The sequence below is a fragment of the Rhodococcus sp. NPDC077669 genome (genome assembly GCF_040686915.1).
Taxonomy (GTDB): Bacteria; Actinomycetota; Actinomycetes; order Mycobacteriales; family Mycobacteriaceae; genus Rhodococcoides; species Rhodococcoides fascians.
The window spans coordinates 54,756-103,827 of the sequence record NZ_JBFBMD010000016.1 but is presented as its reverse complement, the minus strand read 5'-3'; the positions used below and the strand labels follow the sequence as shown (position 1 = coordinate 103,827).

At 64.8% G+C, this 49,072-nt stretch carries 50 protein-coding genes (1 of these 50 running past the window's edge); 28 read left to right on the top strand and 22 right to left on the bottom strand.

Annotated features, from left to right (window positions below; translation table 11 throughout):
• Positions 1-119: 119 nt before the first annotated feature.
• Positions 120-290 carry a YbdD/YjiX family protein gene (locus AB0P23_RS18125; RefSeq protein WP_072692145.1) on the bottom strand — a complete coding sequence of 57 codons (171 nt, stop codon included), beginning with the start codon at positions 288-290 and terminating at the stop codon, positions 120-122.
• A complete protein-coding gene (locus AB0P23_RS18120) occupies positions 291-2,564 on the bottom strand; it encodes a carbon starvation CstA family protein (RefSeq protein ID WP_206497998.1) in 2,274 nt (757 codons plus the stop codon).
• Positions 2,565-2,758: 194 nt separating this feature from the next.
• On the opposite strand from AB0P23_RS18120, the gene AB0P23_RS18115 reads away from it, so the two are divergent.
• Positions 2,759-3,061, top strand: a complete 303-nt coding sequence (locus AB0P23_RS18115) for a CD225/dispanin family protein (RefSeq protein WP_052057009.1) — start codon at positions 2,759-2,761, stop codon at positions 3,059-3,061.
• 22 nt (positions 3,062-3,083) lie between these two features.
• Here the strand turns inward: AB0P23_RS18115 and AB0P23_RS18110 are convergent, their stop codons facing one another.
• Positions 3,084-3,854 carry an SDR family oxidoreductase gene (locus AB0P23_RS18110; RefSeq protein ID WP_032400246.1) on the bottom strand — a complete coding sequence of 257 codons (771 nt, stop codon included), beginning with the start codon at positions 3,852-3,854 and terminating at the stop codon, positions 3,084-3,086.
• A 102-nt stretch (positions 3,855-3,956) separates the two neighbouring features.
• Here AB0P23_RS18110 and AB0P23_RS18105 point away from each other — a divergent pair, with 102 nt between their 5' ends.
• Positions 3,957-4,793 (top strand): helix-turn-helix transcriptional regulator, encoded by an 837-nt coding sequence (locus AB0P23_RS18105; RefSeq protein ID WP_032400270.1) that lies wholly within the window; start codon positions 3,957-3,959, stop codon positions 4,791-4,793.
• Between the two features lie 85 nt (positions 4,794-4,878).
• On the top strand, positions 4,879-5,958 hold the full coding sequence (gene ychF, locus AB0P23_RS18100) for a redox-regulated ATPase YchF (RefSeq protein ID WP_027498119.1): 1,080 nt from the start codon (positions 4,879-4,881) through the stop codon (positions 5,956-5,958).
• Between the two features lie 22 nt (positions 5,959-5,980).
• Here ychF and AB0P23_RS18095 read toward each other — a convergent pair whose 3' ends face one another.
• Entirely contained in the window at positions 5,981-6,232 is a 252-nt protein-coding gene (locus tag AB0P23_RS18095; RefSeq protein WP_032400247.1) for a hypothetical protein, read from the bottom strand.
• A 354-nt stretch (positions 6,233-6,586) separates the two neighbouring features.
• On the opposite strand from AB0P23_RS18095, the gene AB0P23_RS18090 reads away from it, so the two are divergent.
• Positions 6,587-7,204, top strand: coding sequence for a class I SAM-dependent methyltransferase (locus AB0P23_RS18090; protein ID WP_363798644.1), 618 nt, complete (start codon positions 6,587-6,589; stop codon positions 7,202-7,204).
• Positions 7,205-7,229: 25 nt separating this feature from the next.
• Here AB0P23_RS18090 and AB0P23_RS18085 read toward each other — a convergent pair whose 3' ends face one another.
• The 5 genes from AB0P23_RS18085 to AB0P23_RS18065 all read right to left on the bottom strand — a co-directional run bounded on the left by AB0P23_RS18085 (position 7,230) and on the right by AB0P23_RS18065 (position 11,220).
• Complete coding sequence (locus tag AB0P23_RS18085) at positions 7,230-7,811, bottom strand: polysaccharide pyruvyl transferase family protein (RefSeq protein ID WP_268987765.1); 582 nt, start codon at positions 7,809-7,811, stop codon at positions 7,230-7,232.
• Entirely contained in the window at positions 7,801-8,178 is a 378-nt protein-coding gene (locus AB0P23_RS18080; RefSeq protein WP_257885974.1) for a polysaccharide pyruvyl transferase family protein, read from the bottom strand. Before AB0P23_RS18080 ends, AB0P23_RS18085 begins: the two co-directional genes overlap by 11 nt.
• Positions 8,179-8,232: 54 nt before the next feature.
• Complete coding sequence (locus AB0P23_RS18075) at positions 8,233-9,135, bottom strand: glycosyltransferase (RefSeq protein ID WP_045840718.1); 903 nt, start codon at positions 9,133-9,135, stop codon at positions 8,233-8,235.
• 137 nt (positions 9,136-9,272) lie between these two features.
• Entirely contained in the window at positions 9,273-10,442 is a 1,170-nt protein-coding gene (locus tag AB0P23_RS18070; protein WP_032369670.1) for a winged helix DNA-binding domain-containing protein, read from the bottom strand.
• Between the two features lie 4 nt (positions 10,443-10,446).
• Positions 10,447-11,220, bottom strand: a complete 774-nt coding sequence (locus AB0P23_RS18065) for a metallophosphoesterase family protein (RefSeq protein WP_308102591.1) — start codon at positions 11,218-11,220, stop codon at positions 10,447-10,449.
• Between the two features lie 164 nt (positions 11,221-11,384).
• Here AB0P23_RS18065 and AB0P23_RS18060 point away from each other — a divergent pair, with 164 nt between their 5' ends.
• Positions 11,385-12,731 carry an MFS transporter gene (locus AB0P23_RS18060; protein WP_206497997.1) on the top strand — a complete coding sequence of 449 codons (1,347 nt, stop codon included), beginning with the start codon at positions 11,385-11,387 and terminating at the stop codon, positions 12,729-12,731.
• A 50-nt stretch (positions 12,732-12,781) separates the two neighbouring features.
• Here the strand turns inward: AB0P23_RS18060 and AB0P23_RS18055 are convergent, their stop codons facing one another.
• Positions 12,782-13,342, bottom strand: coding sequence for a DUF2716 domain-containing protein (locus tag AB0P23_RS18055; protein WP_206497996.1), 561 nt, complete (start codon positions 13,340-13,342; stop codon positions 12,782-12,784).
• Positions 13,343-13,377: 35 nt separating this feature from the next.
• The gene (locus AB0P23_RS18050) at positions 13,378-14,751 is read right to left on the bottom strand and encodes an FAD-linked oxidase C-terminal domain-containing protein (protein WP_363798639.1); all 1,374 of its coding nucleotides are present in this window, start codon (positions 14,749-14,751) and stop codon (positions 13,378-13,380) included.
• A 71-nt stretch (positions 14,752-14,822) separates the two neighbouring features.
• Between AB0P23_RS18050 and AB0P23_RS18045 the strand changes: the two genes are divergently transcribed.
• Positions 14,823-16,562 carry a GAF domain-containing protein gene (locus AB0P23_RS18045; protein WP_032400271.1) on the top strand — a complete coding sequence of 580 codons (1,740 nt, stop codon included), beginning with the start codon at positions 14,823-14,825 and terminating at the stop codon, positions 16,560-16,562.
• A 37-nt stretch (positions 16,563-16,599) separates the two neighbouring features.
• The gene (locus AB0P23_RS18040; protein WP_094715018.1) at positions 16,600-17,139 is read left to right on the top strand and encodes a hypothetical protein; all 540 of its coding nucleotides are present in this window, start codon (positions 16,600-16,602) and stop codon (positions 17,137-17,139) included.
• A 6-nt stretch (positions 17,140-17,145) separates the two neighbouring features.
• Here the strand turns inward: AB0P23_RS18040 and AB0P23_RS18035 are convergent, their stop codons facing one another.
• Positions 17,146-18,105 carry an SDR family NAD(P)-dependent oxidoreductase gene (locus tag AB0P23_RS18035; RefSeq protein ID WP_206497993.1) on the bottom strand — a complete coding sequence of 320 codons (960 nt, stop codon included), beginning with the start codon at positions 18,103-18,105 and terminating at the stop codon, positions 17,146-17,148.
• Between the two features lie 71 nt (positions 18,106-18,176).
• Here AB0P23_RS18035 and AB0P23_RS18030 point away from each other — a divergent pair, with 71 nt between their 5' ends.
• The 3 genes from AB0P23_RS18030 (at position 18,177) to AB0P23_RS18020 (ending at position 21,533) form a co-directional block, all read left to right on the top strand.
• Positions 18,177-20,090 carry an alpha-amylase family protein gene (locus AB0P23_RS18030; RefSeq protein ID WP_032400255.1) on the top strand — a complete coding sequence of 638 codons (1,914 nt, stop codon included), beginning with the start codon at positions 18,177-18,179 and terminating at the stop codon, positions 20,088-20,090.
• 75 nt (positions 20,091-20,165) lie between these two features.
• Positions 20,166-21,119, top strand: coding sequence for an alpha/beta hydrolase family protein (locus AB0P23_RS18025; RefSeq protein WP_032400256.1), 954 nt, complete (start codon positions 20,166-20,168; stop codon positions 21,117-21,119).
• 54 nt (positions 21,120-21,173) lie between these two features.
• Positions 21,174-21,533: a VOC family protein gene (locus AB0P23_RS18020; protein ID WP_027498102.1), complete on the top strand. Its 360-nt coding sequence runs from the start codon at positions 21,174-21,176 to the stop codon at positions 21,531-21,533.
• A gap of 6 nt (positions 21,534-21,539) precedes the next feature.
• Here the strand turns inward: AB0P23_RS18020 and AB0P23_RS18015 are convergent, their stop codons facing one another.
• The gene (locus AB0P23_RS18015) at positions 21,540-22,412 is read right to left on the bottom strand and encodes a PE-PPE domain-containing protein (RefSeq protein WP_032400257.1); all 873 of its coding nucleotides are present in this window, start codon (positions 22,410-22,412) and stop codon (positions 21,540-21,542) included.
• 73 nt (positions 22,413-22,485) lie between these two features.
• On the bottom strand, positions 22,486-23,790 hold the full coding sequence (locus AB0P23_RS18010; protein ID WP_052061472.1) for a WS/DGAT domain-containing protein: 1,305 nt from the start codon (positions 23,788-23,790) through the stop codon (positions 22,486-22,488).
• Between the two features lie 268 nt (positions 23,791-24,058).
• On the opposite strand from AB0P23_RS18010, the gene AB0P23_RS18005 reads away from it, so the two are divergent.
• The gene (locus tag AB0P23_RS18005) at positions 24,059-25,432 is read left to right on the top strand and encodes a sialidase family protein (RefSeq protein ID WP_363798635.1); all 1,374 of its coding nucleotides are present in this window, start codon (positions 24,059-24,061) and stop codon (positions 25,430-25,432) included.
• A gap of 62 nt (positions 25,433-25,494) precedes the next feature.
• Here AB0P23_RS18005 and AB0P23_RS18000 read toward each other — a convergent pair whose 3' ends face one another.
• Positions 25,495-26,316, bottom strand: a complete 822-nt coding sequence (locus AB0P23_RS18000) for a hypothetical protein (protein ID WP_032390527.1) — start codon at positions 26,314-26,316, stop codon at positions 25,495-25,497.
• A gap of 123 nt (positions 26,317-26,439) precedes the next feature.
• Positions 26,440-27,018, bottom strand: coding sequence for a TerD family protein (locus AB0P23_RS17995; protein WP_032365486.1), 579 nt, complete (start codon positions 27,016-27,018; stop codon positions 26,440-26,442).
• 226 nt (positions 27,019-27,244) lie between these two features.
• On the opposite strand from AB0P23_RS17995, the gene AB0P23_RS17990 reads away from it, so the two are divergent.
• A complete protein-coding gene (locus AB0P23_RS17990) occupies positions 27,245-27,994 on the top strand; it encodes a DUF1906 domain-containing protein (protein ID WP_032375447.1) in 750 nt (249 codons plus the stop codon).
• Positions 27,995-28,099: 105 nt separating this feature from the next.
• Here the strand turns inward: AB0P23_RS17990 and AB0P23_RS17985 are convergent, their stop codons facing one another.
• Positions 28,100-28,960 carry a hypothetical protein gene (locus AB0P23_RS17985; RefSeq protein WP_052061474.1) on the bottom strand — a complete coding sequence of 287 codons (861 nt, stop codon included), beginning with the start codon at positions 28,958-28,960 and terminating at the stop codon, positions 28,100-28,102.
• A gap of 301 nt (positions 28,961-29,261) precedes the next feature.
• Between AB0P23_RS17985 and AB0P23_RS17980 the strand changes: the two genes are divergently transcribed.
• Positions 29,262-30,482, top strand: coding sequence for a mannosyltransferase (locus AB0P23_RS17980; protein WP_032369658.1), 1,221 nt, complete (start codon positions 29,262-29,264; stop codon positions 30,480-30,482).
• Here the strand turns inward: AB0P23_RS17980 and AB0P23_RS17975 are convergent.
• Positions 30,424-30,708 carry a 4a-hydroxytetrahydrobiopterin dehydratase gene (locus tag AB0P23_RS17975; RefSeq protein ID WP_032400260.1) on the bottom strand — a complete coding sequence of 95 codons (285 nt, stop codon included), beginning with the start codon at positions 30,706-30,708 and terminating at the stop codon, positions 30,424-30,426. The two genes, AB0P23_RS17980 and AB0P23_RS17975, sit on opposite strands and share 59 nt — an antisense overlap.
• A 14-nt stretch (positions 30,709-30,722) precedes the next feature.
• Here AB0P23_RS17975 and AB0P23_RS17970 point away from each other — a divergent pair, with 14 nt between their 5' ends.
• From AB0P23_RS17970 to AB0P23_RS17940, 7 genes are all read left to right on the top strand, one after another.
• A complete protein-coding gene (locus AB0P23_RS17970; RefSeq protein ID WP_032381364.1) occupies positions 30,723-31,148 on the top strand; it encodes a (deoxy)nucleoside triphosphate pyrophosphohydrolase in 426 nt (141 codons plus the stop codon).
• 317 nt (positions 31,149-31,465) lie between these two features.
• Positions 31,466-33,403 (top strand): translational GTPase TypA, encoded by a 1,938-nt coding sequence (typA, locus tag AB0P23_RS17965; RefSeq protein ID WP_032365354.1) that lies wholly within the window; start codon positions 31,466-31,468, stop codon positions 33,401-33,403.
• 103 nt (positions 33,404-33,506) lie between these two features.
• The gene (locus tag AB0P23_RS17960) at positions 33,507-35,288 is read left to right on the top strand and encodes an ABC transporter family substrate-binding protein (RefSeq protein WP_032375451.1); all 1,782 of its coding nucleotides are present in this window, start codon (positions 33,507-33,509) and stop codon (positions 35,286-35,288) included.
• A complete protein-coding gene (locus AB0P23_RS17955) occupies positions 35,285-35,968 on the top strand; it encodes a haloacid dehalogenase type II (RefSeq protein ID WP_032375536.1) in 684 nt (227 codons plus the stop codon). The genes AB0P23_RS17960 and AB0P23_RS17955 overlap by 4 nt, the downstream gene beginning before the upstream one ends.
• A gap of 106 nt (positions 35,969-36,074) precedes the next feature.
• Positions 36,075-36,968, top strand: a complete 894-nt coding sequence (gene mshB, locus AB0P23_RS17950; RefSeq protein WP_032375537.1) for an N-acetyl-1-D-myo-inositol-2-amino-2-deoxy-alpha-D-glucopyranoside deacetylase — start codon at positions 36,075-36,077, stop codon at positions 36,966-36,968.
• Between the two features lie 27 nt (positions 36,969-36,995).
• The gene (locus tag AB0P23_RS17945) at positions 36,996-37,154 is read left to right on the top strand and encodes a hypothetical protein (RefSeq protein WP_008714214.1); all 159 of its coding nucleotides are present in this window, start codon (positions 36,996-36,998) and stop codon (positions 37,152-37,154) included.
• Positions 37,155-37,240: 86 nt separating this feature from the next.
• On the top strand, positions 37,241-37,693 hold the full coding sequence (locus AB0P23_RS17940) for a hypothetical protein (protein ID WP_027498086.1): 453 nt from the start codon (positions 37,241-37,243) through the stop codon (positions 37,691-37,693).
• On the opposite strand, the gene AB0P23_RS17935 is transcribed toward AB0P23_RS17940, so the two are convergent.
• Genes AB0P23_RS17935 through AB0P23_RS17925 form a run of 3 tightly spaced genes read right to left on the bottom strand, consistent with a single transcriptional unit; the run spans position 37,620 to position 40,371 of the window.
• Positions 37,620-38,321 carry a uracil-DNA glycosylase gene (locus AB0P23_RS17935; RefSeq protein WP_032365356.1) on the bottom strand — a complete coding sequence of 234 codons (702 nt, stop codon included), beginning with the start codon at positions 38,319-38,321 and terminating at the stop codon, positions 37,620-37,622. The genes AB0P23_RS17940 and AB0P23_RS17935 overlap by 74 nt on opposite strands.
• A 56-nt stretch (positions 38,322-38,377) precedes the next feature.
• Positions 38,378-39,895, bottom strand: a complete 1,518-nt coding sequence (locus tag AB0P23_RS17930) for a PH domain-containing protein (protein ID WP_032375452.1) — start codon at positions 39,893-39,895, stop codon at positions 38,378-38,380.
• Positions 39,892-40,371: a PH domain-containing protein gene (locus AB0P23_RS17925; protein ID WP_032400263.1), complete on the bottom strand. Its 480-nt coding sequence runs from the start codon at positions 40,369-40,371 to the stop codon at positions 39,892-39,894. Before AB0P23_RS17925 ends, AB0P23_RS17930 begins: the two co-directional genes overlap by 4 nt.
• Positions 40,372-40,505: 134 nt before the next feature.
• On the opposite strand from AB0P23_RS17925, the gene AB0P23_RS17920 reads away from it, so the two are divergent.
• The 5 genes from AB0P23_RS17920 (at position 40,506) to AB0P23_RS17900 (ending at position 46,263) form a co-directional block, all read left to right on the top strand.
• Positions 40,506-43,046 (top strand): bifunctional FO biosynthesis protein CofGH, encoded by a 2,541-nt coding sequence (locus tag AB0P23_RS17920; RefSeq protein WP_268987766.1) that lies wholly within the window; start codon positions 40,506-40,508, stop codon positions 43,044-43,046.
• 36 nt (positions 43,047-43,082) lie between these two features.
• The gene (locus tag AB0P23_RS17915; RefSeq protein ID WP_032390335.1) at positions 43,083-43,838 is read left to right on the top strand and encodes a hypothetical protein; all 756 of its coding nucleotides are present in this window, start codon (positions 43,083-43,085) and stop codon (positions 43,836-43,838) included.
• Between the two features lie 114 nt (positions 43,839-43,952).
• On the top strand, positions 43,953-44,276 hold the full coding sequence (gene fdxA, locus AB0P23_RS17910; RefSeq protein WP_027498080.1) for a ferredoxin: 324 nt from the start codon (positions 43,953-43,955) through the stop codon (positions 44,274-44,276).
• Positions 44,277-44,280: 4 nt separating this feature from the next.
• On the top strand, positions 44,281-45,384 hold the full coding sequence (gene dapC, locus AB0P23_RS17905; protein ID WP_363798627.1) for a succinyldiaminopimelate transaminase: 1,104 nt from the start codon (positions 44,281-44,283) through the stop codon (positions 45,382-45,384).
• A 261-nt stretch (positions 45,385-45,645) separates the two neighbouring features.
• Positions 45,646-46,263 (top strand): LysE family translocator, encoded by a 618-nt coding sequence (locus tag AB0P23_RS17900; protein ID WP_283541924.1) that lies wholly within the window; start codon positions 45,646-45,648, stop codon positions 46,261-46,263.
• Between the two features lie 13 nt (positions 46,264-46,276).
• Here AB0P23_RS17900 and AB0P23_RS17895 read toward each other — a convergent pair whose 3' ends face one another.
• The gene (locus tag AB0P23_RS17895; RefSeq protein ID WP_032400873.1) at positions 46,277-46,699 is read right to left on the bottom strand and encodes a hypothetical protein; all 423 of its coding nucleotides are present in this window, start codon (positions 46,697-46,699) and stop codon (positions 46,277-46,279) included.
• Between the two features lie 17 nt (positions 46,700-46,716).
• On the opposite strand from AB0P23_RS17895, the gene AB0P23_RS17890 reads away from it, so the two are divergent.
• The 3 genes from AB0P23_RS17890 to AB0P23_RS17880 all read left to right on the top strand — a co-directional run.
• Entirely contained in the window at positions 46,717-48,117 is a 1,401-nt protein-coding gene (locus tag AB0P23_RS17890) for an acyl-CoA synthetase (protein WP_196251036.1), read from the top strand.
• Positions 48,118-48,164: 47 nt separating this feature from the next.
• Positions 48,165-48,824, top strand: coding sequence for an SDR family oxidoreductase (locus tag AB0P23_RS17885; protein WP_032400871.1), 660 nt, complete (start codon positions 48,165-48,167; stop codon positions 48,822-48,824).
• Positions 48,825-49,014: 190 nt separating this feature from the next.
• Positions 49,015-49,072: the start of an OsmC family protein gene (locus AB0P23_RS17880; RefSeq protein ID WP_027498074.1), read on the top strand. It continues 455 nt past the right edge of the window; only the first 58 of its 513 coding nucleotides appear in the window; it begins with the start codon at positions 49,015-49,017; its stop codon lies off the right edge, out of view.

Genomic DNA, 49,072 nt, shown 5'->3' with positions numbered 1-49,072 from the left:
GTTTTTTTGGTGTTTTCCGGGGGGCTCCTTCCCCCTGGGCGTGGTTCCGGGGGGGGGGGGGGGGGGGGGGCGGTTTGGGCGCGCGGGGCCCCCCCAACCCCCCCCACGACGGCGAAGCCCTAACAGCAGCGAGCTCCCGGATTTCGGTCCGCCTCCGCGTGCCGGTCTTTCCAGTACTGCCGCACGGTCGGTGGCTCCTGGCCCGGGTGGTGCCGGGCCAGATGCGCGACGTAGCGGTCGTAATCGTGATCACCCATCACCGAGGTGATCCACCACCACAGCCCGCGCATCTAGTGCGCCGACCCGGGGCGTCGAACGGTGCCCGCATCGATCAGTTCGTCCCACTCGGCCTGAATCTGCTTCTCGGCGGGGGTGAGGACGAATCCGGCGGGACCGAAGATCTTCGACGGCACCTCCGGCTCCTCGTTGTCCGGCAGATCAGCACCGCGAACGGCTCTGACGCACACGATGACTCCGGCGATGACGACGACCAGGACGAGTACCGCGAAGATGATCGACAGCGTGCCCTGGATGAACGTATTGCGAATGACCGCGTCGATGGCCTCGGGGGTCTTCGCGCTGCCGAAGCTGCTCAGGCCCTGCTCCTTCGCGTCACGGAACTGAGAATGCTGCGTCCAGTAACCGATGGCCGGGGTGGAGGAGAAGATCTTCTGGTACGAGGCCGTCATCGTGACGATGAGGTCCCAGGCAAGTGGAATGCCAGGGATCCACGCCCATTTGTACAGACCTCGTTTGACGACGATCACCATGACCACCGTCAGGGCGATGGCGGCGAGCAACTGATTGGCGATACCGAACAGCGGGAACAGGGTGTTGATGCCGCCGAGCGGGTCGGTGACTCCCATGAGAAGGATTGCGCCCCAGGCTGCGACGACGATCAGCGAGCAGATCCATGCTCCGGGACGCCACGACGGGTCCTTGAACTTCTTGGCCGAGGCTCCGGGCAGGTTGCCGATGCTGTCGGAGAGCATGAAGCGTGCGACGCGGGTGCCGGCATCGACCGTGGTGAGGATGAACAGTGCCTCGAACATGATCGCGAAGTGGTACCAGAACGACTTGAGCGATTCGCCGCCGAACACCTGATGCAGAACCTCGGACATACCGAACGCCAGCGTCGGAGCGCCGCCGGTACGGGAGATGATCGACTCCTCGCCCACATCGGCTGCGGCCTGGCTCAATTCGCCGGCCGAGATGTCTCCGCCGCTCAATCCCAAACCGTTGACGTACTCCGCCGCGGTCTCGGGAGTACCGCCGGTCAGCGTCGCCGGTGCGTTCAGCGCGAAGTAGATGTGCTGATCGAGAACGCAGGCGGTGATGAGCGCCATGATGGCGACGAACGACTCGGTGAGCATGCCGCCGTAGCCGATCATGCGCATCTGCTTCTCCTTCTCGAGCAACTTCGGCGTGGTGCCGGAGGAGATCAGAGCGTGGAAACCCGAAAGCGCGCCGCAGGCGATGGTGATGAACAAGAACGGGAACAGCGATCCTGCGAATGCCGGTCCGTTGCCCTCGGTGGCGAAGGTGGTCATCGCGGGCATCTGAATCTCGGGGCGCGCGATGAGAATGCCGACGGCCAGCAGCGCGATGGTGCCGACCTTCATGAACGTCGAAAGATAGTCGCGCGGGGCGAGCAGCAGCCACACCGGCAGGATGCAGGCCAGCAGACCGTAGCCGATGAGCAGCCAGGCGACCGTCACTTTGGAGAGCGTGAACCAGTCTGTGCCCCATTCAGTTTCGGCGACCCAGCCGCCGGCCACGATAGCGAGCAGCAGCAGCACGACGCCGATGAGCGAGACCTCGGTGACGTTGCCCGGCCGCAGGTAGCGCAGATACACACCCATGAACAGGGCGATGGGGATTGTCAGCGCGATGGAGAACACGCCCCACGGACTTTCGGCGAGCGCGTTGACGACGACGAGAGCAAGAACCGCGATCAGGATGATCATGATGACGAACACCGCGATCAGCGCGGCGGTTCCGCCGATTACTCCGAGTTCGTCACGGGCCATCTGGCCGAGGCTGCGGCCGTTGCGGCGCGTCGAGATCCACAGCACCAGGAAATCCTGGACGGCCCCGGCGAACACGACGCCGATGATGATCCACATGGTGCCGGGCAGGTAGCCCATCTGGGCAGCCAGAACCGGTCCGACGAGGGGGCCCGCTCCCGCGATTGCGGCGAAGTGATGGCCGAACAGCACCCGACGGTCCGTCGGCATGTAGTCCTTGCCGTTCTCCAAGATCTCGGCGGGCGTGGCTCGGTCGTCGCGAGGAAAGACGATCTTGCGTTCGATCAGCCTGGCGTAGAAGCGAAACGCGAAGATGTAGGTACATACCGCGGCGATGACGAACCAGACTGCGTTGGGATTCTCGCCGCGGACGATGGCGATGATCGTCCAGGCGACGCCGCCGAGCATGCCGATCACGACGAGCATCAGACGCTTGATCGGCGTCATGGGATGGGAATCGACGACTCCGACAGGTGGTAGGTCGGGGTCTGTCTTCAGCAATTCGACGTGTGGATCGTCGGCCGCTTTCAGTGACATGTGTGGGGTCTCCATGGTCGCAGGTGTGACTGCGATCACCCTATGCGTGACGCACTTGCACGTCCTCGAATCGACACTTCGCGGTGCGCCCGGCGGTCACTCGTGTGCGCCGAGTGGCGGCAGCCTGGAACCGGATGGTCCTGGGCTGCGTCGTACCGGGTGTCATTACTTCATTCATTCGGGGGGAACACCACATGTCGGGACCGTACGAGCAAACTCATCAGCAGACCTTTCCCGCGGCGCAGCCCTTCGCGCCCGTGCTGCCCGCGTCGAACGCAGGGTGGGCAGTGGTGGCAGTCATCTTCTTCTGGCCACTGGCCATCCCCGCGTTCAATCACGCGTTGAAAGTCCATCCTCTGTGGTCGATGGGCGATGTCCAGGGCGCGCAGTACTCGTCGCAGCGCGCGGCGTTCTTCGGCAAGCTGTCCCTCATCATCTTCGGCGTCTTCATCGTTCTCTACCTGGCGTTCATCGGCTTGGTCGTCTCGAACATGTGACGGGTCGACGGCGGTGTGCTGATCACCCGCGGGTGACCGAAATACCGCCGTCGACGTAGAGCGTGGTTCCGTGGACCATTGCGGCATCGTCCGAGACCAGGAACAGCACACCGTCGGCAATGTTCTGCGGTGACAGCACCGTGCCTGCCGGGGTTCCGGCCGTCATGGCGTCGAGGACCTGGCGTGCATCCTCGTTGCCCGGAGTCAGAGTGGCTCCGGGCGCGAGGGCGTTCACTCGCACACCGCGTGGGCCGAACTCGGCGGCCCAACTGCGAGTGAGCTGCTCGTCGGCGGCTTTGGTGGCGGAGTACATCGCAGCGAACGGACTGCCCATCGTGGCCATCCACGACCCGATGTTCACGATGACTCCCCTGCCGCGCTCGGCCATGGCCGGTGCGAGCTCACCGACGAGCACGTGCGGTGCTCGGACGTTGACGGCGAGCATGGCGTCGAGCTGGTCGTCGGGAAGATCGGCTGTCGCGGTGGCCGGATAGATACCGGCGTTGTTGACGAGAATGTCGACGCGGCCGCCGAGGGCGTCGGTAGTGCGGGCGGCGAACTCACGAAGTTCGTCGTAGCTGCCCGAGAGATCGACGTCGACGAATGCCGCTGTGCCGCCGGCTTCCGAGATGCGGGCCGCCAGGGCTTTGCCGCGCTCGGCGTCGCGGCCGCTGACGACCACCGATGCCCCCTGGGCGGCGAGGGTGAGCGCGATGGCCGCACCGATTCCACTGGTCGATCCGGTGACGACGGCGGTGCGTCCATGGAGTTGTGTGGAACTGGAAGATGTCATGACGCCATGTCTACGGTCGCGGAATCGGGCGGACCAGGCGTCGTTCGACCTAGGTCTGTCATGACCAGGTTGGCGATCGCTCGCGTGGCTACTGTGGATTTCGTGAACAACGACAGGTCGGCGCTGAGCGCGTTTCTGCGTGATCGACGCGACCGCATCACTCCAGCCGAGGCGGGAGTACCGACCTATCCCGGTGCGCGACGGGTCCCGGGCCTGCGGCGAGAAGAGCTCGCAGCGCTGGCCGGAGTGAGTCCGGATTACTACAGCAAGCTCGAACAGGGTCGCCAGGCCAACGTCTCACCCGAGGTGCTGCGGGCAATTGCTCGGGCGTTGAAACTCGACCGGGTGGAGTCCGCGCATCTGCTCGATCTCGCATCTCCGGCTGTGCCGGTCGGCAGCGCCCCGGAGCGACCGGATCCGGGATTACTCCAGGTGATGCGGGCGCTCGATCACGTGCCGGTGTTACTGCTCGGGCGCTCGGGAACCATCCTGGCCAGCAATGCGCTGGTTCGTGCGGTGTTGAGTCTGCAGTCGTCCGCAGAGGATTCGCTGTTCCACTATTTGTTCCGCAATCCCATCGCGCGCGAGCGAATCGTCAATTGGTCGCAGTTCGCGGCGGCCTCGGTTGCGGCACTGCGCCGCGAGCTTGCCCGACGGTCAGGGGATTCGGAGTTGAATGCGCTGATCGACGAATTGCGTTCGTCCGAGCCGTGTTTCGAGCAATGGTGGAGCGATCACGAGGTCGCCGAATTCGCAGGTGCAACCAAGATCATTCAGCATCCGGCGGCGGGCACCCTGCAATTCGGAATCGAGTTTCTGACCTCGCCGAGCGCGCAGGATCAAAGTCTGATCGTCTACACGGTCGAGGAGGATTCCAGTACGGCACACGTCCTGCCGATCCTCGCGAGCTGGGACCCGAATTCGGCGATCACCACGTGACCGGCATGGCAGATCACGCCGTCGAGCAGACGCTGGCCGGGCACTGTCCGAGCTGGCCGTGTTGTCAAAGTAGACTCCATAGACCGTGAGCCTCACCCTCGGAATCGTCGGACTGCCCAACGTCGGCAAGTCCACCCTCTTCAATGCACTGACCAACAACGATGTGCTGGCCGCGAACTATCCGTTCGCGACTATCGAGCCCAACGTCGGCGTGGTCGCGCTGCCGGATCCCCGGCTCGAGAAGCTGGCCGAGGTGTTCGGTTCGGAGAAGCTCGTGCCCGCGCTGGTGTCGTTCGTCGACATCGCCGGCATCGTCAAGGGTGCGTCCGAGGGCGCAGGCCTGGGCAACAAGTTCCTCGCCAACATCCGTGAGGCCGACGCCATCTGTCAGGTCGTTCGCGTCTTCGCCGACGACGACGTGGTCCACGTCGATGGTCGCGTCGACCCGACCGCGGATATCGAGGTCATCGAGACCGAACTCGCGATCGCCGATCTGCAGACTCTCGAGAAGGCGATCCCGCGCCTCGAGAAAGAGGTGCGGATCAAGAAGGACCGCAAGCCGGCGCTCGATGCGGCTCTGGCCGCGCAGGCCGTTCTGAACGACGGCAAGACGCTGTTCTCGGCGAAGGCCAAGCTCGACTTCGAGCTGCTCGGTGAATTCCAGCTGCTCACCACCAAGCCGTTCCTGTACGTCTTCAACGCCGACGAGTCGGTGCTGACCGACGACGCCAAGATCGGTGAACTCGCTCGACTGGTCGCACCTGCCGATGCGGTGTTCCTCGATGCGAAGATCGAGTCGGAATTGCTCGAACTCGACAAGGAGTCGGCAGCCGAGTTGCTCGAATCCGTCGGTCAGACCGAGCCCGGTCTCGACGCGTTGGCGCGCGCCGGCTTCCACACTCTGGGCTTGCAGACCTACCTCACCGCAGGCCCGAAAGAGGCTCGCGCGTGGACAATTCACCAGGGCGACACCGCGCCCCAGGCCGCAGGCGTCATTCACACCGACTTCGAGCGCGGCTTCATCAAGGCCGAAATCGTCTCCTTCGACGACCTCGTCGCCGCAGGTTCGATGGCCTCGGCCAAGGCTGCTGGCAAGGTGCGCATCGAGGGCAAGGACTACGTGATGTCCGACGGCGACGTGGTGGAGTTCCGCTTCAACGTCTGACGGCCGTCGATCCGCAGATCGCCTACGGTCCGGGTGACCAATAGCCGCCACCGTTCGCGCCGTCGGAGACCCAGAACATGTCGAATCCGTCCGGCGAGACCGCAATCCCTCTCGCTGCGGGGTCGCATTCCGACCCTGGCTCCGCATTGCCGTCGACGATCGGTACCGACTGCACCCAATGCGCGCGAGTCGACCCTGCATAGGTGCACTTCAGGAACGTGCCATCGGCGGAGGTTCCGTGATTGTCGACGCCCGGATCGCATGGTCCGTCCACCTCGGGCAGTGAGGCCCAGGGGGCCTCGGTCGCGTCCGCAGTGGTCTCGACCGGAGTCGGTGGCTCCGTAGTGGGAGGAACCGTGAAGAGTGCGGTCGCCGGTAAGGAGTACGGAACAAGTGTTTCGACGGATGCTGGCGTGCTTTGGCGTGAGAGATCCGAAACCGTATACGACAGTAGCGACCGCGAGCAGTTCGATCACTCCGATTGCCAAGCCCGCGATGGCAATTCCACGAACGGAAAGTCATTTGGTGCGAACGCTACAGACATCGGTGTCGGCCAGGTGACAGTTGTCGTCTGCGCGCACGATCGACCGTCGGCTACGCTCCTAAGCAGTCGAACAGGAGGACATGGATGGGCCTGGAATACCTCGAGTCGTTTGTGCATCGAACCGCCACAGCGGGGGAGCCTTTCGAGCGTGGAGCCGACGAGTCGGAACTCGGATACCTGTCCGCATTGGCCGCGAGGCCCGGCACGAAGTCGATCTGCGAGGTCGGGTTCAATGCGGGCTTCTCGAGTTGGGCGTTCCTCGAGGCTTCTCCCGACGTGACCGTCGTATCCTTCGATCTGGCCGCATACGCGTACAGCGATGCCGCGAAAGCCCATGTCGACGAACACTTCCCGGGCCGACACACCCTGATCCAGGGAGATTCGCACACCAACATCAAGGCTTATGCCGAGCAACACCCGGACGCGCGCTTCGATGTAATCTTCATCGACGGTGACCATTCTGTGGAAGGTGCCCGCGCAGACCTCGACGATCTTCGTGCGCTCGCCACCCCGGAATCGGTCGTCATCATGGACGACATCACGCCGTGGCTCTGGTTCGGCGAAGGTCCGACGCAGGCCTGGCAAGAGGCAGTCGACGCGGGTCGAATCCTGCACACCAACTACTTTCGCGACGGCGAACCCGTCGACGCGGTCACTCCTCCCGCCGCGCGTGCCTGGGCCGAGGGTCGTTACCCCTTCTGAAAACGGACGGGGTGTCGACCACTGTTCATCGTCGACTGTCGGACACGGCCTGCCGAACCATGTCGGCGGCGGCGTCGGGTGTCGCTGCGAATTGAACGTTGTCGAACCGGTGTAGGTAGGCGTCGTAGATGCCGGATACTTTCCTGTTCGCGTTGTCCATCGCCACGACGCGCTTGCCCATCATCGCGGCCAATACGGCCGCATGCAGCCGATCGGTGAGCACGACGGGCGCGAGATTCAGAATGCGCTGCGCCACACGGAGGTTGAGCTTCGCTGTCTGCTCGTACGAGCGAACGAGAGCGGGGTACAGCAAACGATTTGCTTTGGGGAAGTTGTATGCGATTCGGGTCGGCAGCGTCACCACCGTCGAAATCGCCAGATCCCTTCCGTGCAGACCCCAGTCGTATTGGACGGACGACGCGTCGACGTTCACCGAAGCATGACCGAGGCTTTCGGAATCGTCGCGCACGAGTTTCACGACGTCCACTGCAGAGCCTTCGGCGCTGTGCGCGATCTCGGCACCGAACGCCATGTCCGGGCAGTATTCGACGCGGTTGTTCGGGAAATGGGCGAGCGCCAGCTCGTACGAACGCTGTTCACGCAGCATGAGGGTGGTCTGAATGTTGTGCGTAGAGGGCCGCGGTCCTGTGCATGGCGTCGGCGTCGGAGTAGTCGATGCTTTGGGGAAGGCACACGATCTTGTTGCGAGGAAACCGCGAAACGATTCCTTCACGAAATTTCTGGTCCATCGGCCAGCGGTCACCGAAATTTCCTCCGCCCTGCAGAAACAGGGTCCCATCACCGACTCGTTGTTCGAGCAGATCGTTGTTGTGGGTGAACGGATCGGACACGTAGTCGACGTGCACGTTCAACTGCTTCAGGTACTCGACCTCACCGGCGTAGATGAGCGAGTCACCGGCATTTGAAGTGATTCGGAAAGTCCAAGTGAGCCACCCGATCTCCGGGTTTGGCATGTTGCCGCAGGACGGCCATGGTCTCTTCGCGTATCGCGTCGACAATCTCGTATGTCATCGGGGACTCCGTCGCAGGCCGCGGCCGAGCGCGGCCACTCGAATCCGCAGTGCGCCGTAGTGGATTCCGATGTAGTGGGCCCACAGACCGCTGGGCATCGGTCGTAGTACCTTCGGCAACCACGGATTGCGAATTGTCGCGAGATACAAGATCGCCGCAGTGTGCGCGGGAATCCGGGCAAGGGACGACGGATGAGGGCAGCCCGCAGCACGGTGCTTGGTCGACAGTTGGTACGACGTGCGTCCGTACGCGCGGCCTTGCAAGAACGATCGACGAACCGTAGTTCTGATGCGGTAGGCGACCGACGCATCCGCGGCATGTCCGAGAGTGAATCCTGCTTGCTGAAGCCTCCACGAGTAGTCGACGTCTTCGGCACCGCCCACGAGGTCTTCGTCGAAGCCTCCGACCTCGTCGAAGACTCGCCTCCACAGCGCGAAATTGCTTCCCGGGGCATACGGCAGGTAGGCGGTGGGAAACAGGGTGCCGTTCGGCGGGTTGTCTCGCCACGCCGTCACCTCGGGCGGATTGAGGGAATCGTGTTCGATTGCGCCGCCCACGGCGTCGTAGCTGTCGAGTGCGCGCACCATGGCAGTCAGCCACGTCGGAGAAGCGACGTCGTCGTGGTCGACGAAGGCGATGATGTCGCCCCGCGCGGCTTCCACGCCGACGTTGCGGGCGTAGGAGACGCCACGCTTCGCGGAGGCGTCGACGATGCGCATCGACAGAGGTAGAGGCAATTCTTCGAGATGTGAGCGGAGGCCGTCGGTCGAGCCGTTGTCGCTGACGATGAGCTCGACATCGCCTGTGTAGTCCTGCGCAGCGAGCGCGTGGAGCTGCTCGTTCAGTTCGGGCAAACCGTTGTACACGGGGAGGACGATGGAAACCAGACTGATACGCACGTTGTGACCCTACAACGAAATCCGGGTGCTGTTTGGTTAGGCATCCCAACCGTAGGAGTGGGGATCACGCAACTCGAAGGGTTGTGTGGCACCGCCATTTACACACACAGTCCGACTGTCACCTCGGACCGATGTGGCTACGACTTTCCGCGCAGTCTCTTCTCCAACGGCGTCGGAAACGACGGGACCACCGCGGTACCGTCGAGCAGGGCGGTGATCCGACCGGCCTCTGCTGCAACCTCTTTCGATACCGCAGACCCGACGTCCTCGAGTAATTCCGTGACGACCGAACCGGTGGAATCCACGGCCCATCCGCCGACGATGCGTCCCTCCCACCAGATGGTCGGACCGATATTTCCGAAGGTATCGAACAGTGGGGCCTTGTGTTCGCCGAGATACCAATGTCGGTGCTTCCACCCCATCGGCGTGGGGTCCAGGGCGGGAAGCAGCATCGCCCGAGGCGGGGAATCCTGGAACACTGTGTCGGTCAACATGATTCCGTCACCCTCGGCCAGTTCGACGGCCACGGTGTCGAGTTCGGCGACCGCCCCACGGGTCTGCGTCTTGTTCCATCCTGTCCACCATTGCAGGTCGTCCAAGGTCGCCGGTCCGAACACGTCGAGCCAGCGCCGGGCCACGTCGGCTCGGGCGGAAGTCTCGTCCAACTCGGGAATCCCGTTGGGCCACCACTGATCGATCGGTGCCCAGGCATGTCGGCGCGACGTCCACGCGCCGCGCGGCTCGACCCGCACCAGCTTCCCCTCCGCGGCCATCATCACCAAGACTTCGGAGGTGACATAGCGTTTGACGTCGTACACCTTGTCCGTGGTCGGCAGCAGAGCGGTCTTGAGTCCGGGTACTGCTGCGGACAGCTCCGCCCCGGTCGCCGTGCCCATCGAGCGCAAGACGGAATCGGTCTCGGCTTCGGTTGCTGCGAGCCAGGATTCGACGTCGTCGATCACCGGTTCGGTCGGCAGCGTCGACACCTGCTTGATCAACCGGGTTCGCATCGTGCGGGCAACTCCGAGGCTGGCGGCAGCGTGGATCATCGGAACGTCGTCGTGCGCGACGACGAACATCGTGCGACGCATCGCCATCAAGCGAACCAAGCTACGGCGTTCGTACATCGCGTCACGAACGTCCGACAATCCCAGCGAGCGGGCGCGTGCCAGCACGGAAAGATACACCGTAGCCGGATCGGTGGCATGCAGCGCGAGCAACGACGACACCACGGATTCGGCGCTCGGGGCGTCGGACAAGTGCTGCGCGACGAGCCGCTGTCGCCGCTGGGCGTCGGTGATCTTCACGGGCTCAGTGTGACTGCTCGCGGGGAGCAGGACCGACGAAACCGGTGAGAAGCGCGTCGGCGATATCGGCCATTCCGTGCGCGCGGGCATCGTCGGCGGCTCCGACGTGGTCGTACTCGACGCGCTCGAACGACACCGTCCAGCTGCCTGTGCCGTGATCGTCGAGCACTGCGTATCGGGCGTGTGGAGACCCCGATTCCATGACGTGGGGGTAGGGCTGATCGTCGTCGTATGCGGGCGCGCCGACGCTGCCCGGATTGACTACGAGCGTGCCGCTGGGGAGAGTCCAGTGGCGTTGCAGGTGGGTGTGGCCGCAGGCGATGACAGATCGGTCCGTGAAACCTGCTGCCCTTTCGATGATTTCGACCTCGGTTGCCTCGCGAGAGCCGTGAGGGTACACCGAGTGCAGGAAGTACTGCTGATCATCGGTGGGTGTTCCGTGTACTGCGAGGATTCCGTTGCCCAGCTCCAGCGAGAACGGGAGCGAACCCAGCCAACGTCGATGCTCGTCGTCGAGTCGATCGTGGGCATGCCGATCCCAACTGCCCATGGAATCGGGCTCCTGCTCGAGGAGGTAGCGATCATGATTGCCGGCGATGGTGGGGAAACCCAGTGCCATCAATCGATCCGCAGTTCGGCGCGGATGCAGTCCGCCGGAGAGCAGATCGCCGAGGTTCACCACGGAGTCGACGCATTGCCGTTCGATGTCTTCGAGGACGGCGTCGAGCGCCGCGATGTTGCCGTGAATATCGGCAATGAGAGCTACTCGCACAAGCACAGGATCGCAGCGTGGGCATTCGACTGCAACACGGCAACCCTCGTCGAGCGTTGGAGACTTCGCCCTCGGATCTCCGTCTCCGAGGGGTGATTTCTCCATAGACCCCTGCCTGATGGGTCCCTAGTGTGGTCCAAGTCACTTCCGTTCGATGGAAAGCCGAGCCCATGCCTGCAGTCACGACGAAGCCCGAGATCGAAACCAGGGTGGTCAAGAAGGTCGCTCGACGCATCATTCCGTTCCTCGGGGTGGCCTACTTCGTCAACTATCTCGATCGCACCAACATCGGTCTCGCCAAGCTGACCATGAGCGACGAGCTGGGGCTGACCGAGACGATGTTCGGATTGGCGTCCGGGCTGTTCTTCATCGGCTATTTGCTGTTCGAGGTGCCGAGCAACCTGGCCCTGCACAAGTTCGGCGCGCGCCGCTGGATTGCACGCATCATGGTCTCGTGGGGAATCGTGGCCGCCGCCATGGCATTCGTACCCACAGCGGGCTGGCTATACGGACTCCGCATCGTTCTCGGCATCGCCGAAGCGGGCTTCTTCCCCGGTGTTCTGCTGTACATGACGATGTGGTTCCCTCGCGCGTACCGAGTTCGACTGATGGGCCTGTTCATGCTGGCACTGCCGGTCTCCTCGGCACTGGGTGCGCCTCTGTCGAGTGCCATCATTCAGTACTGGGACGGACTGTTCGGACTCTCCGGTTGGCGCGTGATGTTCTTGTTCGAGGGCCTGCCCGCAATCGTTCTCGGTGTGATCACCTGGTTCTACCTGACCGATCGGCCGTCACAGGCCACATGGCTGGACGACGACGAGAAGAATTGGCTGACAGCGGAATTGGAGTCCGAGGGGTCGTCGAAGAGCGCGCACGTCACCGGCTCGGTCAAGCGGGCTCTCACCGACGCACGGGTATGGATGCTCGGACTGGTGTACTTCGGGATCACCTACGGCCTGTATTCGCTGAGCTTCTTCCTACCCAGCATCGTCGCCGGTTTCAAGAAGACGTTCGATACCAACTTCTCCCTCGTGACAACTGGGCTGATCGTCGCGGTTCCGTTCGCGGTGGGTGCCCTCGCCATGGTGTTGTGGAGCAGGCATTCGGACCGGACGGGTGAGCGCACCTGGCATGTCGCGATCCCCACGTTGATCGGCGCGGTCTCCATACCATTTGCGCTGTACATGGATTCGCCGTTCACCACGATGATCGCCGTGACGGTCAACGCAGTCGGAGTGTTCTGCGCGCTGCCGGTGTTCTGGTACCTGCCCAGTGCATTCCTCACCGGCGCAGGCGCGGCCGCGGGCATCGCGATCATCAATTCGGTGGGCAACCTGTCCGGCTTCGGCGCGCCGTACGTGACGGGCTGGCTACTCGACGCCACCGGGAACGCGAAGGCGGGTTTGTGGGTCGTAGGCGGCGTCATGATGGTGGCCGTCGGGTTGGTGCTGGCGCTGCACCGTCGCACGGTGGACGACAGCACCAGCAGTGATATGGGGGCACCGGTCTCGCACTGACGACCGAGGGGATCCGGGACGGCAACTCGTCTCGACGCCGAGCGAATCGGCTATCGATCCGCGACCCGTCGCCCGTCGACCCGGATCGTGGGGAGCCACGTCGCCAAGGTGCGCCCGAGGGTGGCGACCATGCGGGTTCCGAAGACACACAAGGTGCGTTCCCACGGGTGGCCGAAGGTCCCCTCGGTGAATTCGTCGCGGGCGAAGATGTAGTAGTCGCCGTCCGGATAGACGGGTACCCGCCACTCGCCGTTCTCGGCCGCATCGGCGTGCGCTTGGGCATCGAAGCTGTAGCAGGGGTGTTGCCAGTCCAGGACCACAAACGTGGGGTCATCCGCAAATTCGGTGACGAAGCAGCGCAGGGCTTCCGCATTGACTGCGTCGACTCTCGCAGACCATGAGGCCATCGTGCGTACGGTGTCTGCGTCGAGGTCGAATGTCATCGACGGGGCAGGCTCAGCAATGGCCGGCCACGAGTCAGGTGTGGTCCCGGGCCGAAACTCGAACTTTTTGTCGAACAGCGACCAATGCTCCGATGTCACGCTTCGGTCGAGTTCGGTCCACCCGATGGGCAACGCAGAGCGGAAGTCCATGGTCAGCTTGCTAGTCATAGGTCCATCGTCCCAGGGCTTGGGAGGCTGCGATCTCAGGGTGCGAATACCTTGCCCGGGTTCAGGATTCCGTGCGGATCGAGTGCTTTTTTCACTGCGCGGTGCATGTCCAGCACAACTGGGTCCAGCTCCTGTGCCAGTCCGTCCATCTTGAGCAGTCCCACGCCGTGTTCGCCGGTGACAGTGCCTCCGAGTTCCAGTGCAGCGTCGATGATCTCGGCGAAGGCGGCCTGCGCGCGCTCGCGCGCCGGGATGTCGTCGTGCGGGGTGATGAGCAACGGATGCAGGTTTCCGTCGCCCGCATGGGCGATGTTGGCGATCGTCGTCTCGTATCGCAGGCCGATCTGTTCGATACGCGACAGCATCTCGGGCACATGCTTCTTCGGCACACAGACGTCCTCGGTCAACACCGGTCCGAGTCGTTCCATCGCGGGGTACGCCAACCTCCGAGCGGAGAACAGGGCGTCGGCCTCCTCCTGATCGGTCGATACCGCAGACCACGTGGCTCCGGCCTCGTCGAAGCACGTCAGCATTTTCTCGGCCTGCTGGTCTCCGATGAGTCCGGGATCGTCGATCCGACCGAGCAACACCACATTTGCCTCGACGGACAACCCCATGTTCTTCCAGGCGTCCACGGCGATGAGGCACTGCTTGTCGATCAGCTCGAGCGCGGACGGCGTCAATCCTGCGGCGGCGACTGCGGCCACGGCACGACCGGCGTCGACGATGCTGTCGAAGTAGCCGGCGACGGTGCGTTGTGGATCCTGCAGTGGGCGCAACTTGACGGTGATCTCGGTGATGATTCCGAGTGTTCCTTCGGATCCGACCATCAGACCCGCAAAATCGTATCCAGCAACGCCTTTCGCGGTCTTACGCCCGAGTCGTACCAATTCTCCGGTACCGGTGACGATCTGCATTCCCATGACGTAGTCGCGGGTGACGCCGTATTTGACGCAGCACAGCCCACCGGCGTTGGTGGCGACGTTTCCGCCGATCGTCGACCACGGCGCACTGGCCGGATCCGGCGGATACCACAGGCCCTCCTCTGCGACGGCTGCTCTGAGGTGATCGTTGACGACTCCGGGTTCGACGACGGCATAACGCTCGAGTACGTCGATCTCCTTGATGGTGTCCATCCCGTCGAGCGCGAGCACGACGCAGCCTTCGGTGGCGTTGGCTCCGCCGGACAAACCGGTGCCCGCCCCGCGAGTGACGATCGGCGTTCCGTGGGCGAGACAGGCTCGAACGACGGTCTGCACCTCCTCGGCGGTCCGGGGCCGCACGACGGCAACGGCCAGCGAATACGGGGCCCACTCCGCCTCGTCGTGCTGGTATGAGGCGATGACGTCCGGGTCGACCACGATGCGATCGGTGGGTAAGGCCTCGGACAGTTGTTCGACGAGCGTCATGGTCTCGACTCTAGCTGTGAGCTGGGTCTCGGCCAATGTAGGTTCTCTCTATGTCCGCGGAGAAGTCATGGATGGAACTTCTGCTCGACGACGCGTCGATCGATCGTCTCGAGGAGCATCGGAAGGCATTTCCAGGTGCCGAGGCGCACGCAGCTCTGCGGCTACGCGCCCTGCTGGATCAGCGACGTCAACGCAGCACGGAGTTGGCGGCACTCAACGACATCGCCGTGCGACTGACGACGGTGCGAGACAACCGTGCTCTTCTCCAAGAGGTCGTCGACCAGGCACGCAGGCTTCTCGGCGTCGACCTCGCCTACATGGGGTCTGTACAGGGTGACGAGTTCGTCATCGACGTCACCAGCGGAGCCCTGACTCCTAGGCTCGTCGGTCTTCGGCTCGAACAGGACGCAGGGCTGGTCGGACTCATCGTGCGCAGTGCGTCGCCGTCGTGGACCCCCGACTACCAGAGCGAGCCTGCGTTTCAGCACATCACCGGTGCGGACAGCGCGGCCCGCTCGGAGAACATGCGCGGTCTGCTCGGCGTGCCGTTGCGGGTGGGCGATCGAGTGATCGGCGCACTGTTTGCATGCAAGCGCCAGGAACGCGACTTCGCAGACAGTGAGATCGCCCTGCTCTCGGCGCTGGCGGCGCACGCGGCCATCGCCATCGAGAACGTACGGACCATCGACCGGCTCGAGACGCTGAATGCCGAATTATCCGAACGCACAGCCGAACTCGAACAGACACTGCAGTGGGACCGAACGTTGACCCAGGTGGTCCTGCGCGGCGGCGGCGTACGGACACTGGTGCGCGAGATTGCTGTATTGACCGAGCGTCCGGCGTACTTCGTTCCGGATGCCGCTGCGGTTCCCGCGGCACTGGCGGTCCACTCGGCGGAGGTCGACGAACTGCTACGCATGTGTGGCGACGGCAAGGACACCGTGTCGACGACGTCGATGACGGCTCATCGGGTGGCCGCAGCCGGACAATTCCTCGGCGCGCTGATCTCGATCGGACCGGACGATGCCAGGACGCGTCTGCTGCTCGATCGAGCCGCGCCTGCAGTGGCCCTGTCACTTGCCGAGGAGCGGGCCGCCGCCGATTCCGCGCGGCGCGCCCAGGATGCGTTCCTGGTGGACCTGCTCTCGCACCCGGCGTCCACTCCGGATGCCGAACGGCGACAACTCCATTTGGCCGGACTTGCCCCCGACACGTCTTACTGTGTAGCCGTCGCGCAGGGTGCGTCGAGAACCAAGCTCGGCCGATTCCCGACAGGATCTGTTGTCGCGGAGCAAGGTTCGAGCCTGATCGTGGTGGTGCCCGCGCGCGATTCGGCGACGGTCACACTGATGTTCCTCGCCGGTGCCACCGTCGGAATCTCCGAGCCGAGCATCGGGCCCGAGGCGCTGGCAAAGGGCTATCGGGAAGCTCGGCAGACCGTCGACGTGTTGGTCACCCTCGGCCGCGAGGGGGAAGCATGTTCGGCGCGGGGGCTGGGAATCTATCGAATTCTGCTCAGCCACTTGGCGCGTGAACATCTCGACGAACTCACGCAGGAAAAGTTGGGTCCGCTGTTGGCCGAGCAGAACAAGCGCGGGGTTCCGCTGATGGAGACACTCTCGACGTATCTGGCGCGTGGACGCCATCATTCGGCAACCGCGTCGGCTCTCGGGGTGCATGTCAACACGCTCTATCAACGACTCGACGCGATCGACCGTCTGATCGGAACGCACTGGCGCGACCCGGACAATGCTCTCGATCTTCAGGTCCTGATGCGGCTGCGCAGATCGGCCGACCTGCTGGGTCTGTGATGCGAACGAATCGGTGCTCGTCGGATAGCGTCGGCGGATGGCGGTCGACTTTTCGTGGTCTCAGTTTCTGTGGATAGTCTTCGTTTTCGTCGGCGTGCCGTCGACCTTCTGGGCGCTCCTTCTGTGGGCTCTGTTCTCGAGACTGCGAGAGGGGCCGGGGAAGGGATCTATGGGGCTGTGGGCCACCGGATCGATTGCTGTCGCAGCGGGTTTCGTCGCGTGTGCAGGGTGGCTGAGCTGGTCTGCCGACTACCGGGGCGAGTTCCGTGGACCGGGTCTCCCGGCCCCGAACGCGTTCCCGTCCTGGCAAGTGGCCGCGTGCGGGGCGACGGTTGTGTTGCTGTGCCTGCTGGCCGCGCATCTGTCGCGATGGGCGAATACCGGCGGACACGTCGCTGCGCTGGGTACGACCGCTGGGTTCTCGACGGCGTTCTGCGTCTCAGCAAGCACCGATGTCACCGGGCAATCGGGCGTGGGTGTCATCCTGTGCATGATGGGCTGGGGTACCAGCTTGACACTGCTGATACTCGTTCGGAACGTGGTCGGTGGGCGAAAGCGGCCGGCAGTCGAGCCGTAACTGACGTCAGATCTCGATTCCCGTTGCCTCGACCACATTCGCCCACAATGCATCTCGCACCCGCGCGGAATCTCCGCGCCAGGAGGGATAGTGCGTCGGCCGCGGCGCTCGGTCGTGCCAGAATGTGCCGGTGCTGGTCAACGCGGGATCGGCGGCCACGAGCCAGACGATGGTGTCGGCACCGTCGTCGGCGCTGCGCAGAATGGGCTTCATCACCGAATCGAACAGTGGCATAGAGCCGGTGACGCCCGGCGTGGACGCCCAGCCCGGGTGCATGCTGTGCACCACCGGATCGTCCTCGAGCGAAAAGCGCTCGGCCAGTTGCTCGGCCACCACCACCTGCATTCGTTTCGTTCTGGCGTACGCCGTCATGCCGGAGTACTTGCCGTTCTCGTACTCGAAGTCCGGGTTCTGCAGCGGCACCGCATACATGCCGCCGCTCGATACGAACACCACCCGCGATCCGGCGTCGAACAATTCTCTCAGTCCCACCGTCAGCGCGACCGGTCCGAGAACGTGCGTGGCGAAAGCGGATTCGTGACCCTGCGCGGAGAGTCGTCGTGAATCGGGCATCACCCCGGCGCAATGTACGAGTGCATGCACCGATGTCAGTTCGGACGCCAACGCCGCGATCAGGGCCGCCACCGAATCGAGATCGCTGACATCGCACTCACGCACCACGAGAGAGGCGTCGGGCACTTCGGTTCGGATGGCACCAGCGGCGGCGTCGAGTCGCTCGGCCGATCGTCCGACCAGGTGCACCCGCGCTCCGAGGCGGGCGAGCTGCTTCGCGGTAGCTGCTCCCAGCCCCGAGGATGCGCCGGTCACCACCATGTCGATGGGGGAGGCGAACGGTAACGGATCGGCGGCCCAGAATCGCCGACGCACCGTGGCACCGATTCGGGAGTAGCCGGGAACGACGGCTCTGTCGAGAATCGTGTCCACCGTGCGGCTCAGCAATGACATGCTGCGGCAGTACCCCGGGGAGTCGGGATGTATGCGCGTCGGCAGCGACTGCTCGATGCCATGATGAGTCCATGGCGCACACCACGGTCTCAGACGTCACCCGCGACATCCTCGCGGAACTGCCCGCCCATCGACGCGAGACGTTCGAGCTCCGCCTCGAACAGTGGTTTCCCGATCTGCACGACGCCGTCACGGCTGTCTACCCCGAGCCTGATGCAGTGGCTGCCACGCTCGTGGAGATCGCCGCCCGTGCGTACGCGGAACGGTCCGAGGATCTGCACAGACTCGATCAGCGTCGACTGCTCGAACCCGATTGGTTTCAGCAGCCGGACATGTTCGGCTACGCCTGCTATGTGGACCGTTACGGCGAGACGCTGCGCGGAGTCGGTGAACGACTGGATCATCTGACCGATCTGGGTGTCACCTACCTGCATCTGATGCCGTTGCTTCGACCGCGGCCGGGCGACAACGACGGCGGCTACGCAGTGATGGACTATCGCGCGGTGCGAGAAGATCTGGGCACCAACGAGGATCTGCGTACTCTCGCCGAGACTTTGCGCGGACGTGGTATCAGCATGGTGGTCGACCTGGTCCTCAATCACGTTGCTCGCGAACATGAATGGGCTGTCAAGGCGCGAGCCGGCGATCCCGTGTACCGCGACTATTTCTTGATCTACCCCGATCGGACGACCCCGAATTCCTACGAGCGCACCCTCCCCGAGGTATTTCCGGACTTCGCGCCGGGCAGCTTCACGTTCGACGACGAACTCGGCGAGTGGGTGTGGACCACGTTCAACGAGTGGCAGTGGGATCTGAACTGGGCCAATCCGGCTGTGCTGGAGGAGTTCGCGAGCATCGTGCTGCACCTGGCCAATCTCGGGGTGGAAGTGCTCCGCCTCGATGCGATCGCATTTCTGTGGAAGCGGCTCGGCACCAATTGCCAGAACCAGCCCGAAGTGCATGCGATCACCCAGGCTCTCCGAGCGACCGCTCGCCTTGCCGCTCCGGCAACGCTCTTCAAGGCCGAAGCAATCGTCGGCCCACGCGATCTGTTGCCGTATCTGGGGCAGGGCAGACACACCGGGCGAGTATCGGACATCGCTTACCACAACTCGCTGATGGTGCAGGTCTGGTCGATGTTGGCCACGGGCAGTACGGCTTTGGCGCGTCATGCCCTGGCGTCGTTACCGCCCACGCCACCGAGTGGCACCTGGGTGACCTACGTGCGATGCCACGACGACATCGGCTGGGCCATCGACGACGGTGACGCGGCGTCGCTCGGACTGTCGGGTGCAGGCCATCGGCATTTTCTGGCCGACTGGTACTCCGGCGAGTTCGACGGTTCCTGGGCCGAAGGGCTTTTGTTCCAGTACAATCCGGACACCGGGGATCGCCGGATCAGTGGAACCGCAGCCGCGCTCACCGGTCTGGGCCCGGCCCGCCTGGATCCCGACGGCGCGTTCGGGCGAATCTTTCTGTCGCATGCCATCATTGCCGGATGGGGCGGCATTCCCGTCGTGTGGAGCGGTGACGAGCTCGGCTCCCCGGGAGACCCGAACTGGGCAGACGAACCGGCTCATGCCGAGGACAACAGATGGGTGCATCGACCCCGCGTCACCGACGCCGACCGCGCCGGCCGATTTCAGCAGGGGAGCGACGCCCAACGAGTGTTCGACGGCATCGCTCGCATCGCGAAGGTGCGCTCCGGTCTACCGATGTTGCACGCCGAGGCGCCGGTCGACGTCCAGACCGAATCCGACGACGGCCTGCTCGTGGTGCGCAGACGTCATCCCAGCGGCACCCTGGTGGGGCTCTACAACGTCACTTCTGAGCACCGCCCGTTCCCCCATGCGCAGTTGATCGAGCTCGGCATCCCGGCCCCCACCGAGGTGCTCTCGCAGCACGACCTGGCGGTCGACGACAACGGATCGGTATGGCTGCCGCCGTACGCGGCCTGGTGGATCGTCGACAGCCCGTCGCGCTAGAGGACGCATTACCGTGACCGAGCTGTTACCCTCCCCGGGACGGTGGGGCTGGATACGAACAAGGGGACAATCTCGATGCGCGGTCGGTTACGAAGTACGGTGCTCGCTCTGGTAGCGGTCATGGTCGCCACGATGGCAACGGTGCTGATGGGGACCGGTGTGGCGAAAGCCGACTCCGAGCTGGTCTACGTCTACTCGCCGTCGATGGACAAGAACATCCCGATCAAGGTGCTCCGAGCTGCCGGTGGCGGCCCTGCACCCACGCTGTATCTGCTCGACGGGCTGCGTGCGCCCGAGGACAACAGCGGTTGGCTCATCGAAACCGACGTCGAGAGCTTCTTCGCCGACAAGCACGTCAACGTGGTCATTCCGTTCGGCGGCGGCGGAACCTTCTACTCGGACTGGCAGCGCGACGACCCCAAGCTCGGACGGGTGAAGTGGGAAACGTTCCTCACCCAGGAATTGCCGCCCTTCATGGCCGATCGTTTCGGTAGCGACAACGTCAACAACGCCGTGGCCGGCCTGTCGATGAGCGGCACCTCGGCACTGAACCTGGCGGCTCACCGGCCGGACTTCTACAAGGCGGTGGCGTCGTTCAGTGGCTACCCGACGGCCAGCAGCCCCGGATTCGCTCAGGGCATCTCGGTCGCCGTCGGCGAGATGGGCGGCAACGCGCGCAACATGTGGGGCACCTGGCCGTCGGCAGACTGGATCCGCAACGATCCGTCGCTCAATGTCGGCGCGTTGCGCAACACGGCAGTCTTCGTCTCCTCGGGTAGCGGCTCACCGGCGACGGACCCGGTGTTCAACCCGGCCAGCAGCCGCTTCGACCCCGTCAAGTTCGCGCAGATGGTGCCGCTCGAAACCGCCGCAGGCATGAGCAGTCGGGCATTCGTTCCGTTGTTGCAGGCTGCAGGCGGTCGACCCAACGTCAAGATCACCGGCACCGGCGTGCACTGGTGGAACCACTGGCAGCAGCATCTGCACGAGGCGTGGTTCGAGACCATTGCCCCGGCATTCGGCGGTTGATCGACAGCGAGTAATCGATAGTCCGACCCGGGTGATTCTCGTTACGATTCCGACATGAATGCACCCGTCATCGCCGTGGACTACACGGTTCTCGACTGTCCCGATCCGGCAGCGCTCGCCCGGTTCTACAGCACGATCCTCGGCTGGGAACCGGTGCGCGACGACGGAGATTGGGTGGTCGTCCACGGTCCGGGCGAACTGCGGTTGGCCTTCCAGAAGGCCCCCGACTTCACCCCGGTCGACTGGCCGAACGACGGCATCAAGATTCACCTCGATTTTGTCGTCGACGAGATGGAACAGGCCCGCGACTTCGTCGTCGACGCCGGAGCGACGTTGATCGACGACGCGCACGAGTCGTTCTGGGTGTACCGAGACCCGGTCGGCCACATCTTCTGTCTCTGCAAGCGAGACTGATCTGCGTTACGCGACCTGCGCGGCCGGCAGAGCTCGGCCGAGCCGATGATCCTCTTGCTCGCCGAGCCAGCGGGCGAGAACCTGGCATCCGGTGAGGCCGTCTGCGTACGGCTCCGACGCGTAGGCGATGTGCCGACCGCCACCCGAGTTGGTCCACACCCATCGTCTCCAGCCGAGCGACGTGGGCAGGTACCCGGACACCTCGGTGGCCGCGGTGCGGAGGCGTCGAACATCCTTCGCCCACTGGGCCGGTCGTAGGCGAGTGCTAGTCGCGTTCTGAAAACTGTTGCTGCGCACGAGTAGCCAGAGTTCGCGCAACCAGGTCTTGGGCGTGCGGAACGACATCCAGCGCGTCAGGTCGGCGATGTCGCGAACGAGGCTGTCGTCGCTGGCGTTGCAGATCATGTCCGACGCGAGAGCTATCCAGTGGGTCGGAATCGACTCCGGCAGAGCCGGCCCGGTTCCAGCGACCCCGCGGCCGGTGCAGCCGGGCACCGCCCCGGCCGGCTGCTGTGGATCCGAGACCAGACCGGCCGCGACGATGCGGCTGCCGTCGACGATTCCGTCGTGAACGAGGCCCAGTACTTCGCGAACGACCGTGGCTCCCTGCGAATATCCGATCAGAGCGAGAGGCCCAGTGGTGTTCTCGATCGCGCGGCGCAGGCGACGAACTCCGAGTTCGGTGCTGTGCCGGTAGCTCAGTCCCCCGAACGCAACGGGCCCGTACGACGCCGGGTAGCCCACCCAGCGGCCGACGAAACGATCGTCGAGTGCGCCGACGACACACGACAGGAGACCGGTGACGCGGGTCCGATGGTCGGCCGGACGCGATTCGCCGGTGCCGCCGACCGCGAGTACGGTTACCTGCTCCTGGTTCATGGTTACCGAGTGTGGCCGACGAACCTGAGCCGAACGCCCGACAAATGCTGAGAACTCTCTGGCATTGACGCGTTCAGCTCAGCGCGGCACGTACGTCGTCGAGGCCATCGCGCAGAAGTGTCTCGTAGCGATCCGGATCCGGTACGGCCGCTCGGTTGGACGTCACGCTGATCGCGACGGTGTCGCCGATACCGTGCACGCCGTGCGTGAGGCTCATGGCAGGGGAGAGGGCAGGGAACCCTGCCGTGAATCGAACGGGCCCGCCGCCGAGCGTGAGGTCCGCTGCACCGCGCGAAACACTGGAGACAACAGTGTTGCCCGTGACGGTCGGCGGCACCGCAGTCGGATCGAACTGTGCGACTCCCCACGCCGCCAGGAATGCCGGGACGTGGCGTTCTGTCTCGTTCTGAGATGCGCGGGCTGTCAGCGACACCGGGTGACCTGCTCGCGCTCTGCGCTCGGCCAGGTCTGCGGCCACGAGTCGGTTGCGAGTCCGCAGGTCCGGTTCGGCGGGAAACAAGCCGACGCCGACGTTGCCGAAGTTGTTGCGTGCGCCCACTGCAGCCGTCCGTGCGACGGTGACCTCGGCTGCGAGATCGGCCGAAGCATCGTCCGAATCGCCGAGGAACCGTTGGAGTGCAACGGAAATGGCCGTCAGGGCAGTGACGGTGATCGAGGTGTCGGCGAATTGGAGAGCCGACTTGGGCAGCACGATCGTTCGCAGATCCGTCCGGTCCGTAGGCGCAACGTCGAGAGTCGTCAACGCGCGAGAACGTGCAGGAGGAGGGACCGAACCGGACGCGGTGTGTTCCTCCAATCGCAGTGCGTCGCATCGCGCCCGAATGCCGGCGCGAGCCATGCGCACCACTCGCACAGGCAGAGTCAGGGCGGCGACGGCGGCGGTCAGGGGTGCGGGTGGCGCAGTCGGTGTAACGGGCCGAGAGGGCACGGGTTGTGTACCGAACAACTCGCGAGCAGTTCGGGCGGCCAGTGTTCCGTCCGCGGCTGCGTGCGACAGTTGCAGAACAGCAACAAGACTCGGTCCGTCACACGCAGGAGCACCCGATACGTTCGGATACAGGTGCAGATGCCAGACCGTGTGTCGCGGGTCGACCTGACGCTCGAACGACGACGCGACGGCGTCGAGACACTCCTGCCACGTCCGGGGTTCGGGGTGAACGCTGATCGTGTCCGTGGCGGGGTCCATCGCAGTCCAGTGTGGACGCTCGAGACCGAACGGTACCTCTGTGATTCGCAGACTCAGCACCTCGACGGCTGCACTGCGAATGCGCAGCCGTCGCACCGTGGACTCCAGTGGTTCGCGCGCTCCCTCGAAGCAATACAGCAGAAACTGGTCACTGGGGACCTTCGACGCCATCCAGTGCGCCTGCGCATCGACCGGATGAAGGCGCGCAGAGCTTGACAACAGAGGTTCGGCGGACGCACAGGGCACACCAGAAGCTTAAGGCGTGCATCTCCGGTCGACGGTCTCGAAACAGACCGGTTTCGTTCTGTGAGCTGTCACGACGTTCGGCCCAGGACTTCTGCATCGGCCTCGGCGTTTTCGGCGTGAATCGACGCTAGCCTGATCCAATGCACCACCGCGCCCCGATATCACGACGCCCGCGCCGCCGCGGGCGGGTGTCGTGACACCGCGGGTCGCGTCGGGATATCGAGCAGGGCTTCGTTTTTCGACCAACGCGGCGGCATCGGCCGACTTCGCCACCGATATCTCGTACACCGAATACGGGTCGTCCGCCTGCACCCTCGGAACAGCCGCGGACAACACCGTATTTCTCGCCCCGGCATATACCGTCGACGGCGTCGGAGTTCTGCAGTCCTCCGATTTCGGACAATCCTGGCGAGCATCGGTGCCGGACGGCACGGTGAACACCGGCCGCCGAGCGCACATGTACTTCGACGATGCCGACGACCGGCTGTTTCTCACCGCCGGTCGCGTCGATTCGACACCGACGCGCATGTTTCGATCGGGCTTCGACCTCGGAATCAGCGACGACCGAGGTCGAACGTGGCGCTTCCGGAGAGTGGCATCCAAGGCCAGGACAGGTGCCAAGGTATTCGCCGGACCTCGGGTGTCCGCACCGGACGCGTCGTCTCCGTCATCTGCTCGCGTGACGTACCTGTCCGCTCCTACGCCGTTCGCCCTCCGCGTGCGACCTCTGATCAACGCCACCCGCCAGGTGATCTGGCGTTCGTACGACGGCGGGACCAAATGGGAGGTAGCCGGCGGGTTCGACATCGACCCGAAAAACATTCCGGGACTTCCCGGTACGGACTACGTCGCATTCGGCACCGGTGTCGTCGGCCCGGACGGCACGGTATACATCGGCGGCCGATACGGCCGTCGTTTCGCGGTGGCGGTCAGCCGCGACGAGGGTTTGACCTGGGATGTTCGCGTAGTCCCCGGATCGGCGCTCGCCAAGTATCACAACCCGTTTCACCTTCTGCTGCTTGCTTCCCGATATTTACTGCCGGAGTCGGTCGCCGTCGACTGTGACGGCACCCTGTACGCCCTGTGGCCGGACCGGGACGGGTTGCTGCACGCTTCGTGGTCTTCCGACGGCGCGAACAGCTGGTCGAGACCCGTCGTGGTGTCCGCTCCTGGAGTGCGAGGTGCGCGGTTCGGTGCGATCACCGCCACCGGATCGGGGCGCGTCGGAATCTCGTACTACGGGCGTGAGGCCGGCCGCGCGTTCCACGGCTTCATCGCGCAGAGTCGCGACTTCCGCACTGCAGGACCGGTTTTCGTCGGTGGAAAGTACAACGAACCCGATGCTCCGCTGTTTCCGTACGGGTTCCGTCGAGGTTTCCCCGGCTCCGTTTTCAGGCGATCTCTCGACGAGATGGTGCGGGTCCGGTTCGCGCCCAACGGAGATCTCGTGACCGGAGCGGTCATGCAGATGCGCGGGCGGAACCGCCTGCGTCCCTGGGCCGCACGCGCGCGGCGGACCGAGATGCAGGCGGTTCTAGGGCGGCTCGGCCGCATCGATCGCTCCTGAAGCAGCGAAAAGCCGTGCAGCGCAGAGCTACACGGCTTTTCGATCGTTCGATTCGTTCTGCGTCAGGCGACGTTGACCAAGCCGACCGTCGGGAAGAAGAAGCAACTCTTGTCCGAGCCGTCGATTGCCTTGTGGTTCACGGTGCCGAACACCGCTGCCAGAACGGTTCCCGATCCGGTCTGCACGGGGACAGCGCGCGCACCGGCAGCGGGCAACGCATTGAGTGCATTGACCACGAGGGGCCGGGCCATGTCCTTCAACTCCGCCGGAATTCCGGAGTTGTCGAGGATCGACTGGGCCATGGTGGTGACCAGGCCGCCGAAATCTGCGAAGCCGCCCTGCAGGGTGTTGACGTTGAACCACGCCACCTGCATGCCGGACTTGTCGGCCGAATCGTTGACGATGCCGGCCGGAACGAACGCGAACATCGTCTCGCCCTTGTCGACGGCATTGAGATCTGGAATCTGCAAGGACGGCACACCTGGGATTGTGGGGATGGCGGGTGCCTTCAGTTGCGGCCACGGTCCGCCGGCACCACCGGCGACGCCCGGCACGATTCCGAGCGGCGCGCCCGGTGTGGCGGCGCAGTTGATCGCAGCGGTCGGGTAGAAGAACGGCGTGATGCCGAAGTCGGTGAGAGCCTTGTTGGCCGCGTCGAGGGCCGCGAAGGGGTCTGCGGAGGTGTTCTCGGCGACCGGGGTGCGCGAGTCGGCGATGGCATTCGCTGCGGCGAGCGAAGCGCCGTCTTGCCCCTGCAATGCGGCGATCGCCCGGGCGAGCGGATCAGCGGGAGCCGGGTCCGCTGCCGCAGTGGCAGGAACGGCGAGCAATGCCGCGCAGGAGAGCGCGAGCGCGCCCGCCAGACGGCTGAGGCGACGAGACATGTGTGACTCCTGTGACTTATGTGGCTGATGTTGCGTGTGCGCTGATATCACCACACATCATCTTGGCGTCACAAGCTCAGCTGTAGACCGTTGTGCAATCGAGACGGACTCGCGCACCCTGCGTCAGCCGACGTCGATGCCGAAATCGCGCACGATGCCCTCCAGGCCGGACGCGTAGCCCTGACCGATTGCGCGAAACTTCCATTCGGCACCGCGGCGGTACAACTCGCCGAAGACCATCGCAGTCTCGGTCGACGCGTCCTCGCTCAGATCGAAGCGCGCGAGTTCGCGGCCGTCGGACTTGTCGACCACACGAATGAAGGCGTTGACGACCTGACCGAAGTTCTGCCCCAGCGCGTCCGCGTTGTGAATCGACACCGGAAATGCAATGGAATCCACCTCGGGTGTCAGCGCTGCAAGGTCCACGTCGATGCTCTCGTCGTCTCCTTCGCCCTCGCCGGTGCGGTTGTCTCCGGTGTGCTCGATCGCGCCGTCGGGGGAGCGCAGGTTGTTGTAGAAGACGAAGTAGTTGTCGTTGAGCGCCTTCTTGTCGGTACCGAGGCCGATCGCGCTCGCGTCGAGGTCGAAGTCTCCGCCGGTGGTGGAGCGAACGTCCCAGCCCAGACCGACGGTGACCGCGGTCAAGTTCGGTGCTTCCTTCGTCAGCGAGACATTTCCGCCCTTGGCGAGTGTTACGCCCATGTCCAACCACTCCTTCACGCTGTCGTTCGTGCTTCGTCCTCCCCACCCTATTCATGACTGCGGGCGCGGTGCTCGAGTTGCATGTGTGAACGACGAGCCACGCGGGTGGGGTGTGAGCAGTGGGGCTGGCGGTGCACATGTGTTTGTGATGGGATACGACAAAACATCGGAAAGTAGCAGTGACGGCGCGTTTCGTTACGTAGGCGCGCCGTGGCAATCGAACGGCATGGGAGATTTCGTGCAGGTTTCGCGACGTGAACTGTTCAAGTACGCCGCGGCCGGCTCCGCAGCCGCCGTCGGTCTGGCCGCGTTGGGTTCGGCCACCGCTCACGCAGACGCGGGGCTGGGAACGCTCGTCGACTACGCGGGAGGGGTGCCGTCGGCGTCGGCCATCAAGAGCGCAGGCCATCTCGGAGCTGTCCGCTACGTCTCGGATCGGCGTCCCGACGCGACCTGGATGGTCGGCAAGCCGATGACCGCGTCGGAGGCGCAGTCCCTCACCGAGGCCGGCCTGGAGGTGGTCTCCAACTACCAGTTCGGTAAGGGTGCCACCGCGGATTGGCGAGGCGGGTACGTTGCGGGCGTCAAGCATGCGAAACGTGGACTAGAGCTCCATCTGGCGGCCGGTGGCCCGTCCGATCGGCCGATCTACGCATCGATCGACGACAACCCGACAGCCGTCGAGTTCGCCACCCTCATCGCGCCGTACATCCTGGGCTGGCAGTCGGTGATCGGAGCGGAGAACACCGGTATCTACGCGAATTCTCCGACCATCGAATTGGCGTCCGTCGCAGGACTGGGCCAGTGGTATTGGCAGCACAATTGGGGGACCCCGAAGGGGTTCGTACATCCCGAAGCGCACATTCACCAGATTCGTATCGACAAGGACACGGTGGGTGGAGTGAAAGTGGATATCAACAATGTCTTGAGGTCCGATTACGGTCAGTGGTCGAAATCCGGTGCCGACATCGTCTGAATACCATCCGTGTAATTCGGTGGTCTTTTCTCCGGCCGATAAGCACGAAAACAATTCGCCCCCGGCTTCGAGGAAGCCGGGGGCGAATTGCTGTGGTCTCGTGAGCTACGGAACGTAGACCGTGCCGATCGTCGGCAGGAAGTTGCAGCTGCGCGGCGGCGCTGCGGCGTCTTCCTTGGACTGAGTGGTGATCGATCCGGACACCACGGACAGCACGCGACCGGGGCCGGTGTCGGCGATGGCCGACAACGTCGCGGGGCCGTCGGCGTTGATCTTGGCTGCGCCGGTCAGGTCCTGGGTTCCCGATCGGCGGTTGTCGATGTTGAGCCACGTCACGGTGAGCGGAGCAGACTGCTGCGCGGCGAGAGGCGCGGTACCGAGGGCGGTGAACACGAAACCGGCCTGGCCTGCAGTCGGTCCGGGGGGCGGCAACGTGGCCGGTCCGGGAACGGCCAAGGCGGTTCCGACGGAATCTGCGGTGTCGGAGATGCAGCCCTTGCCCAGGGTCGGGTACAGGAACTGTGCGATGACGGGGCCGTCGGCGGGCAGCTCGGGCCCACCGCCGCCGGATCCGTCCAGGAAGGTGATGACCGATTCCAGCAGCGACTTGACCTGGTCCGGAAGCTGCGCGGTTTCGAGAAGGGCGCGAGCCTGGCCGAGGAGATCTGCTGCGGGAGCGGCACCCACATCGGCCGGCCCTGCAGCTGCACCGACGATGGCAGGCGCGAAGGACGCGAGTGCCTCGATGTCGGAGAGGTTGGGCAGGGGTTCACCGGGAGCGGGCAGGAACTGGGCGATCAGCGCTGCGGGATCGGCCGGAGCAGCCGGCAGATCTGCCGGAGCCATGGGCACCAGAGGCTGAGCGGATGCGCTGGTCGGCACAACGAGTGCGGCGGCTGCGGCCACAGCCAGAGCTGTGACGACGCGACGCGTTCCGCGAGTACGAAGCACGGTGATATTCCCCATTCTGATCATGACGCAGGTCCACGGCGACAGCCGGTGCCCGAGGGGTCACTCTATGTAGAGCGATCCCGGATGTACAGCCGTAGTAGGTCCAGTCCTCCCCGGCTGAACTCTATCGAGGATTCTATGGGCTACGCGCTGCGAATTCTCCGCAGAATCGAACAATAGCGTGTTACACGAGTGACCAGTGTGAAAGGTGATGTAAATGTTACGAGGGGATCGGCACGGTTAGGGTGGGTATCGATCGCCCTATAAGCTCGGCTGTCGATAAACGGCATCGATACCGAACGGAACCACACGCACCGTGAACCGACTTGTTCGGCTGGCCCCCGTTCTGCTGGCAGTTTCGGTGATCAGCCGATTCGTCTGGGCGTTCGTCACCCCCAACGGTATGAACCTCGTCGACCTGCACGTCTACGTCGAAGGCTCCGCTGCGCTGCTCGGCGACAACCTGTACGACTACACGTACTCGGTGCAGACCCCGGACTTCCCACTGCCGTTCACGTATCCACCGTTCGCCGCCCTGGTGTTCTTCCCGCTGCACTATCTGCCGTTCACGGTGGTCGGCATCGTCTGGCAGGCCGCGACGATGATCGCGCTGTTCGCAGTGGTCCGGCTGGCCCTGTCGATGGTTCTCGGCGACGACCGGGCCGCCGAGAACCGCTGGGTGAGAATCGCCATGTTGTGGACCGCGCTGGGGCTGTGGTCCGAGCCCGTGCGCACCACCCTCGACTACGGCCAGGTCAATGTGTTCCTGGTGCTGCTGGCGCTACTCGCGGTACGCAGCTCGCGCTGGTGGGTGGCGGGCGGACTCGTGGGCTTCGCCGCGGGCATCAAGCTGACCCCGGCCATCACGGGCCTGTACTTCCTCGCCACTCGGCGGTGGAAAGCTGCAGCATTCTCGGCGGTGGCATTCGCGCTCAGCGTCGCGGTCAGCTACGCGGTGCTGGGGCGTCAGGCGGCCACGTACTTCACCACGTTGCTCGGCGATGCCGACCGCATCGGACCCGTCGGCTCGGTCTGGAATCAGTCTCTGCGTGGAGCTCTGAGCCGGATCGTGGGCGAGGACGTCGGCCAGGGACCGCTGTGGATCGCCGCCGCAGTGATCGCCGTGGTTCTCGCTGTGCTGGCATGGCGAGCACTCGATCGCCGCGACTACCTGGGAACCCTGGTCATCGTCCAACTCCTGGGCCTGTTGGTGTCGCCGATTTCGTGGTCGCATCACTGGATCTGGGTGATTCCGATGGTGATCTGGCTGCTGCACGGGCCGTTGCGCGATATCGCCGGAGCCAAGATCGTTGCCGGCTACTGGCTGGTGACGGTCACGGTGGGGGTGCCGTGGTTGCTGAGCTTCTTCCAGGAATCGATCTGGACCATTCCTCGTCCCGGCCTCGAGGCCTGGGCCGGTGCCGTCGACGTGATCGGATCGGCCCTGTTCCTCGGCTGGGTCGTCTACGCAGGACGTGTCAGGAAGGCGCGGTCAGTGCATCGATCCGACGCGCCAGATCCACGTCCTTCTGCGTGAGACCGCCGGCAGAGTGCGTGGACAGCGTGAACGTGAGCGTCCGCCACCTGATGTCGATGTCGGGGTGATGGTCCGCCTCCTCCGCGGCGTCGGCCACGCGGTTCACCACCTCGATCGCGGCGGGAAACGACGTCAGCTCGACGGTGCGGGTCAGAGATTTCTCCGTCACAGTCCAGTGGGTGAGCTGTGCGCCCTCGATATCGCGGTCGGTCAGCAATTCGGTCATAGAAAGATGGTGGCATGTCCGGTACCCCTACCGCTGTAGTTGTCGCGGCTGCGTTGATCGACGACGGTCGTCTGCTGCTCGCGCAACGAACTCGTCCGCCGGAGTTGGCCGGTCGGTGGGAGCTGCCCGGCGGCAAGGTCGAGCCGGGGGAGTCCGAGGACGCCGCACTGGCGCGCGAACTGCGCGAGGAACTGGGGGTCGAGTGTTCGATCGGTGCCGCGCTCAGTGGAGACGTCGAGCTTTCCGGTGGCATGGTGTTGCGGGCCTACCGAGCCTCGATCGTCTCGGGAACCCCTGCGCCGCTGGAGCATTCGGCTCTACGGTGGGTCGATGCCGCGACGCTGCCGACGGTGGATCTGGTCGATGCGGACCGACTCTGGCTGCCGGACCTACAGGAAATTCTGCTCACTTCGCCCGAGCGGTCTTCAGACCTTTCTTGAGGTCTTTCTTGGTCGCGCCCGCGGATTCCAACTTCTTCATTCGCATGATCACGACGGGGCATTTGATGCAACGAACTTTCTTGCGGCAGCATTTTTTCTTGGGCTTCATCCCCGAGACATCTGCGGCCTTTATCTTGCCCATGGGCACCAAGACTAATGGGTGGCGCAGGTCACAGACCTGAGGGTGGCGCGGGGCACTGCCGGACTACGGGTAAACTCGATCAGTCGCGAGAACCTCGCGGTGCAGCGCGCTTCTCTAGCGACATAAGCCCGCTAGCGAACAAGAGCCCGCATTCGACTCCAGGAGAATTTTTCGCGTGAGCGCCCCAAGCAGTGCAGACAACATCGACAGCACCACTACTTTTCGCAACGTCGCCATCGTTGCACACGTCGACCATGGCAAGACCACCCTGGTCGACGCCATGCTTCGGCAGTCCGGCGCGTTCGAGGAACGTGCCGAAGCGATCGACCGCGTCATGGACTCGGGTGACCTCGAAAAAGAAAAAGGCATCACGATCCTGGCCAAGAACACGGCCGTTCACAAGCGCAATGCCGACGGCACCATCACCGTCATCAACGTGATCGACACCCCCGGCCACGCCGACTTCGGCGGAGAGGTCGAGCGCGGCCTGTCCATGGTCGACGGCGTCGTGCTCCTCGTCGACGCTTCCGAGGGCCCGCTGCCGCAGACCCGTTTCGTGCTGCGCAAGGCGCTCGCCGCGTCGTTGCCGGTGATCCTGGTCGTCAACAAGACCGACCGTCCCGACGCGCGTATCGAAGAGGTCGTCTCGGAGAGCCACGATCTGCTGCTCGACCTCGCGTCCGATCTCGACGACGAAGCGTCCGAGGCAGCCGAGCTCGCCCTCGACCTCCCCGTTCTCTACGCCTCCGGCCGTGAGGGCAAGGCCTCGAAGGTCCAGCCCCAGAACGGACACGCTCCCGACGCCGAGAACCTCGACGAGCTGTTCGAGGTTCTGCTCAGCTACGTCCCCGCGCCCAAGGGCAACGTCGACGCGCCGCTGCAGGCACACGTCACCAACCTCGACGCGTCGGCCTTCCTCGGCCGCCTCGCCCTGGTTCGTATCCACAACGGCCAGCTCTCCAAGGGCCAGACCGTCAGCTGGATGCGTGAGGTCGACGGCGAGCCCGTCGTCCAGAAGGCCAAGATCACCGAGCTGCTCAACACCATCGGCGTCGAGCGCGTTCCCGGCGAGAAGGGTGTCGCAGGAGACATCGTCGCCGTCGCGGGCTTCCCGGACATCATGATCGGCGACACCCTCGCCGATCTGGAGAACCCGGTCGCTCTGCCTCGCATCACCGTCGACCAGCCGGCCATCTCGGTCACCATCGGCACCAACACGAGCCCGCTCGTCGGACGCGTCAGCGGACACAAGCTCACCTCGCGCATGGTCAAGAGCCGCCTCGACCAGGAGCTCATCGGTAACGTCTCGCTCAAGGTCCTCGACATCGGTCGCCCCGATGCCTGGGAGGTCCAGGGTCGTGGAGAGCTCGCGCTCGCCATCCTCGTCGAGCAGATGCGTCGTGAAGGCTTCGAGCTCACCGTCGGCAAGCCCCAGGTGGTCACCCAGCAGGTCGACGGCAAGCTGCACGAGCCCTTCGAAGAGCTGATGGTCGACACACCGGAGGAATACCTCGGTGCAGTGACGCAGCTGCTCGCCGCACGCAAGGGCAAGATGGTCCAGATGACGAACCACGGCGCAGGCTGGGTTCGCATGGAATTCATCGTTCCCTCGCGTGGCCTGATCGGTTTCCGCACCGAGTTCCTCACGGACACTCGCGGCACCGGCATCGCCAACGCCGTCTTCCACGGTTACGCGCCGTGGGCCGGCGAGATCCGCGCCCGCCACACCGGCTCGCTCGTCTCGGACCGTCACGGCACCGTGACCCCGTTCGCGATGATCCAGCTGGCCGACCGCGGCACGTTCTTCGTCGAGCCGGGCGCAGACACGTACGAGGGCATGGTCGTGGGCATCAACCCGCGTCAGGAAGACCTCGACATCAACGTCACTCGCGAGAAGAAGCTGACCAACATGCGTCAGTCCTCCGCCGACGTCATGGAGACCCTGGCCAAGCCGAAGAAGCTGGACCTGGAAATGGCCATGGAGTTCTGTGCAGGCGACGAGTGCGTCGAGGTGACCCCCGAGGTCGTCCGCGTCCGCAAGGTGCACCTCGATTCCAACGAGCGCGCCCGTGAGCGTTCGCGCAGCAAGACGCGCGACAAGGCTGCTCTGTAAGACAGATCCTGTACGGCAGAAGCGACGTGTCACCATCGTGGGACGTCGCTTCTGCCGTACCTGTAGCCGATCACGAAGGAGATCCTCGTTGCGTAACGTACTGATGCCGGTGGTTCTGGCCTCCGCCACTGCCCTGGTACTCACCGCATGCACCGCGGATCCACCGCCACCGATCGAGAGCGTCGAAACTCCGGTCACCACGACGACCGTGCCGTCGAAGACCGGCGACCCCGTTGTCGTGGCGATCGACGACGTGGGCATCGGGTTCAACCCACACCTGCTGGCCGACCAGTCGCCCGCCACCGCCGCGGTCAGTTCGCTCGTGCTGCCCAGCCCGTTCCGTCCCACCCTGAACCCCGACACCGGCGTGACCACGTGGGAGCCGGACCTGTCGCTGTTGATCTCCGCCGAAGTGACCTCTCAGTCTCCGTTCACCATCCGGTACCAGCTACGCAACGAGGCCCAGTGGTCCGACAGCGCACCGATCGCGGCCGAGGACTTCCGGTACCTCTGGCAGCAGATGATCACGCAGCCGGGCGTCGTCGATCCGGCCGGCTACGCACTGATCAGCGATGTTGCCTCTTCGGGCGGCGGCAAGACCGTCGACGTCACCCTCGAGTCGCCGTATCCGGCGTGGCAGCGATTGTTCGCCGACCTCGTGCCCTCCCACTTGCTCAAGGATTCGCCCGGCGGCTTCGAGGGTGGCCTCACCGACAACGTGCCGGTCTCCGGTTCGCGGTTCAACATCAAGACCGTCGACCAGGGCCGGGACGAGATTCTGCTGGAACGCAACGATCGATTCTGGGACCAACCCGCCTCGCCCGACCAGATCCTGATTCGGCGCGGAGGCACCCCCGCACAGTTGGCCGATTCGTTGCGGTCGAGTGATGCGCAGATCGCACAGGTTCGGGGTGGGTCTGCGACGCGCGCTCAACTCTCGGCAATTCCCGGGGTCCGCACCGACACGATTCACCAATCGCGAGTGTTGTCGATGACCGTGAACGGCCGGGCACCGAACATGTCGGAGTCGCTTGTGCGGCAGGGGATCATGGGTCTGCTGGACCCGAACCTGCTGGCCACGGTCGGGGCCGGCGGAGGGGCGACGGATCGCCGAGCAGCGGCCCAGTTGTCGTCGCCGTCGGACCCCGGGTACACCGCGACCGCACCCGCCCCGATCGGCAGAACCGCGGCCCTCGACCTGCTTCGCCGCGCCGGCTTCGTTCCGACACCCGACGCGATCGTGACCTCGACGCCGAGCGCGGGCGCATCCACGACCTCTGCTGCGCCGCCGACCACCAGCGCGCCGACCACGAGCGCGCCGGCTCCCGGAGTACCCCGACTCGCAGACGCCGGCGGTACCGCGCTGCGATTCGTCATCGGTGCCGTCGAGAACGACGACATCGCACTGGCCGTGGCCGGGACCGCCGCGGACGAGCTCGTCAGTGCGGGTATCGACGCGACCGTCACTCCGCTGCCCGCGGACGAGTTGTACTCGACGGCGCTGACCGACGGCGGCGTCGACGCCGTGGTCGGGTGGACCAGTGCGGGCGTGGACCCGGCAACGGCCCTGGCCTCGCGCTTCGGCTGTGTTGCCGAGCCGGCTCCGGGGAGCAGCGGCAGCGTGGACGCCCCGCGCAATCTGTCCGGTCTGTGTGTTCCGGAATTACAGCCGACGATCGACCGCGCCCTGATAACCGACGCCGATGCGACGATCGTTGCCGAGGAGATCGAGCCCAAGCTGTGGTCTCTGGCGTCGACGCTGCCGATCATGCAGGACCAGTCCGTGGTGGCTGCGGTGCCTGGTATCACCGGCGTCTCGTTGACCGGGCCGGTGGAGGTCGGCATCTTCGCCGATGCCGCGAAGTGGATCCGGACGGTCCGGTGAACACCGTGCGCTTGCCTCGGGTGATCATCTTCGACGTGAACGAGACCCTGTCCGACATGGCTCCCATGGCGGCGCGATTCGCCGACGTCGGAGCGCCGGAACACCTGTTCCCGACGTGGTTCGCAGGAGTGCTGCGGGACGGGTTCGCGCTCGCGGTCGCAGGTACCGCTCGGCCGTTCGCCGAGGTCGGTTCCGGTGTGCTCGAGGCGTTGCTGTCCGATGCCGCGATCGATCGCCAGTTGGACGATGCAGTGGACCACATCATGGCCGGTTTCGCCGAGCTCGAGGTGCATCCCGATGTGGTAGCCGGAGTGAATGTGCTTGCAGCGCTTGGCATTCGGATGATCACCCTCAGTAACGGGTCCGCGTCGCTCGCGCAGTCTCTGCTCGAACGAGCCGGCGTGCGGAGTGCTTTCGAGTTGTTGCTGTCGGTCGAGGACGCCGGACGGTGGAAGCCGCACGCCGATGCCTACCGCTACGCGTTGGAGCAGTGCGGTGTCGAACCAGGCGACGCGATGCTGGTGGCCGTGCACCCCTGGGATATCGACGGTGCGCACCGGGCAGGCCTGTCGACGGCGTGGCTCGATCGCGAGAACCGTCCTTATCCCGACCATTTCGTGCCTGCCGATGTGACAGCGCAGTCGTTACCGGATGTGGCGCGAATGCTCGGCGAGCGATGAACGGCTGCCCGACCCAGAGACCGAAACAAACGATGACACAGCGAGTAGCGAGCGACGAGGCATGACGGAACAGGTTGTGACAGAGCAGGTTGTGACAGAACAAGCGATGACGCAGCCGCAGCGGTTGCTGCTGGTCCATGCGCACCCGGACGACGAGAGCATCACCACCGGCGGGACCATCGCCCATTACGTGCGCGCGGGCGTCGACGTCACCGTGCTGACGTGCTCGCTCGGTGAAGAGGGTGAGGTGATCGGCGATACGTGGGCCGATCTCGTGGTCGACCGAGCCGATCAGCTCGGTGGCTACCGAATTCTGGAACTGCATCGCGCACTCGCGGCGTTGGGCTGCAACCCTCCCCGCTTTCTCGGTGGTGCCGGCCGCTGGCGAGATTCTGGAATGGCCGGAACCCCGGCTGCTCTCAAACCGCGCGCATTCGTCAACGCAGACCGGCAGGAGGCTCTCGGGGCGCTCGTGTCGGTCATGCGCGAACTCAGGCCTCAGGTCGTCGTCGGCTACGACCCGGAGGGTGGCTACGGCCACCCCGATCATCAGCAGGTCCACTCCCTGGTGACCGAGGCGGTCGAGGTCTGTGGAACCGACGCCCATCCCGCGGCCGGAGCTCCGTGGGAGGTGGCGAAGTTCTACTGGACCGTCACCGGCCGCGATCAACTGGACGCGGGACTCCGGGTGATCGCCGATATCCCCGAGGGGTGGCGCATGCCCCTCGACGGCGAGTTGCCGAGTGTGGCCGAGGACATGATCACCACCAGCATCGATGTCCGCGGTGTGCTCGACGCGAAGACCGACGCGTTGCGTGCGCACGCAACTCAGGTGACGGTTGCGCCCTCGGGTGCCGAGTACGCACTCTCCAACGACATCGTTCAGCCGATCCTGCTCGACGAGCAGTACGTACTCGTGCGGGGCGTGCTCGGCTCCGACGGGGCGGGCAGGGAGAACGACTTGTTCGCGGGCGTACTAGGCTGTGTTCCGAATCACTGATCTCATGACAACAGGGGCGGAACACACATGTACAACTGGGTAGTGCAGGACGCAATCGTCGCGTTCGTCGATTCTCTCAAGCCGCAGTTCGGCGCACAGGCAGATCTGTACCAGTACGTTCTGGGTCAGATCGCCATGGGTGCGAGCAACTTGCTCACCTCGCTGGGCTATCCGCCGGTTTCCTGAGTGCCGGTGCCCGGTTTTTCGAATGCGATGCCCGGTTTTCGAATGCGGTGCACTGAAACGACCCGGGCCAAGGCAGTATTGGGCGCATGATCTCGAAGGCCGCATCCAATACTGTCGCCCTGGTGTCGTGGGCGACGGTCGCAGTACTGGTGTTCGACGGCTTCCTGTCCGGAATCCTGTCGGTCTTCTTTCTCCCGACCTACGTGGGGTCGGTGCAGTTTCCCATCAGCGCGTTGCTCGGGGGCATCGCGAACGTCGCTCTGGTTCTGGCCGCGCGTAAGGTCGCCGAACGGCCGATCTGGGTGGCGTCGCCGCTGCTCGGATGGTTCGTCGCAGTAGTGCTGTGCATGTTCGGCGGCCCCGGCAACGATGTTCTGCTGCTGGCCGACTGGCGCACGATGCTGCTCATCGTGGCCGGTGCCGGGCCGGCCGGTGTGCTGCTGTTCATGTTCCGAATGAAAGCCATCACAGCAAGCGTGCGTGCCGACCCGCATTCCGGAGCACGTCCTCGATCATCGTCGGAGTCAGCAGTCCGGTGAACGTGTTTCGCTGACTTACGTGGTAGCTGGCGAACACGGTGATCGAGCCCAGATCGAGCTGCGCGCCGTGACCGAATTTCGGTGCAGGCCTGGGTATTTCCCACCCGTTCGCGGCGAGAATCGGTAGCAGCGACTGCCAACCGAACGCCCCGAGCACGAGAATCGACTTCAGTCGCGGACGCAGCAAGCGCAATTCGTCGTCGAGCCAGGGGCGACACCGATCGCGCTCGGCGGGAGTCGGCTTGTTCTGCGGCGGAGCGCAGTGCACGGGGGCTGCAATACGAACTCCGTTGAGCGTCAGCCCGTCGCCGATGTGCGTCGCGGTCGGTTGGCTGGCGAGCCCGACGGCATGCATGGCTCGGTACAGCACGTCTCCGCTGCGGTCCCCGGTGAACATCCGTCCGGTGCGATTGCCGCCGTGGGCGGCCGGGGCGAGCCCGACGATCAACATCGACGCATCGGCCGGGCCGAAACTGGGAACGGCTCGCCCCCAATACGTTTCGTTGGCGAACGCGGCGCGCTTCTCGGCAGCGACCTGTTCGCGCCACCGCACCAGCCGTGGGCAGGCGCGACACTGGGACACCGCCAGGTCGAGCTGCGCGATGGTCTGCGGGCGCTCCTTCTTCATCGGCTCCTTCTTTATCGGCTCCTTCTTTATCGGCTACGTCCTTATCGGCTACGTTTTCACGTGCCGCGTCGAAGCCAGATGTCTCCGGCACCCGGTGTGACGGCGTCGATCATGGCCCACGCGTTCTCGATGGGTATGTCGACCACCTCGTAGTGCCCGACGCCCGCCGGTGTCGCTGCCACGACGGTGGCCACGCCGGCGCGACGTTGGAAGAACGTCTGCCGCACCGTCCAACCGATGATGCCGCCGGCTTCGAGGCTGTGCCGGGTGCGGTCGAGCGATCCGTGCTGGGTGATCAGCCAGCCGGGCAGGACGGCGTGCCCGAGGCCGCGGTAGCGGTCGTGAGCGAGTCCGACGGCGGCCACGAACAGCACGGCCACGGCGATCCACGCGAGGATCGGGATCGGTGCGCCGAGAGACTGCGCAATTCCCAGTCCGGCCGCGACGACGAGCAGCGGTAGAACGGCCCGGGTGTAGCGGCGTCGCCGCGCGGCAGGTCCGTGCTGCAGAAGCGGGCGGTCGGCATTGCCGTGCATGCCTGCGTCGCCGAGCACCGTGGTCATCATGCGCAGCGCCTCGGCCCGCGGAGCCTGGGGGAGCAGTAGCGACGATTCCTTCTTCTCAGCGCTCACTCCGGTCATGATGGCGTCGAGTCGCGCCCCGCCGACCGACCTCAGTAGTAGTGGTTGCGACAGGGAAGTGCCGCGCAGTCTCTTGCGGTCGAGGGTCGACTGACGGGTGCGGAGCAGCCCGTGGCTGACGTGCAGGGTGCGACCCTGGTCGGTGACGGTCAGGTTGCCGTAGGTGATCAGGTAGCGAACGCAGGCGAAGATGCTGGACACCACGAGGAGCGCAATCAGTGCGAGGACGACGAACAGGGCGATGCCGAACCGTTGCGCCGATTCGACGCTGTTCGAGACCACCGAGGTCTCCGCCAATGTCTGTCCGATGCCGTACTGGAACAGCACGCCCACTGCCGCGGCGATGGTGACGATGCCGGTGATGGAGAACGGCGCGAACCGCACCCACGAGAACTGCCAGTGTGCAATCTCGACGCCGGGATCGGCTGCGGCAACGGGCATTCCGTCGCTCGGCGTCGTTCGGCCCGACACTCGCTGCAGCAGTTCGCCGCGAAGCTCCGGCACCAGTGACGTGTCGAGTGCGTTGAGCTCGAAGGCCTCGCCTTTGCCCGCCTGCTGTCCGGTCCCGATGCGGAGAATGGACAGTCCGAGCACCCGGTGCAGTACGTTCGCTTCCACGTCGACGGATCGAATCCTGTTGCGCGGAATGGACAGTACTTTCTTCTGCAACACCCCGGTGCGCAGTTGTACGTGCACCGGCCCGATCCGGTAGCTGGTGGTGAACCAGCGCGCAATCGCGAACACGACGACGACCGCGAGGATGCCCAGACTCCAGTAGTGATTACCGCTCTGACTGCCGACGAAGAACGAGATCAGCAGTACCGGCAGGATCTTGATGCCCTCGTTCACCGGATGCACCAACAACATTCGCTTGTCCAGGCGCAACCACGGCTGCTCCTCTTCGACTGCCAGCAACTCCGCCTGATCGGTCATGTGGCATCTCCGACGGTGCGGCCGGCGATATCGGTCAGTCGCGCGACGGTCTCGTCCGCAACGACCTGATCGAGTGCGGTGATCTTCACCGCGCCCGCCGACGATGCCGTCGTCACGGTGACCGTCGCCAACCCGAGCAGGCGATCGAGTGGTCCGCGCTCGGTGTCGACGGTCTGCACCCGCGAGATGGGGGCGATGCGTCGTTCCTGGCTGAGCCAACCGGTGCGGGTGTACACGGCGGTGTCGCTGATCTCCCAGCGGTGCACGCGGTAGCGCCACTGCGGCACGATCGCGAGGTGCAGTGCGGTCAGCACGACCGATGCGACGAGGACGGTGACGTGCAGCCACGACGTCCGGTTCGAGTCGACGAAAAACCAGACGATCTGAGCGATGAACACCGGTAGCCACAGCAGTCCGGCGCTCAGTGTCCAGAGCAGACGCGCACGGGGAGAAGGCTGCCACTGTGGGTCTGTCATCGTTGTCACGGTACAAACCTAGCGCTGCCCCGTCGTGCGCGTTGTGCGCCCTTCCGGGTACGCAAAACGCGCACAAGGGCCGCAGGCCCACCCGCGGGTGGCACGTGCGTACCAAGAAGGCGCATGATCGACTGGTGACTTCGCAGCCTGATACCGCTCCAGCCGCCTCCGCCATGCGCCGCGTCCTGCGTCGCGCCCGCGACGGGGTGTCGCTGAACGTCGACGAAGCCACGGTCTTGCTGCACGCTCGCGGTGACGACCTGGTGGATCTGATGGCGTCGGCGTCCCGGGTTCGCGATGCCGGGTTGGAGTCGGCGGGCCGTCCGAAGACCGTGTCGTATTCGCGCAAGGTGTTCGTACCCATCACGCGGTTGTGCCGCGACAAGTGCCACTACTGCACGTTCGTCACGGTGCCGGGCAAGCTCAATGCCGCCGGGCACGGGATGTTCATGGATCCCGACGAGATCATCGACGTCGCCCGCAAGGGTGCAGAGTTGGGCTGCAAGGAGGCGCTGTTCACGCTCGGCGACCGACCGGAGGAGCGGTGGCCCGAGGCCAAGGCGTGGTTGGACTCCCGTGGCTACGACTCGACTCTGGACTACGTGCGCGCGATGTCGATCAGGGTGCTCGAGGAGACCGGCCTACTGCCGCACCTCAATCCCGGAGTGATGTCATGGCAGGAACTCTCGCGCCTCAAGCCGGTGGCCCCCTCGATGGGCATGATGCTCGAGACCACCTCGCGTCGGCTGTTCGAGGAGAAGGGGCAGGCGCATTACGGCAGTCCCGACAAAGATCCCGAGGTGCGGCTGCGCACACTGACCGACGCGGGCCGGCTCAACATTCCCTTCACGACGGGCATCCTCGTCGGCATCGGTGAGACGTTGCGGGACAGGGCCGAGTCCATCATGGCAATTCGTAAGGTGCACAAGTCTTTCGGTCATGTGCAAGAGATCATCGTGCAGAACTTCCTGGCCAAATCCGATACCGCGATGCGGTCCGTGCCCGACGCCGGTCTCGAAGAATTCCTGGCGACCATCGCGGTGACGCGCATGGTGATCGGTCCGTCGATGCGAATTCAGGCCCCGCCGAACCTCGTCGCAGCGGAGGAGACCGCCGCGTTGCTCGGCGCAGGCGTCGACGATTGGGGCGGTGTCTCGCCGCTGACTCCCGACCACGTCAATCCCGAGCGGCCGTGGCCGAACCTCGACACTCTCGCCGAGTTGTCGGCGGCCGCCGGTTACACGCTCGTGGAACGCACTGCCGCGCAGCCGCAGTACGTGTTGGCCGGTGCACCGTGGATCGACCCGCGAATCTCGGCACACGTGCGGGCGGTTGCCGACCCGGAGACCGGGATGGCACGCGAGGGCGTCAACCCGACCGGACTGCCATGGCAGGAGCCGGACGAGGAATGGGAGTCCTCGGGACGCGTGGATCTGAACACCGAGATCGACACCGAGGGCCGCAACACCGAGACCCGCTCGGATCTGGCGAATGCGTTCGGCGACTGGGATTCCATTCGTGAGCAGGTGCGCGATCTGGCCGGTCTCGAACGAGTCGACCGCGACCTCGTGTCGGCATTGACAGCAGCGGAGAAGGACCCGGCCGGTCTGTCGGACGAGCAGTACCTGGCACTGGCGACGGCCGAGGGCCCCGGCATGGACGCCGTTGCCGCGCTCGCCGACGATCTGCGTAAGCAGGTCAACGGGGACACCGTCACCTACGTGGTGAACCGGAACATCAACTTCACCAACATCTGCTACACCGGATGCCGTTTCTGCGCGTTCGCGCAGCGCAAGGGCGACGCCGACGCGTTCACGCTGTCCACCGCCGAAGTCGCCGACCGTGCGTGGGAAGCGCACGTCGTCGGGGCCACCGAGGTGTGCATGCAGGGCGGCATCGACCCCGAACTGCCGGTGACGGGATACGCCGATCTGGTCCGTGCGGTCAAGGCGAAAGTGCCGTCGATGCACGTGCACGCGTTCTCGCCGATGGAGATCGTCAACGGGGCCTCCCGCGGCGGCCAGTCGATCCGCGAGTGGCTCACCGAGCTGCGGGCCGCCGGCCTGGACTCGATTCCGGGTACCGCCGCAGAGATTCTCGACGACGAGGTGCGGTGGGTGCTCACCAAGGGCAAGCTGCCCGCAGCCGAATGGATCGAAGTGATCACCACCGCGCACGAGGTGGGCCTGCGATCGAGCTCGACGATGATGTACGGGCACGTCGACAATCCGTCGCACTGGGTCGGGCATCTGAACGTGCTCAAGAAGATCCAGGACAAGACGGGCGGGTTTACCGAGTTCGTGCCGCTGCCGTTCGTGCACCAGTCGTCGCCGCTGTATCTGGCGGGTGCCTCGCGGCCCGGCCCGACCAATCGGGACAACCGCGCGGTGCATGCTCTGGCCAGGATCATGCTGCACGGCCGTATCGACAACATTCAGACGTCATGGGTGAAATTGGGAATCACGGGTACACAGGCGATGCTGAACGGGGGCGCGAACGATCTGGGCGGGACCCTGATGGAAGAGACGATCTCGCGGATGGCGGGTTCGCAGAACGGTTCGGAGAAGACCGTCGCGGAACTGCACGAGATCGCCGACGGCATCGGACGACCGGTTCGTCAGCGCACCACCACGTACGGCCCGGCACCGGCGGTGTCGGTCGCCGGCCTGATCTGACCTTCAGGTCTTTACCCGAAACGGAGTTTGCCCGACATGGACGACCGTCGAGTCGCCGCGGTACTGAGCAGTGCCGTCGCCATCATTCATCCCGTGCTCGACATCCTGGCTACGCGTGACCCGATCGGACTGAAGGGACGGACGTTCCGCGAGTCCTCCGCGGACGATTCGACCCTCGACAACGTCATCGACTTCCTGGCCAAGGCGTTCGACACCACCGACTTCCCGGGCACCGCCGGCTGGGAGAAGCTCGACAGCGATGCTCGTTCGCAGTGGTGGGTCAATCGCATCGGAGCTCTCAACACTGTCGCGGTGGCCTTCCCCGGCGTCTTCGGCATCCTGGTCAACCGTCTGCCGATCCAGGATCTGCTCGGGTTCGCCAACCAGGCGATGGTGCTCGTCGCCGTGGCTCGCGAATCCGGAGTGACCGACCGCGAGACGCATGTGGCGCTGCTCGGGTCGGTGCTGTGCAAGCGTGATCTGACGTCCTTGGCCGACAGTGCTCCTGCGAAGAAGGAAGAATCGCCGAAATCCGGACCGTTCGCACTGCTGCGCGGAATGTGGCAGATCGCCAACGTGCTGCGCGACGTGGCAGGCGAGTTGGAGAAGCGCCCGCATCCACGCGGGTTCTATCGGGTACTCGGAGCCATCCCGCTCGTCGGTGGCGTCGCCGGATATCTCGGTGAGCGGGGCGCGCTGTCGCGCGCTGCCAAGCAGGGACGCAAGTGGCTCGCCGCCCACAAGACGGCGTCGGCTTCGGTGACCCAGCCCGCGAAGCAGCTCCGGCGATAGCAGGCCGGAGCAGGTGAGGTCACCCTGGTCGGATTGTCCCAGGTTCGGACCGCGATACTAGGATGCTGAGGGCGCGAGAGCGCCCACGATCTATACAAGGAGGGGAGAGCAGCAGTGACCTACTCGATTGCAGAACCGTGCGTAGATGTACTGGACAAAGCGTGCATCGAAGAGTGCCCGGTGGATTGCATCTACGAGGGTAACCGAATGCTGTACATCCACCCCGACGAATGCGTCGACTGCGGAGCCTGCGAACCCGTGTGCCCCGTCGAGGCCATCTTCTACGAAGACGACGTGCCCGAGCAGTGGAGTGCATACGTCAGCGCCAACGTCGATTTCTTCGACGATCTCGGATCTCCCGGTGGCGCAGCGAAACTCGGCAAGACCGACTACGACCCGCCGTTCATCAAGGCTCTGCCTCCCATGGGCGAGAACTGACGCCTTGGCACGTAGAGCGGTGGCAGCGACGCTGCCCGACTTTCCGTGGGACTCGCTGACCGCTGCCAAGGAGAAGGCGTCGGCGCACCCGGACGGCATCGTGAATCTGTCCGTCGGCACGCCCGTCGACCCGGTCGCCGAGGTGATTCGGGTCGCGTTGAACTCGGTGGCCGACGAGCCCGGTTACCCGACGACCGTCGGTACCGCCGCGCTGCGGGAGGCCGCGGTGGCGTCGCTCGAACGTCGCTACTCGATCACCGGTATCTCGACCGACGCGGTGCTTCCGGCCATCGGCACCAAGGAAATGATCGCCTGGTTGCCGAGTCTGCTGGGTCTGGGTGCCGATGATCTTGTCGTCATCCCCGAATTGGCGTATCCCACATACGAAGTGGGTGCGCTGCTCGCCGGTGCACGAATTCTTCGTGCAGACGGACTGAATCGTCTCGGCCCCGAACGCGCCTCGCTGATCTTCGTCAACTCGCCGTCCAATCCGACCGGCAAGGTGCTCGGTATCGACCACCTTCGCAAGGTCGTGGATTGGGCACGAGAGCGCGACGCTATCGTCGTCTCCGACGAATGCTACCTGGGTCTGACCTGGGAAGCCGACGCCGTCTCGGTGCTCGACCCGCGCGTCTGCGACGGCGATCACACCAACCTCCTTGCTGTGCACTCACTCTCGAAGACCTCGAATCTGGCCAGCTACCGCGCCGGTTTCGTCACCGGCGACGCGGCCCTGATCGCCGAGTTGCTCGAGGTCCGCAAGCACGCAGGCATGATGGTGCCGCTGCCCATTCAGGCCGCCATGACCGCGGCCCTGGCCGACGACGAGCACGAAAACATCCAGCGAGAGCGATACCGCGCCCGTCGAACGACTTTGAAGTCTGCCGTCGAGGCAGCCGGATTCCGCGTCGACCACTCGGAGGCCGGGTTGTACCTGTGGGCCACCCGCGACGAGCCGTGCCGCGACACCGTCGACTGGCTCGCCGAACGCGGCATCCTCGCCGCACCGGGAGAGTTCTACGGACCGAACGGTGGCAAACACGTCCGCATCGCACTGACTGCGACGGACGAGCGCATCGAGGCTGCGGCGGCTCGCCTGCGCGGTTAGCCGAGCTTCCTGGTGCGCTGAGTGTTGTAGTGCGCTGAGTGTCCACTATTGAGCCTGGCGATCGGGATCCCGTCGCTCGACTCGAATTGTGGACACTCACCTCAGTTGGCTTCGGCCCCGCTGACGCCGCTGAAGCGTGTGAGCTCGAGGTGCGCTGAGTGTCCACTATTCGGCCCGATCGACGGGATCCCGGTTCTCGATACGAATAGTGGACACCGAGCTCAGTTGGCCCCTGCTCGGATCGGGTGTTCTCATGTACCCATGACCCTCAGCCTGCTGCTCAGCTTCGCCGGTGTGTGCTTTCTGCTGGCGATTCTGCCCGGGCCGGATTCGTTTCTGGTGCTCCGCTACAGCATCGGCGGCCTCAAGCCAGGCGTCGCTGCGGCGATGGGTGTCGCGATCGGCGGACTGTTCTGGGCCGTGCTGGTGGCCGTCGGGTTGGCGGCGATCGTCGAGCAATCCGCGACGGCATACCGCGTCGTCAAAGTTCTCGGTGGGTTGTACCTGCTGTATCTGGGCGTGAAGGCTTTCCGGGCGCGACGTAAGAACAAGGTGGACGGCGAGCCGCTCCTGCCTGTCGCTGCGTCCGCGTGGTCGGCGTTCGGTGCCGGAGTTCTCTCGTGCGCGCTCAACCCGAAGGCCGGACTGTTCTACCTCGCGGTGGTACCGCAGTTCCTCACCGTCGTCACGTTCACCGGTGCCATGACGCTCGGTCTGGTCGAGGTGGTTGTCGCTGCCGTGGTGATGGGAGTGTTCTCCGTTCTCGCCTCACGCGCTGTGACGCTGCTGCGTAAACCGGCCGTGACCGACTGGCTGGACCGCATCAGCGCTGGATTCCTCGTCGCCCTCGGAATCGGAACGGTGGCGTCTTCGGCCTAGTTGCGGTGGACCGTCAGTCGAGGTCCGGCTCCCCGACGTCCCATCCGCCGCGCCTGATGCGCAGGATGTAGACCAATTCGTTGCTGCCGAAGGCTTCGATGGTGGTGAAACGCTTCGGTTCGGCGTTGACCTCGGGGTTGCGCGCGTGCGCCTCCTCGTAGAGCTGAGTCGCTCGGAGGTCGGCCAACTCCACTCGCGTCCAGAAATCGTCGGACTGCACCGAGTAGACCAGTCGCGGCGCTCCGTCACTGACGTGCGCGAGGTCGATGTCCTCGTCGTCGGAGTCCTCGTCCTCGAGGTCCAGGTCGAGGTCGTCTTCGGAATCGACGTCCTGTTCGGCGTCGGTTCCGATCAGATAGACACCCGCCTGCAGGTCACCGGCGGCGACCGTCATGTACTCGGCGTAGTCGCCGGTGTCGATTCCGTCCACGTCCATGTCTGTACGGTAGCCATGTGCTGCTTCGTTCACTGAACCCACTCGCCGTTGCGCGGGGAGACGATATTCCCGACGCCGTCACCATCGACGGCATCTCGCTCTCTCGTGCCGACATCCTGGGAGCGGCGACTTCCGTAGCCGAGCGCATCGGCCGGGCAGATCGGCTCGCCATCCACGCGACGCCATCGGTGAAAACGGTCCTCGCCGTCGTCGGTGCGATGATTGCCGGAGTCACCGTTGTTCCCGTCCCACCGGATGCAGGCTCGGCCGAACGTGAGCACATCCTCCGCGATTCGGGTGCGCAGGCGTGGCTCGGCGAAGCGCCGCCGGACACCGCGGGTCTGACGGTTCTGCCGGTGCGTCAGCACGCACGGTCGTGGCACAGCTACCCCGAGCCGCAGCCGTCGTCGATCGCGTTCGTGCTCTACACCTCCGGCACCACCGGCCCACCGAAAGGTGTGCTGATTTCTCGCAGCGCCATCGCGGCCGGGCTCGACGCGTTGGCGCAGGCCTGGAGCTGGACGTGGAAAGACACTCTGGTGCACGGTCTTCCGCTGTTTCACGTGCACGGACTGATTCTCGGGTTGCTCGGCCCACTGCGAGTCGGCAGCCCGCTGATCCACACCGGCAAACCGACTCCCGAGCTCTATGCGGCAGCGCGGGGTTCTCTGTATTTCGGGGTGCCGACGGTGTGGTCGCGCGTCGCCGCGGATGAGACGTCCGCCCGCGCCCTGGCCCACGCCCGGTTGCTGGTGTCCGGCAGTGCGCCGCTCCCGGTTCCGGTGTTCGAGAAGCTGCGTGAGTTCACCGGTCAGGCTCCCATCGAGCGGTACGGCATGAGCGAGACCCTGATCACCATCAGCACCCGCGCCGACGGTGAACGTCGACCAGGATCGGTGGGACTGCCCGTCGCAGGCGTCGAGACCAGATTGCTCGGTGAGCAGGGCGACATCCTGCCGCACGACGGCGAATCCATCGGCGCATTGCAGATCCGCTGCCCTATGTTGTTCGACGGCTACCTGAACAACCCCGAGGCGACGGCGAAGACCTACACCGAGGACGGGTGGTTCGACACCGGAGACGTCGCGCTCATCGAGCCCGACGGGTTCCACCGGATCGTCGGGCGAGCCTCGACCGACCTGATCAAGTCCGGCGGGTATCGCGTCGGCGCGGGGGAGATCGAGACGGTGTTGCTTAACCACCCGAGCGTGGACGAAGTAGCTGTCGTCGGCCTGCCGGATGATGATCTGGGTCAACGCATCGTGGCGTTCGTCGTCGGTACCGAGGTCGAGGATCGAGTGCTCATCGACCTGGTGGCCACCGAACTGTCGATCCACAAGCGGCCCCGGGAGATTCGCGTCGTCGACTCACTGCCGCGCAATGCCATGGGCAAGGTGCAGAAGAAGCTCCTCGGCTGACTCCGCGTTGTGAGCGCGGGTCGGGTGAAACGCGCTAGCTTCGAGTCATGAACCTGGACGGCGCACGCATTCTCGTATTCGGTGCCAGTGGCGGGCTCGGCGGTCCGATCGTCGAGCAACTCGCGGAGGCCGGCGCGCGGCTTACCATCAGCGGACGCAGCCTCGAGTCCGCGGAGCATCACACGGTGAATGCCGATCTGACGCTGCCGGATTCGGCTCGCTCGGTAGTCGCGGAGGCCATCGAACACCACGGCGGTCTCGACGGGATCGTGATCGCCGCCGGTGTCGTGGCGTTCGGCTCGGTCACCGAGGTCGACGACGACACCGTCGACGAGTTGCTGCTGCTCAACTACCTGGCACCGCTGCGCATCATGCGTGAAGCGCTGACCACTCTGGATCAGGGTGGATTCGTGCTCAACATCAGTGCGGTGGTCGCAGACAAGCCGATGCCCAACATGGGTGCCTACTCGGCGAGCAAGGCCGCGGCGAGTGCGCTGGTGAAAAGTGTTCGCACAGAGGCCCGGAAGTCGAAGATCCGTATCGTCGACGTGCGGCCTCCGCACACCGAGACGGGGCTGGCGACGCGGCCGATCGCCGGGCAGGCACCGAAACTACCGCAGGGCCTGACGCCCGAGGCAGTGGCAGCACGGATCGTCGCCGCGATCACCGACGACGAAACCGACGTCGGCGCAGACCAGTTCTCTTAGGCTATTGTCGGCACCGTGACCGAGACACATGTGACCGACGCGGGCAGAAGGCTCGTGCGTCGTCGCACCATCGATCTGTGCCTGGTCTGCACTTCTTCCTGTTCGTAACTGTCGATCGAACCCAGCCCCGACGAGCTCCACGCGCTCCTCGGGTCGTTCCGGCAACCTCTTTCTACGAACAGGATCACTCATGACCACATCTGTCTCCCACCTCGGCGGCGTCATCGCTGCCACCGACGACGCAGTAC

Bases quoted from the DNA above. Each gene is read 5' to 3' on its own strand.
- AB0P23_RS18040 (WP_094715018.1), top strand. From the start codon at position 16,600: ATGGCGGTCGACTTTTCGTGGTCTCAGTTTCTGTGGATAGTCTTCGTT.
- AB0P23_RS18085 (WP_268987765.1), bottom strand. From the start codon at position 7,811: ATGCTGCGTGAACAGCGTTCGTACGAGCTGGCGCTCGCCCATTTCCCG.
- AB0P23_RS18000 (WP_032390527.1), bottom strand. From the start codon at position 26,316: ATGTCTCGTCGCCTCAGCCGTCTGGCGGGCGCGCTCGCGCTCTCCTGC.
- AB0P23_RS18020 (WP_027498102.1), top strand. From the start codon at position 21,174: ATGAATGCACCCGTCATCGCCGTGGACTACACGGTTCTCGACTGTCCC.
- AB0P23_RS18115 (WP_052057009.1), top strand. From the start codon at position 2,759: ATGTCGGGACCGTACGAGCAAACTCATCAGCAGACCTTTCCCGCGGCG.
- AB0P23_RS18010 (WP_052061472.1), bottom strand. From the start codon at position 23,790: ATGGCGTCGAAGGTCCCCAGTGACCAGTTTCTGCTGTATTGCTTCGAG.
- AB0P23_RS18120 (WP_206497998.1), bottom strand. From the start codon at position 2,564: ATGTCACTGAAAGCGGCCGACGATCCACACGTCGAATTGCTGAAGACA.
- AB0P23_RS18045 (WP_032400271.1), top strand. From the start codon at position 14,823: ATGGAACTTCTGCTCGACGACGCGTCGATCGATCGTCTCGAGGAGCAT.
- AB0P23_RS18035 (WP_206497993.1), bottom strand. From the start codon at position 18,105: ATGTCATTGCTGAGCCGCACGGTGGACACGATTCTCGACAGAGCCGTC.
- AB0P23_RS17975 (WP_032400260.1), bottom strand. From the start codon at position 30,708: ATGACCGAATTGCTGACCGACCGCGATATCGAGGGCGCACAGCTCACC.
- AB0P23_RS17985 (WP_052061474.1), bottom strand. From the start codon at position 28,960: ATGGGGAATATCACCGTGCTTCGTACTCGCGGAACGCGTCGCGTCGTC.
- AB0P23_RS17925 (WP_032400263.1), bottom strand. From the start codon at position 40,371: ATGACAGACCCACAGTGGCAGCCTTCTCCCCGTGCGCGTCTGCTCTGG.
- AB0P23_RS18125 (WP_072692145.1), bottom strand. From the start codon at position 290: ATGCGCGGGCTGTGGTGGTGGATCACCTCGGTGATGGGTGATCACGAT.
- AB0P23_RS18030 (WP_032400255.1), top strand. From the start codon at position 18,177: ATGGCGCACACCACGGTCTCAGACGTCACCCGCGACATCCTCGCGGAA.
- AB0P23_RS18055 (WP_206497996.1), bottom strand. From the start codon at position 13,342: ATGACTAGCAAGCTGACCATGGACTTCCGCTCTGCGTTGCCCATCGGG.
- AB0P23_RS17960 (WP_032375451.1), top strand. From the start codon at position 33,507: ATGCCGGTGGTTCTGGCCTCCGCCACTGCCCTGGTACTCACCGCATGC.
- AB0P23_RS18025 (WP_032400256.1), top strand. From the start codon at position 20,166: ATGCGCGGTCGGTTACGAAGTACGGTGCTCGCTCTGGTAGCGGTCATG.
- AB0P23_RS17995 (WP_032365486.1), bottom strand. From the start codon at position 27,018: ATGGGCGTAACACTCGCCAAGGGCGGAAATGTCTCGCTGACGAAGGAA.
- AB0P23_RS17915 (WP_032390335.1), top strand. From the start codon at position 43,083: ATGGACGACCGTCGAGTCGCCGCGGTACTGAGCAGTGCCGTCGCCATC.
- AB0P23_RS17900 (WP_283541924.1), top strand. From the start codon at position 45,646: ATGACCCTCAGCCTGCTGCTCAGCTTCGCCGGTGTGTGCTTTCTGCTG.
- AB0P23_RS17895 (WP_032400873.1), bottom strand. From the start codon at position 46,699: ATGGACGTGGACGGAATCGACACCGGCGACTACGCCGAGTACATGACG.
- mshB (WP_032375537.1), top strand. From the start codon at position 36,075: ATGACGCAGCCGCAGCGGTTGCTGCTGGTCCATGCGCACCCGGACGAC.
- AB0P23_RS18110 (WP_032400246.1), bottom strand. From the start codon at position 3,854: ATGACATCTTCCAGTTCCACACAACTCCATGGACGCACCGCCGTCGTC.
- AB0P23_RS17935 (WP_032365356.1), bottom strand. From the start codon at position 38,321: ATGAAGAAGGAGCGCCCGCAGACCATCGCGCAGCTCGACCTGGCGGTG.
- AB0P23_RS17970 (WP_032381364.1), top strand. From the start codon at position 30,723: ATGTCCGGTACCCCTACCGCTGTAGTTGTCGCGGCTGCGTTGATCGAC.
- AB0P23_RS18080 (WP_257885974.1), bottom strand. From the start codon at position 8,178: ATGCCAAACCCGGAGATCGGGTGGCTCACTTGGACTTTCCGAATCACT.
- AB0P23_RS17930 (WP_032375452.1), bottom strand. From the start codon at position 39,895: ATGACCGATCAGGCGGAGTTGCTGGCAGTCGAAGAGGAGCAGCCGTGG.
- AB0P23_RS18090 (WP_363798644.1), top strand. From the start codon at position 6,587: ATGGGCCTGGAATACCTCGAGTCGTTTGTGCATCGAACCGCCACAGCG.
- AB0P23_RS18050 (WP_363798639.1), bottom strand. From the start codon at position 14,751: ATGACGCTCGTCGAACAACTGTCCGAGGCCTTACCCACCGATCGCATC.
- AB0P23_RS17940 (WP_027498086.1), top strand. From the start codon at position 37,241: ATGATCTCGAAGGCCGCATCCAATACTGTCGCCCTGGTGTCGTGGGCG.
- AB0P23_RS17945 (WP_008714214.1), top strand. From the start codon at position 36,996: ATGTACAACTGGGTAGTGCAGGACGCAATCGTCGCGTTCGTCGATTCT.
- AB0P23_RS18015 (WP_032400257.1), bottom strand. From the start codon at position 22,412: ATGAACCAGGAGCAGGTAACCGTACTCGCGGTCGGCGGCACCGGCGAA.
- AB0P23_RS17990 (WP_032375447.1), top strand. From the start codon at position 27,245: ATGGGAGATTTCGTGCAGGTTTCGCGACGTGAACTGTTCAAGTACGCC.
- AB0P23_RS17885 (WP_032400871.1), top strand. From the start codon at position 48,165: ATGAACCTGGACGGCGCACGCATTCTCGTATTCGGTGCCAGTGGCGGG.
- AB0P23_RS18060 (WP_206497997.1), top strand. From the start codon at position 11,385: ATGCCTGCAGTCACGACGAAGCCCGAGATCGAAACCAGGGTGGTCAAG.